Genomic DNA, 57,671 nt, shown 5'->3' on the forward strand with positions numbered 1-57,671 from the left:
GGCGCTGCGCGCGGCGAAGGCGGGCCTCGGTGGCAACGCGGCGGCTGCCAAGGCCATCAAGGATGGCGATCTTTTCGACGCCGAGTTCTATCGGCAGCAATGCCCGCGCGGCGTCGGGCCCGGCACGGACCTCCTCCAGCACTACCTGTCCGTGGGCTGGAAGCTCGGCCTCGAGCCTTCGCCGCGGTTCTCCGCGGTGGCGTACATGGGCCGCAATGCCGATGTTCGCAAGTTCAACCTCAATCCGCTGCTGCATTGGGTGCGCTTCGGGCGTGCCGAACGCCGCATCCTGCCTGAGAGCGCGGGTCCCGAATACATCTGGGCCGATGCGCAGCGCGGGGGCGCCTATCCGCTGCCGGACGATGTCATCCAGTACGAACTGCTCGCGGGGCGCGCCTATTTCGCCAGTGCCGGGTTCGACTTCGAGCAGCGAGAGGCCGGCGGCACCGCGGCGGAAGCTGTCCAGGCCATGGCGGCGCGAACCCCGGCATGCCCGATCGACACGGTCGCGCCCAAGGTCTCGATCATCATCCCTGTGTATGGGCAGACGCACTACGTGCTCAATTGCCTGGACTCGCTGGCGCGGTTGCGGACAAGGCACTCGGTCGAGATCATCGTGGCCGACGACGTCTCGCCGGCAGGCTCGCAGAGCGAGTTGCTGGCGGGCATCCCGTGGATTCGCTATGAACGCCGTGCCGAGAACGGCGGCTTCCTCGAATGCTGCAATTCCACCGCGCAGAAAGCCAGAGGCGAATTCGTCGTGCTGCTCAACAGCGACACCCGCGTGGCCGAAGGGTGGCTCGACGAGCTTCTCATGGCCTTCGACCTGTTCCCCAAGGCCGGCATGGTGGGTTCCAAGCTCTTCAATGCGGACGGTACGCTGCAGGAGGCGGGAGGCATCTTCTGGCGCGATGGCTCCGCGCACAACTACGGGAGAGACGAAGACCCGAATCTGCCGCAGTACTGCTTCGCACGGCAGGCCGACTTCATTTCCGGCGCTTCCATTGCATTGCGCAAGCGAGTGTGGGAGGAGATGAGCGGTTTCGATCCGGAATACAAGCCAGCCTATTGCGAGGATGCCGATCTGGCGTTCCGGCTGCGCCGGGCGGGCCATGAAGTCTGGTACGTGCCGACCTCGCGGGTGGTGCACTACGAAGGCATCACCCACGGCCGCGACACCACCAAGGGCATCAAGGCCTACCAGGTCACGAACATGCAGAAGCTCGCCAGGCGTTTCAGCGCCGAGTTGGGCGCGCATCCACAACCGGGTTCGGATTCGAGGCGTGCGGCCACCTGGCGGCATCGCCGCAGCATGCTGTTCGTCGACGCGCTCACGCCCACGCCGGACCAGGACTCCGGTTCCGTCGTGACCCACGAAGTCATGAGCGCGTATCGCGACGCGGGTTTTGCCGAGAGCTTCTTTCCCCAGCATTCACCCTACTGGTCGAAGAAATACACGTCCGCGCTGCAGCGGCGCGGCGTGTGCTGCTACTACAAGCCCTATGCGGAGGATGTCGGCAAGCTCCTGGACATCGACAATGCCTTCGACTACGCGATCCTCTATCGCTACAACGTGGCGCATCCCGCCTATATGGATCTGCGCGAGAAGGCGCCGAGCACGCGGCTGCTGTTCGCCAATGTCGACCTGCACTACCTGCGGGAAACGCGTGCGGCCGAGACCGCCGGCAATCCGCAGGCACTCTTTCCGGCGCTGGTGACCAAGAAGAAGGAGCTCGAGATGTTCGTCCAGGCGGACGCCTCCTTCGTGCACACGGACATCGAGAAGGAGGTGATCCAGAAGGCGCTTCCCCGGCCGCTCGACAACATGGTCGTGTTGCCCTGGATCTCCGAGGTGTTTCGCGATACGCCCGAGATGGACGGCCGTTCGGACATCATGTTCCTGGGCAACTTCCCGCACGCGCCCAATGTCGACTCGATCATGTACTTCATGGCGTCGATCTGGCCCGCGCTGCAACACGAGCTGCCGCCGCATGCGAAGCTGCTCGTGGTGGGCAACAAGCCGCCGCCCGAGGTGCTGGCGCTGGCTTCCGAGCGGGTGGTCGTGACCGGCTTCGTCGAGGATCTGGCGCCTTACTTCGAGCGCTCGCGCGTCTTCGTGGCACCGCTGCGCTATGGCGCGGGCATCAAGGGCAAGCTCGTGATGGCCCTGGCACACGGTGTACCGAGCGTGGCGTCGACCATTGCCGCCGAAGGAATCGCGAAGACGGGCGAGACGCATCTGGCCGTCGCGGACGAGCCGGCGCAATTTGCGGCCGAGGTCCTCCGCGTCTATGGCGATGCGGCCTCGTGGCGGCGCATGCGCGAGGATGGGCTGGCCTATGTAGAGCAGAACTATTCGCGCATCGCGACCCTGAAGATCTGCCTGGAGGCGCTCGATATCGCGGATCGGACGTGGCTCCTTCGACAGGAATTGCAATGCAGGCGATCGCTGGAGAAGATCATGGCGGAGAACAGCGAATACCGGCCTGCAGAAGCCTCGTGAAGCCATCGTGCCTGTTGTTCCATCTCCGACCTGACATGCGAACCCAATGAGCGACGACGGGCTCCAGAAAGACCGCCCGATCCAGGTCGGCGGGACGAATTCCCATGAAACGAGGATGACACCGGAAGCGGGCAGCGCATCGGCCTTCGAGGCGCTGATCGAGGCTGCCAATCATCGTGCGGAAGCTGCAATGAATCAGCAGCGCGCCATGAGCGAATCGCTCTCGTGGCGCGTGACGGCGCCGCTGCGCAAGGCATCCGAGCTGGTGCCGGCACCTTTGCGAGCGCAGCTGCGTCGTACCGCGAAGACCGCTTGGTGGGCGCTCACTCCCTGGCGTCTGCCCGAGAGGTTGCGGGCCTTGCGAGCATTGCGCGCGAGGCCGCCACACGAGGAGTCCCTGCGTGGCGCCGATGCAGGCGATGTCTATGGCGCCTGGATCGCACGTGTCGAACAGCGCTCTGCGGTGCTCGACGAGCCGGCGGGTCCGGTGCGCGTGTCCTTTTTGCTGGAGGCAGGGGCGGACCCCGAGGCCTTGCTGCGCACGCTGGGCTCCCTGCGTTCGCAGGCTTCCCGCCGCTGGGAAGCGCTGGTTGCCGTGGGGACGCAAGCCGATGGCGAAGCCTCGGGCGCCATCCGTGCCGCACTCGATACGCTGGCCACGGAGGCGCGCATCGTTCGCGTGGCGGTCGCGCCTGGCGGATCGCGTGCGCGATCGCTGGCCGCCTGCTCGCCGCTGGCCGCAGGCGAGTTCGTCGCCATCCTCGACGCCGGCGATGTGGTCGCGGCGGGAGCGCTCGGCGAACTGGCGCACGCGGTCGCGCGCGCGCCGTGCAGCGACATCCTTTACGGCGACGAGGACGAACTCTCGCTGGAGGGCCTGCGCCGCCGACCGTACTTCAAGCCCTCGTGGTCGCCCGAACTGCTCGGCGCGTTCAACTATTTCGGGCGCCTGACCTTCCTGCGTCGTGAACTGGTCTTGCGGGCGGGCGGGATCGACGCCGCGGCCGGAGCGGGCGTGGAGTGGGACCTGAACCTGCGCGCGAGCGAATCGGCCGGCATCGTCACGCGTATCCCCAAGGTGCTGTGCCATCGCGCGGAAGGCGGCAGCCAGGATCGTGCCCCCGCCGATTCGATGGTCGCCGCCGACCATCGCGAAGCCCTGCGCAAGCACTGGGCTCGCGCGGGCATCGATGCGGCCATTCATACGCAACCCGACGGAACGCAGCGTGCCACCTGGGTGCTGGCGGCGCCGCCGCTCGTGTCGGTGGTCATTCCGACCAAGGACAAGATCGAACTGCTGCGCGTGTGCATCGACGGCCTGCTGAGCGGCACGGATTACGCGCGCAAGGAGATCGTGCTGGTCGATACCGGCTCGGTGGAGCCGCAGACCTGGACCTACTACGAGTCACTGCGTGGAGTTGCTGATCTGAAGATCGTCCACTTCGACAAGACCTTCAATTATTCGGCGGCCTGCAACCACGGTGCCGGCTTCGCGCGAGGCGAACTGCTGCTCTTTCTCAACAATGACATCGAAATAGTGTCGCGCGACTGGCTGGACGAGCTGGTGCGCTTCGCCACGCGCCCCGGTGTCGGCGTCGTCGGCACCAAGCTCGTGTACCCTGGCGGTCAGCTGCAGCATGCCGGTGTCGGCGTGGGGATCAACTTGTGCGGGCTCATGTACAAGTCCGCCGAAAGCGGCGAATGGGGCGTCTTCGGCTCCGCGGACCACGCGCGCAATTGGCTCGCGATCATGGGCGCCTGCCAACTCGTGCGGCGCGATGTCTTCGATCGCGTGGGCGGCTTCGACGAGTCATATCTGGTGGCCGTCAGCGACGTCACGCTCTGCCTGAATGCGTGGCGCGCGGGATTCCGCACGGTCTATGCGCCGCATGCCGGCCTGGTGCATCACGAAGGGGCGACCCGCGGCACGGTGAATCCCACGCCTGACCTGCGGCGCTTCGCGGACGATGTGCGGCTGCTCGGCATCGACGAGGATCCTTACCTGCATCCCGAGCTCGATGGGCAGTCCGTGATTCCCATGCTGAGGCTCGAGGGCATACCGAGCGCGCGCGACAGCCTCACCGGCGACACCCGCGCGGTCGGCTCGCTGATGCTGCCGGCGACAGCCCTGAACCTCGCGATCGACCGCACGGCGCTCGATGCGACGGGGCTCGCCAGGGACGAGATCCTGTGGTTGCCGCAAGCGGCCCATGCCGTTACCAGCCCCGAGTCGGCAGCGCGCTGGTGCCTCGACCTGTTGCGCACGCGGCCCGATGTCGCGCGGCGTTTTCCGGCGGCCCTCTCGGGTGGCGAGGATGGCGATTTCAGCCGCTGGATCGCGGGAGAGGGCGGCGACACGTTCGGCCTGCCGCCGATCGGTCGGGCGTTCGTTCGCGAATGCCTGGCGTCCAATTTCAGTGCCCGCGCCCGGCAAGCCTTCCTCTTTCACGACGACATCAAGAACGCGCTGCCGCATGGGCTGCTGCCAACGGGCCAGTTCGAGCTGCTGCGTTGGTTCATGCGGCAGGGTCGCCATGAGGCCGGGCTGAACCTCGAGGAAGTCTGGTGGCTGCTGCGTGAAGCTTCGGAGCAGCCCGCGCTCGAACTGACGCGTGCCTACGCGTTCGCCCCCGCTTGGCAGACGCTGTATCCGGATGGCCTCACGGTCTTCGGTCGTCGCGATTTCGCGCGGTGGTTCGCCGCGACCTACCGCGTCTCCGAGGCCTGGACCGATCCCGATACCTGGCCTCAGGAGCTCGATCCCGCGCAGCAGATCCGCCTGGCCTGGCAGGCACGCCGGGATTGGCGGCTGCGGCATCCTTCGGCGCTGGACAGCGTGGCGGATGCGCGGGCGCTGGTCGAATGGCTCTGCTCGCCCGAGGCCGCGCAACCGCCCGATGTGAGAACTTGGTGCAAAGGGCTGGACATCCCGCGGGTTGCCGCCGAGCTGGTGGTGCTCGGGGTCAATGTCATCGGGCATTTCTCCTATCCTTCGGGTCTGCGGGTCTCCGTCGAGGCCCTGGTGGAGGGGTTGGGCCGCGCCGGCGTGCGCACCTCGCTGCGCGACCTGAAGACCGATCGCCGCGACGACCCCACGCACGCCAACTTCCGTGGCTTCGAGGAATTCGAGACCACGCTCATCCACGCCCAGCCAGAGCCCTTCTTTCACGAGGCGTTCAGCCGCAGCGACATTCACCAGCGCACGCCGGGCACCTACCGCATCGGCTACTGGTACTGGGAATTCGATTCCATCCCCGATTTCTGGCTGGCGCATGCCGAGCAGGTCGACGAGGTGTGGGCCGCGACCGAGTTCGTCGCGCGCGGCCTGCGCGCGCGGCTCAAGGTTCCGGTGCGCACATTGTTCCCTGGCGTTCAATTGGGACAGTACGACAAGCGCTCGCGCTCGTACTTCGGCCTGCGCGACGAGCCCTACACCTTTCTCTTCACCTTTCACATGATGAGCGTGATGGAGCGGAAGAACCCGATCGGCCTGATACGCGCCTTCGACCAGGCGTTCGGCGGCGAAGACGCGGTGCAGTTGGTGCTGAAAACCTCCTTTGGCGAAAGGCATCCGGCCCAGTTCGAGGAGTTGCGCGCAGCCGCCGCGGCCGTGCCCAACGTGAAGGTCATCGACGAGGTCTACAGCCCCGAGGACGTGCTTTCGTTGATGGATGCCTGCGATGCCTATGTGTCGCTGCACCGCAGCGAGGGGCTGGGCCTGACGATGGCGGAGGCCATGCTCATGGGCAAGCCGGTCATCGCCACCGACTTTTCGGGCAATGTGGACTTCATGGACGAGAGCAACAGCCTCCCCGTGAACTACCGCCTGGTGAAGCTCGGCAAGCCGATTCCTCCCTACGGCGGCGATCTCGAGTGGGCCGACGCTTCGACGGAGCATGCGGCGCAGCTGATGCGCCGGGTCTACGAGAACCAGGAATGGGCGCGCGAGCTCGGTGCCCGGGCGAGGGCTAGCGCGCAGGCCAGGCTATCGCTGGATGCGGCCGGTCGACGGGCCGCGGCGCGCCTAGCCGAGATTCGCGTGGCGTTGCGCGAGAAGAGGGTGGCCGGCCCGGGCGCTTGAATTCCGGGAAGCCCAGGCGCGATCGGCGGATGCCTGCCGATCGCGCGGCAAGCTCAGGTCACGGCGACTGCTGCTCGACGATGCGCCCGTGTTCGAGGTGGATCACGCGGTTGCATTCCTTCGCGATCAACTCGGGCGAGTGCGAAGCCAGCACGAGAATGCCCGACTTCGCAACCACCTCGCGCATGCGCTTCTCAGCCTTTTCGGTGAACTCGGCATCACCGACCGAGAGCCATTCGTCCATGAGCAGGATGTCGGCCTGGACGCTCGTCGAGATCGCAAACGCCAGGCGCATCAGCATGCCGGTGGAGTAGGTTCGCACCGGCATGTGGACATATTCGCCCAGGCCGCTGAACTCGCAGATCTCCTGCGTGAGTTGGTCGACCCGCTTGCGGCTCATCCCCATGACGAGGCCGCGCAGCATGATGTTTTCGATGCCGGAGGCGTCGACCTCGATCCCCAGCACCGGGTCGATCAGGCTGGACACCGTGCCCTGGCGCTCGAATGCGCCCGCCGATGGTTCGTAGACGCCAGCCAGTGTGCGAAGCAGCGTGGACTTGCCCGCGCCGTTGTGCCCGACCAGTCCGAGGCGGTCGCCGCTGCGCAGTTCGATGTTGATGTCGTGCAGCGCCTGTACGACGGTGACGCCGGTTTCCTTGCCGAGGCGTCCGCCGGTCACCGAGGCGGCCAGCGTGTTCCTGAGGGAGCTCGCGCCGGCCCCGTAGATGGGGAAATTGACCGAAACGTTCTTGAGTGAAATCAGTGCCATGGGCGATCAGAGCCAGTAGACGACGCGGCGGCGGTACTTCATGAACAGCAGGCCGGCAACGACCGACGTGCCGACCGTCCAGCAGAGGATGCCGATCCAGTCATGCAGGCTGGCCATGCCGCCCATGAGCGGTGTTCGCAGGAGGTCAAGCATCTGCGCCAGAGGATTCCAGAGCACATAGCGTGCGCGGCCGGGCAGATTCTCGGGCAACCAGAAGACGGGCGTGAGGAACATCAGCATCTGCATCAGGCTGGTGACGATCTGTGTGACGTCGCGAAAGCGCGTGCAGATCAGGCCCAGCAGCAGCCCGACCGCATGCGCATTGATGAGCAGAAGCAGGAGCGCCGGAAAGAACAGGAGCGCGTGCCAGGACAGTGAGATGCCGGCCCAGAGCGCGACCGGAATGTAGAGCACGATCTGGTGCGCGAACTGGATGACGTTGCGCGCCAGGCTGCGCCACACGAACAGAGTGATGGGAAAGTAGCCCTGCTTCAGGTAGTGCGAGGAATTGACGAAGGTGTGGCAGGCGTCGGTGACGATGCTGGAGAAGAAACCCCAGAAGATCACGCCGAGTGCCAGGTGCGGAAAAAACTTGGAAAGCTCCGTGCCGAACAGGGCGCTGTAGAGTGGCCCCATGCCTCCGATCATGACGCCCATGCTCAGCGTCAGCCAGATTGGGCCGAGAAGGGAGCGGCGGTAGCGCAGCACGATGTCGAACCAGGCCAGGGTCCACCAGATGTCAGGACGGCGGGTGCCCTCCCACCAGTCGGCCCAGGCGTTGCGATGCAGATTGGAATAGGCTTGGCTCATGCGCGTCCGTAGGTGTCCGCGAGGCGCACGATGTCGTCCTCGCCAAGATAGCCGCCGCACTGGACCTCGATCAGCACCAGCAACTCGTCTCCGATATTGGTCAAACGATGTTTCTCCTTGAGGGGGATGTAGCGGTACTGGCCGGGAACGGTCTCGTGCTCGACATCGCCAATCTGCACGATGCCGCGCCCTTGAACCACGACCCAGTGCTCCGCGCGTTGATGGTGATACTGCAGCGACAGTGCTTCGCCCGGCATCACCGTGATTCGCTTGACCTTATAGCCTTCCTCTTCCTTGAGGGTCGTGTAGGTACCCCATGGACGGTGCACCACCACGGGTGTGCGCACGGTCTCGTGCTTGCGCGCATTGAGAATGTCGACCACCTTTTTGACCGCCTGCGCGCTGCCCTTGTGTGCGACCAGCAGGGCGTCGGGCTGGTCGATGATCACCAGGTCATGGACGCCGAGAGTCGCCACCACTTTCGCGCCGTGGCTCTGAACCGACACGTGCGTGCCGGTGGTGTCGATGGCGACCACGTCCGCTGGCATCGTGTTGCCGCTGGCGTCCGCGGTGTGCGCCTTGGCGATCGAGGGCCAGGAGCCGACGTCGCTCCAGGCGAACTTGGCCGGAACCACATGCACATTGTCGGCCGGCTCCATGACCGCGTAATCGATGCTGATATCGGGCTGCAGCCCGAAGGTATGAAGATCGAAGCGCACCGTGTCGTCGACGGCTCTAGAGGCCGTCAGCGCCTGCCTCGAGGCGGCCAGCAGTTCGGGGGCATGGCGCTCGAAAGCCGCGAGGATGGCATCCGCCGTAAAGCAGAACATGCCGCTGTTCCAGTAGTAGCGGCCTGTGGCGAGATATTCCTGTGCCGTAGGCAGATCCGGCTTTTCGACGAAGCGCCGCGCCGGCTGGGCCTCGCGCGATACCTGCGCGACCTCGACGTAGCCAAAGCCGGTTTCGGGTCCGGTGGGGCTGATGCCGAAGACCACCAAAGCGCCCTGGGCCGCGAGCCGGAATGCCTGGCTCGCGCTGGCGACGAAAGCCTCGACATCGGGCACCAGGTGATCGGCGGAAAGCACCAGCATCACCGTATCGCCGCCGAACGTGGCCTGGCACTGCAGGGCAGCCAACGCGATCGCCGGCGCCGTGTTGCGGCCCTTGGGCTCGAGCAGGAAGGTCGTCTGAGGAGGGTCGGCCAGCTCGCGCAATACGTCTTTCGTCAGGAAAAGATGGTCCTCGTTGGTCACGACCATGAGGTCTCCCGTGCCGCAGGCCTGGCCTCGTTCGATGGCCTGCTGAAGGAGGGTGGAGCCGCCCAGTCTCATGAAGGGCTTCGGAAAGGCGTGACGGGAGGCTGGCCATAGCCTGGACCCGGCGCCTCCCGACAGCACGACTGAAAGCACCCGCATTTTTCGAACCCTGTTTCTTTATGGAGCGATAATTTTACCGACCCCTGCCGGGGCGAGCCGTGAGCAGGCGTTCGTTGCGACGCCCGGCGCTGAATGCGCACCACCGGCCTTTTCTTCGCGCGGCCATGGCCTCGGCGCGAGTTTTCGGGATGATCGACCGTATTTTATGAGGCCCACGCTGCCCGCCGCACCCACAGGGAGACGCCGACCCGTACGCCCCGCCGAGCTGACCAAGGCCCAGTTGCAGGCTCGCGTGCATGCGCTCGAGCAGCAGGTGGCCGCCATGGAGCGCTCGACCAGCTGGCGGCTCACGACCCCGGTGCGCTGGGCCAGCCGGGTGGTGCAGCGCCTGCGCGGCGGGCCGCCACTGCCGGCGGGCATCGCGGGCGGCAACTATGCGGAATGGATCGCGCAGTCGGCGGCCCTGCAGGCGGCGCCGTTGGCGGCGCTCGCGGCCGAGGCCCGAGGCTGGCCCGAGCGCCCGCTGATCTCGGTGCTGATGCCCACCTACAATCCCCGGCCGGCCTGGCTGCGCGAAGCCATCGCCTCGGTGCGCGCCCAGACCTACGACCACTGGGAGCTCTGCATCGCCGACGATGCCTCGACCGATCCCCAGGTGGCGGCCCTCCTCGAGGCCGCGGCGGCCGAGGACAGCCGCATCCGCTGGGTGCGCCGGCCGGTCAACGGTCATATCTCCGAGGCCTCGAACAGCGCACTGGCGCTGGCCGGCGGCGACTGGGTGGCGCTGATGGACCACGACGACCTGCTCGCGCCCGACGCGCTGCTGCGCGTCGCCCATGTGCTGCATGCCGATCCCGCGGCGCGCATGGTCTATTCGGACGAGGACAAGATCGACGCCACGGGCCGGCGCTACAACCCCTACTTCAAGCCCGACTGGAATCCCGAGCTGTTTTGCTCGCAGAACATGTTCTCGCACCTCGGCGTCTACCAGCGCGCGCTGGTGCTCGAGGTCGGCGGCTTCCGCAAGGGTTTCGAGGGCGCGCAGGACTACGACCTCGCGTTGCGCTGCATCGAGCGCATCGACCCCTTGCGGCAAGTGCGGCACCTCCCGCACGTGCTCTACCACTGGCGCGCGCACGCCGAGAGCACGGCCCAGTCGGCCGGCGCCAAGCCTTATGCCGAGATCGCGGGCGAACGGGCCCTCGACGAGCACTTCGAGCGTATCGGCCTGGCCGCGCGCAGCGAGAGCACGCCGCACGGCTACCGCACCCGGCTGGCGGCGCCTGCCCGGTGGCCGAAGGTGTCGCTGGTGATTCCCACGCGCGACGCGCTGGGCCTGGTGCGTCAGTGTCTCGAGAGCATCGTCTCGCTCTCGACCTATCCCGACTACGAGATCCTGCTGGTCGACAACGGCTCCACCGATCCCGAGGCGCTGCGCTACTTCGCCGAGCTGCGTGAACAGCCGGGCTTCCAGGTGCTGCGCGACGACGGTGAGTTCAACTACGCGGCGCTCAACAACGCGGCCGTGGCGCAGGCGCATGGCGAGGTGGTGGCGCTGATCAACAACGACATCGAGGTCATCACGCCCGACTGGCTCGAGGAGATGGTGGCGATCGCGCTGCAGCCCGATGTGGGCGCGGTGGGCGCGAAGCTGCTCTATCCCGACGGCACGGTGCAGCACGCGGGCGTGGTGCTGGGCATCGGCGGCATCGCCGGCCATGCCCACAAGCACCTGCCGCGCGCGGAGGGCGGCTACTTCAACCGCGCCCAGCTGATCCAGTCCTTCGAGGCGGTGACCGCCGCCTGCCTGGTGGTGCGCAAGGCTGTCTACGAGCAGGTGGGTGGGCTCGATGCCGCCAACCTCAAGATCTCGTACAACGACATCGACTTCTGCCTGCGGCTGCGCGAGGCCGGCTACCGCAACGTCTGGACGCCGCATGCGGAGCTCTACCACCATGAATCGGCCACCCGGCCACGCGACCTGGACCCGGCCCAGCGCGAACGCGCGGCGCGAGAAGAGAACCACATGAAGACCCGCTGGGCCGCCGTGCTCGAACGAGATCCCGCCTACAACCCCAACCTGAGCCTGGCTTCGGAAGATTTCGCGCTGGCCTGGCCACCGAGGCCGTTGCCGGAGGTGCGGCCATGAACCGCCTCCTGCGGGCCTTGAGCTTCATCCCCAACGCCCTCTACAAGGGCGGCGGGCTCGGCGGCACCGCGCGCCGCGCCGTGAAGATCCTGCGCCAGTCGGGCCTGCGCGGCGTGGTGCGCTCGGTCAGCGTGCTGCTGCGCAACGACGGCCCGCCGCTGATGGCCGATGCCTCGCGGCCCGACCGCTTCCAGTACCGCGAATGGGTCAAGCGCCATGACGCTCCCCTCGCGCCGGCCCAGCGCCAGGCGCTCGAAGCGCAGGCCGCCGGCTGGCCGCGCCAGCCCGGCTTCGTGCTGGTGATGGCGCTCGATGGCGCCGATGCGCAGCAGGCGGAGCGCGCCGTGGCTTCGGTGCGCGACCAGGTCTTCGCGCACTGGCGGCTGGTGCTCGCGGCCGGACCGGGCACGGCGCAGGCGGTCAAGGCGTTGGCCGACCGGCTGGCCGCGGCCGAGCCGCGCATCGAGTTCGCCGAGGCGACGCTCGCGCAGGCCTTCAACGCTGCCGACCCCGGTGCCGACGGCTGGCTCGCCGCTTGCGACGCGCGCGATGCGCTGGCGGCCGATGCGCTGTGGCGCGTGGCCGAGGCCGCCGTGGCCCGGCCCGAGGCCGCTCTGATCTACACCGACGAGGACCGCATCGCGGCCGACGGGCAACGCTCGGCGCCGTACTTCAAGCCCGACTGGAACCTCGACCTGCTGCGCTCGCAGGACTTCGTCTCGCGGCTCGCCTTCTTCGCGGCGCCGCTGCTGCGCGAGGTGGGCCGGCTCGACGAGCGCTTCGGCGACGCGGCGCGCTACGACCTGGTGCTGCGCGCGGCCGAGCGCCTCGATGCGGCGCGCATCGTCCACGTGCCGAAGGCGCTGTACCACCGCCATGTCGCCTCCGAAGACGCGGTGCATGCGATGGACCCGGCCGAGTACGCGCCCGAGGGCGGCGAGCGCGCGCTGCAGGCGCACCTGGCGCGCGGCGGCATCGAGGCCACGGCCGAGCGCGCGGGCGCGGGCTTCCGCGTGCGCCATGCGCTGCCGGCCGAGCCGCCGCTGGTGTCGCTGTTCATCCCCACGCGCAACGGCCTGAAGCTGGTGCGCCAGTGCATCGAGAGCATCCTCGAGAAGACCCTGTACCCGCGCTACGAGATCATCCTGATCGACAACGGCTCGGACGACCCCGAGGCACTGCGCTACTTCGAGGAGATCTCGGCGCGTGCGGGCGTGCGCGTGCTGCGCGACGACAGCCCCTTCAACTACTCGGCGCTCAACAACCAGGCCGCGGCGGTCGCCAGGGGCGAGGTCTTCGGCCTCATCAACAACGACATCGAGGTGATCTCGCCCGACTGGCTTGGCGAGATGGTCTCGATCGCGCTGCAGCCCGGCGTGGGCGCCGTGGGCGCGCGGCTCTGGTATCCCGAGAACACGCTGCAGCATGCGGGCGTGGTGCTGGGCTACCGTGGCGGCGTGGCCGACCATGCGCATCGCCGGCTCGGCCAGGGCGATGCCGGCTACTTCGGGCGCGCGGCGCTGCTGCAGGGCTTCTCGGCCGTGACGGCCGCCTGCCTGATCGTGCGGCGCGCGCTCTACGAACAGGTGGGCGGGCTCGACGAGAAGAACCTCAAGGTCGCCTACAACGACGTCGACTTCTGCCTGCGGGTGCGCGAGGCCGGCTACCGCAACGTCTGGACGCCCCATGCCGAGCTCTACCACCACGAATCGGCCACGCGGCCCTCGGACCTGTCGGAGGCGCAGATCCAGCGCTTCCTCGGCGAGGAGGGCTACATGAAGCAGCGCTGGGGCGAGTTGCTCTTCAACGACCCGGCCTACAACCCGAACCTGAGCCTCGCGATCGAGGACTTCAGCTACGCCTGGCCGCCGCGCGTGGCGAAGGTGGCGGCGCCATGAGCGTGGCCCCGGCCGCCGCCGCCGAGCCGCTGAGCGTCTCGGTCGCCCTGTGCACCTACAACGGCGAGCGCTTCGTGCGCGAGCAGGTCCGCAGCATCTGCCTGCAGACCCGGCCGCCGATGGAGATCGTGCTGTCCGACGACGCCTCGCGCGATGCCTGCGTCGAGGTGGCGCGCGCCACTGTCGAGGAATGCCTGCGCGAGCGGCCCGGCCTCGCGATCGCGCTGCGCGTCATCGTCAATCCCGTCGGCCTGCGCGTGGTCAAGAACTTCGAGCAGGCGGTGCGCGCCTGCAGCGGCACGCTGATCGCGCTGTCGGACCAGGACGATGCCTGGGTGCCCGAGCGGCTCGAGCGGCTGGTGGCCGAGTTCGAGCGCCGGCCCGAGCTGCGGCTGTTGCACTCGGACGCGCGCCTCGTCGACGCCCAGGGCGCGCCGCTGGGCGGCACGCTGTTCCATGCGATCGAGGTCACGGCCAGCGAGATCGAGCGCATGCATGCGGGCCAGGCCTTCGACGTGCTCCTGCGCCGCAACATCGTCACCGGCGCGACCACGGTGTTCCACCGCGATCTGCTCGACGCGGTGCTGCCGTTCCCGGTCGAATGGGTGCACGACGAGTGGATCGCCACGGTGGCCTCGGCCTTCGCGCGCATCGACACCGTCGAGGCGCAGCTGATCGACTACCGCCAGCATGGCGGCAACCAGATCGGCGCGCGGCGCGACACCTTCATGGAGAAGGTGCGCAAGGCCCTGGCCTCGCGCGGCACCACCCACGTCGAGCGCGCGCGCAAGGCCGAACTGCTGCTCGAACGCCTCGAGCAGGTGGCGCGCGCCGGCCGCCCGGTGACTGCCGACACCCTCGACAAGCTGCGCGGCAAGATCGTGCACCAGCGCTTCCGCACGCAGCTGCCGGCCTCGCGCTGGGCGCGCGTGCTGCCGATCCTGCGCGAGGCCCGAACGGGTCGCTACGACCGGTTCGGCCGCGGTTTTCGCGGCGTGGTGCGCGATCTGTTCGAATCCGTCTGATCCATTCCAGAGCCATCCGTGAGCCACATCCCCCAGACCTCCGTCCCCGTGCCGCCGACCGTGGTGGTCGTGATCCCGTTCTACAACGGCGCGGCCTTCATCGAGCGCTCGGTGGCGAGCGTGTTCGCGCAGTCGATGCCGGCCAGCGAGGTCATCGTGGTCAACGACGGCTCGCGTCCCGAGGAGCGCGCCAGCCTGGACGCGCTGGCCGCGCGCTTCCCGTTCCGCATCCTCGACAAGGAGAACGGCGGCCAGGGCTCGGCGCGCAACGCCGGCGTGGCGGCCTCGACGGCCGAGTACATCTGCTTCCTCGACCAGGACGACTTCTACCTGTCGAACCACATCGAGATCCTGGTCAAGGGCATCCCGGCGGACGACCCGCGCCTGGGCTTCGTCTATGCCGACCTGGCCGAGGCCGACGGCGAGGGCAACATCATCCGCGCGGCGATGGTCAAGGACCACACGCTGCACCATCCGAAGACCAACATCTTCGAGATGCTGCGCCACGACATCTTCGTGCTGCCCTCGGCCGCGATCGTGACGCGCAAGGCCTTCGACGCGGTGGGCGGCTTCGACACCCAGTTCATGGGCTTCGAGGACGACGACCTGTTCCTGCGCATCTTCCGCAAGGGCTTCACGAACCACTTCATCGACAAGGTGGTCACGGTCTGGTGCATCCACACCGGCAGCACCTCGTTCGACATGCGCATGATCCGCAGCCGCTTCAAGTACTTCAAGAAGCTGGTCGGCATGTTCCCCGACGAACCCCGGCGCAACCGCTATGTGCTGCGCGACTGCCTGATGCCGCGCTTCGGCCGCTTCTTCATGGACCACGTGATCGAGGCGGTGAAGGCCAACGACCCGAACCGCGCCGAGATGAGCGCGGTGCTCGCCGAGTACGCGGCGATCGTCTATGCGAGCCCGGCGGTCAGCGGCCGCAAGAAGCTCGAGTTGCGCGCCACCGTCTTCATGGCCGAGCACAGCCCGCCGGGGCTGATCCGCGCCATCGGCAAGCTGACGCGGCTGCCCGGGGTGCGCTCGCTGCGGCGATTGCTGGGCTGAGGGTCGGGGCCGATCAGGCCGCCTGGCGGCGCAGCCGGCGATAGCGCCAGAACGCGCCCGAAGCCCAGATCTTCAGCAGGCTGGTGACATGCCAGTAGAGGTACTTGCTGCTGCGGTGGCTCGCGCGCTGCGCGTCGTGTCGCGCGCGCAGCTGCTCGCCGACCTGCAGCCGCCAGCCGGCCAGCTGCACCCGCGCGCAGATGTCGAAGTCCTCGCCGTACATGAAGAAGCGCTCGTCGAAACCGCGAACGGCGGCATAGGCCTCGGCGCGGAACAGCATGAACAGGCCCGGCACCCAGGCCGGGACGGCCGGGCGCGCATAGCCGGGCTTCTTGCGCGTGAGGATCTCGAGCGGCGTCAGGATGTCGCGGTGCTGCTCGGGCTCGCGCTTGCCGGGCTCCATGATGCGGGGCGTGAGCAGCCCCGCGTCGGGTGCCGCCAGCGCGACCAGCGGCGCCAGCACGTCGGCATCGAAGCGGATGTCGGGGTTGAGCACCAGGAACCATGGCGTGGCGCAGCGCTCGAAGGCCTGGTTGTGGTTGGCGCCGAAGCCCTTGGGCTGCGCGTTCTCGATGCGTTCGAGCGCGAAGCCCCAGGCGGCGCCGGCCAGCGGCGCGTCGGACTCGGGGATGTTCAGCGTCAGCACCACCTTGGCCACCTGTTCGCGGCTGAAGCGGTCGATCTGGTCGAGCAGGGGGCGCACGAGTTCGAGCTGCCCGTGGCTCACGATCGAAATCGTGACGGCGGGGGAGGTCGTAGCGGGGGTGGCCATGGTCTAATTTCGCCCGGGGATTCTAGGGGCCCCGCTACCACCCATGATTGCCCTGATCGTCATCAGCTTCTTCGTCGCCGCCTTCGCGGTCCAGATCTTCATGCGCCGCGCGCGCCGCCATGCGCGGCTGTACGGTGCCGACATGCCGCAGCGCTTCCACAAGGGCCATGTGCCGCGCCTGGGGGGCGCGGGCATCATCCTCGGCATGGGCGTGGCCTGGCTCGCGGCCGGCATCACCGGCACCGATCCGTTCAACGTCTCGTGGCCCGCCTCGGCCTCGATGCTGATGCTGGTCTGCATCCTGCCGGCCGTGCTCGGCGGCATCGTCGAGGACGTCACGCAGCGCGTGCAGGTGCGCTGGCGGCTGATGCTCACCCTGGGCGCGGCGCTGCTGGTGTGCTGGGTGCACGGCCTGAGCCTCGCGCGCACCGGCATCCCGCTGGTCGACGGCTGGCTCGCGGCCGTGCCCTATGCCTCGGTGCTGTTCGCCGCGCTCGCCATCGGCGGCCTGCCGCATGCCTTCAACATCATCGACGGCTACAACGGCCTCGCGGGCACGGTGGCGGTGCTGGTCTGCCTCGCGATCTCGCACGTGGCGCTGCAGCTCGGCGACCGCCAGCTCGCGGCCATGATGGTCTGCCTGGTCGGCGCGACCTTCGGCTTCCTGATCTGGAACTACCCGCGCGGCAAGATCTTCGCGGGCGACGGCGGCGCCTACGTCTGGGGCATGGTGATCGCCGTGGCCTGCGTGACGCTGGTGCAGCGCCATCGCGTGGTCTCGCCCTGGTTCCCGATGCTGCTGCTGATCTATCCGGTGTGGGAGACCCTGTTCTCCATCTACCGCAAGCTCGCGCGCGGCCAGTCGCCGGGCACGGCCGATGCGCTGCACTTCCACCAGCTGATCTTCCGCCGCATCGTGCGCGTGGCCTTCGCCGACGACGAGGCGCGCCAGCTGCTCGCGCGCAACAACCGTACCTCGCCCTACCTGTGGATCTTCGCCGCGATGTCGGTGGTGCCCGCGGTGCTGTTCTGGAACAACACCTGGGTGCTGATGTTCTTCTGTCTTCTGTTCGTCACGACCTATGTCGGCGCCTACCTGATGATCGTGCGATTCAAGGTGCCGCGCTGGCTGCGACCCTGATCGTTCGTCTTTGCGAGAATCCCGTCCCATCGTTCACCGTCCCGGAGCCTGACCGCCCATGACCGACCCCGTCCTCAACATTCCCCCGCGCGACAAGGCCGAGATCCTGGCCCAGGCGCTGCCGTACATCCGCAAGTTCCACGGCAAGACCATCGTCATCAAGTACGGCGGCAACGCCATGACCGACCCGGCGCTGCAGGCCGACTTCGCCGAGGACGTGGTGCTGCTCAAGCTGGTCGGCATGAACCCGGTGGTGGTGCACGGCGGCGGCCCGCAGATCGAGGCCGCGCTCAACCGCCTGGGCAAGAAGGGCAGCTTCATCCAGGGCATGCGCGTGACCGACGCCGAAACCATGGAAGTCGTCGAATGGGTGCTGGCCGGCGAGGTGCAGCAGGACATCGTGGGCCTGATCAACCAGGCCGGCGGCAAGGCCGTGGGCCTGACCGGTCGCGACGGCGGTCTGATCCGCGCGCAGAAGCTCAAGCTGGCCGATCGCGCCGATCCCAACGTGCACCACGACGTGGGCCAGGTCGGCGACATCGTTTCGATCGACCCGAGCGTGGTCAAGGCGCTGCAGGACGACGCCTTCATCCCCGTCGTGAGCCCGATCGGCTTCGGCGAGGAGAACGAGAGCTACAACATCAACGCCGACGTGGTGGCCGGCAAGCTGGCCACCGTGCTCAAGGCCGAGAAGCTGATGCTGCTGACGAACACGCCCGGCGTGCTCGACAAGGACGGCAAGCTGCTCACCAACCTGAGCGCGCGCGAGATCGACGACCTGTTCGCCGACGGCACGATCTCGGGCGGCATGCTGCCGAAGATCGAGGGCGCGCTCGATGCGGCCAAGAGCGGCGTCAATGCCGTGCACATCATCGACGGCCGCGTGCCGCACGCGATGCTGCTCGAGATCCTGACCGATCAGGCCTACGGCACGATGATCCGCGCGCGCTGAGCGCGTTGCACCCTCGAAGGCCGGTCCCGAGGCGGGCCGGCGGCCAGCGGGCGCGCGGGGAGGCGCGCGCTCACTGCTGTGCGAGAATCAATTGTTTACATCTTCCGCACGCGCCTCCCATGCAAAACGAAGAGACAGTCGTCCCCGGTGCAGAGACCCAGGCCGAGACCGCGCCGGCCGCTCCGGCGCGCAAGCGTCCCAAGCCCGGCGAGCGGCGCGTGCAGATCCTGCAGGCCCTGGCCGCGATGCTCGAGCAGCCCGGCGCCGAGCGCGTGACCACCGCGGCGCTGGCCGCCCGCCTCGAGGTCAGCGAGGCCGCGCTCTACCGCCACTTCGCGAGCAAGGCGCAGATGTTCGAGGGCCTGATCGACTTCATCGAGCAGAGCGTGTTCACCCTGGTCAACCAGATCCTCGAGCGCGAGGCCACGGGCAAGGAGCAGGCGGCCCGCATCATCGCGATGCTGGTGCAGTTCGCCGAGCGCAACCCCGGCATGACGCGCGTCATGGTCGGCGATGCGCTGGTCTACGAGAACGAGCGGCTGCAGCAGCGCATGAACCAGTTCTTCGACAAGATCGAAGCCAGCATCCGCCAGGCGCTGCGCGAGGACCGCGCCGCCGAAGGCTCGGCCACGCCGAGCGTCGATGCGCAGGTGCGCGCCTCGGCGCTGACCTCGCTGGCGGTCGGCCGCCTGCAGCGCTTCGCGCGCTCGGGCTTCCGCCGCGAACCCTCCGAACACCTGGACGCACTGTTGGCCCTGGTGCTATGAGCTCCGCAGACACCATGGTGGCGGAGGCCGCGGATGCACTTCGCGCCGCGCAAGCCTGGGGGCGGGCCATCGAGATCGACGGCTGCCGAGCCGAACTTCGCCTGGCCATGCAATTGCGCGCGGCTTCGCAAGCCTTGTCGCGGGCTGAAGCCCGGATCGTGGCGCTCGAGGCGGATGTCGCTGGCAGAGACCACACGATCGCCGTGCTGCGCGAGGAGGTGCAGCGTGTCTACCGCGAAGGCCAATTGCACCTGGAGCAGCTGATGCAGACGCGCTCGATGCGCCTGACCAAGCCGCTGCGCGACCTGGGCGACCTGGTGCGTCGCTGGCGGCGATGACGGGCGCACAAGGCGGCCGCCCCGGCGATTGGCCGCTCGTATCGATCGTCATCGTCAACGACAACCATGCGCAGTCCACGGTGGCCTGTCTCGAGAGCATCGAGGCGCATGGTGCCGGCGGGCCGCCGGTCGAGGTGATCGTCGTCGACAACGCCAGCGCCCCCGACGATGTCCGGTTCCTGTCGGACCATGCCGCCAAGCACCGCATCCTGCGGCTGCAGGAACAGCGCTTCTTCGAGGCGCGCAACGTTGCCGCCGACGACGCACGGGGAGAGTTCCTGCTCTTTCTGCGGCACGACGTGCGTGCGACGCCCGGCTGGCTCCTGCCGCTGGTATCGGCCCTTCGCGGCGATCCCGCATGCGGTGTGGTGGGTCCCAAGCAACTGTTGCCCGACGGGACGATCCATGAGGCAGGCCTCCTGATCGACCATGACGGCTCGACAGTACCGCGTGGCCGTTACCAGCCCGGAGACGACGCGCGCTTCGAGCAGATGCGCAAGGTCGACCAGGTGAGCGGTGCGGCGTTGATGGTGCGCAAGGCTGCGTTCGATGCCGTCCGGGGATTCGACCTTTCCTACGAACCCGGTGGCGGCGAGGACGCCGAACTCTGCCTGCGGATCGGCCATGCGGGTTTCGCCACGCGCTGCGTGCCCACCGCCCGTGTGATGCTCGCGGCGGCACCCGACGAGGCCATCGTTCCCGAGGTCCAGCGCGCCTTGCTTGCGCGCCGCTGGAGCGCTTACCTGTCCACCGGCGTTCACGATGCATCCGATCCCGCCGGGTCATCCGTGCCGGCCGCGGCGCCCGCCGTCCTCGATGCTCCGACCGCCGCGCTGTTCACGCCCTACAGCCTCACGCCTGGCGGCGGCGAGCGCTATCTGCTGGGCATGGCCGAGGTGCTGCTGCGGGCCGGTTATTCGGTCTGGCTGGTCACGCCCGAGCGCTGGTCGTCACTGCGGATTGCACAGCTGGCCGATTCACTGTCGCTATCGCTGCGGGGACTGCGGCTGATCACCCACAGGGAGGCCGAGGACATGTCGCGCTTCGACCTGTTCGTGACCATGGGGAACGAAGTCGCGCCACCCATCGCGCCTTTGGGACGCAGAAACCTGTACTACTGTCAGTTTCCGTTTCCTTGGCCGGCCGAAGATCTCGAACGCCGGCGGACCTGGTCGGGCAACTATCAGGCCATCGTCATGAATTCGCCGTTCGCGCGCGACCACATGCGGCAGCGATTGGCTGCGCACGGTCTGCCCGAACAGGAAATTCATGTGCTCTACCCCCCGGTCGCGCTGATGCAGCCGGCCGGACCCGATGAGGCGCCGCGCGCCGGCGGCATCGTGTCGGTGGGGCGTTTCTTTGCCGGCGGCCATTGCAAACGGCAGGACATGCTGATCCGTGCCTTTCGCGACCTGTACGCGTCGGGCGTCCGGACCGAGCTGCACCTCGTCGGTTCGTTGCGCCCGGAGCCGCCGCACCGCGCCTACCTCGCGGAGTGTCAGCGCCTCGCCGAGGGTCTGCCGGTCCATTTCCATCTCAATGCCTCGCCGCAGGCGCTGGCCCGCATCTATGCCGATGCCTCGGTGTACTGGCATGGCGCAGGCTACGAAGTCGACGCCACCCTGGAACCCGAACGTTGCGAGCACTTCGGCATCAGCGTCGTCGAGGCCATGTCGGTGGGCGCGATCCCGATCGTGGTCGGCAATGGCGGTCCGTCGGCCACCGTGCGTCACGGTGTGAACGGCTTCTGCTACGACACGCAGGAACAGCTCGTCGAACTCACGCGCACGCTGCTCGCGAAGCCGGCCGGCGAACTGGCGGGCATGCGCCGGCTGGCACGCGAACGCGCCCAAGACTTCTCCGAGGCGGCCTTCGCATCGCGCTGGCGCGACATCGCACGCTGAACAGAGCTTCCTCGCGTTATCGGTGACATAGGCAAAGCCAATGAAAACGGCTTTGCCTATTGATGAAAATAAATGGGCTCCCACAACCGATAGGAAAAGCCCAATGACCGATCCCCGCAAGCTCACCACCGAGAACGGCGCGCCCGTCGAGAACAACCAGCAGTCGCAGACCGCCGGCGTGAACGGCCCCGTGCTGATGCAGGACCATCACCTGATCGAGAAGCTCGCGCGCTTCGACCGCGAGCGCATCCCCGAGCGCGTGGTGCATGCGCGCGGCTCGGGTGCCTTCGGTACCTTCGAGGTGACGGCCGACGTCACGAAATGGACCAAGGCGAAATTCCTCGGCCAGGTCGGCCGGAAGACCGAGGTGCTGGCGCGCTTCTCGACCGTGGCGCTCGAGCTGGGCTCGGCCGACACGGTGCGCGATCCGCGCGGCTTCGCGCTCAAGTTCTACACCGAGGAAGGCAACTACGACCTGGTCGGCAACAACACGCCGATCTTCTTCATCCGCGATCCGCTCAAGTTCCCCGATTTCATCCATTCGCAGAAGCGCGACCCCTACAGCCACGTGCAGGAACCCGACAACGCCTGGGACTTCTTCTCGCACTCGCCCGAGGCCACGCACCAGTTCACCTGGCTGTTCGGCGACCGCGGCATTCCGAGGAGCTACCGCCACATGGACGGCTTCGGCTCGCACACCTTCCAGTGGGTCAACGCGCAGGGCGAGGCCTTCTGGGTCAAGTACCACTTCAAGACCAACCAGGGCATCGAGACCTTCGTCGCGGAAGAAGCGCAGCGCGTGGGCGGCGAGAACCCGAACCACCATCACCTCGACCTGCTGCACTCGATCGAGCGCGGCGAGTTCCCGAGCTGGCGCGTGCAGGTGCAGATCATGCCGGTGGCCGAGGCGCAGACCTACCGCTTCAATCCCTTCGACCTGACCAAGGTCTGGTCGCACAAGGACTACCCGAAGATCGACATCGGCATCCTCACGCTGAACCGCAACCCCGACAACTACTTCGCCGAGATCGAGCAGGCCGCGTTCAACCCGGCCAACTTCGTGCCCGGCATCGGCCCCTCGCCCGACAAGATGCTGCAGGGCCGCCTGTTCAGCTACGGCGACACGCAGCGCTACCGCCTGGGCATCAACCACACGCAGCTGCCCGTGAACCGGCCGCACGCGACCACGGCGCAGAACTACGGCCGCGACGGCGCGATGCGTGGCGACGGCAACGGCGGCCGCGGCCCGAACTACGAGCCCAACAGCTTCAGCGATGCGCCCAAGCAGAGCAACGAGCCGGTCTACGCGCCGCTGCAGATCCACGGCTGGACCGGCAGCCACCAATGGCAACAGCACCCCGAGGACACCGACTTCGTGCAGGCCGGCGACCTCTACCGCCTGATGGACGAGGCCGCGAAGGAGCGCCTGGTCCAGAGCATCGCGGGCGGCCTGGGCGCGGTCACGCGCCAGGACATCATCGACCGTTCGGTGAGCTACTTCCGCCAGGCCGATGCCGACTATGGCGCGCGGCTCGAGAAGGCGATCAAGGCGGTGCAGGCGAAGATCAGGGGCGACGACACCAGCGTGCAGGTCGGCAAGCCGGCGCACGACGCAAGCAAGAGCTGAGCGCGCTCAGGCGGCGACCGCGACCCCCACCTTCGCCCCCGCCGCCACGATCTCCCCCCAGGTCGCATCGTCGACCCAGATCCCGTCGCGCCGCCGCGCCGCGCGCGCCTGGCGCTCGGGCTCGCCCGCGATCTGCACCGCGTCGAAGCCCTGGCCCGGCGGGCTGCGGCGCAGCCACTCGACGAATTCGCGCGACTCCTGGTCGAAGCTGGCCTGGGTACCCAGGCGCTCGGGATCGATCAGCACGGTGAGCATGCCGTTGAGCACGCTGCGGCTGGTGTCGGCCGGCCGGTGCCAGGTGCCGCCGCCGGTCAGCGCGCCGCCCAGCAGCTCGCAGGCCAGCGCCATGCCGTAGCCCTTGTGCTCGCCGAAGGTCATGAGCGCGCCGAACAGGCCGTTGCCCTGCGGCACCACCACCACGCCGGGGTCGTCGGTGGGCGCGCCGTTTTCGTCGATGAGGTAGCCCGGGGGCACGCGCTCGCCCTTGTTGTGGGCCACGCGCATCTTGCCCTGCGCCACGCGGCTGGTGGCGTAGTCGAGCACGAAGGGCTCGGCGCCCGCGAGCGGGATGCCGATGCAGCAAGGGTTGGTGCCGAAGCGTCCGTCGCCGCCGCCCCAGGGCGCGACCACCGGGCGCGAGAGCACGTTGACGAAGTGCATCGACACCAGCCCGTGCGAGGTCGCCATCTCGGCGAAGTGGCCGATGCGGCCCAGGTGGTGCGCGTGCGCGAGCGTGAGGATGCAGCTGCCGTGGCGGCGCGCGCGCTCGATGCCGAGCTCCATCGCCTGCACGCCCACCACCTGCCCGTAGCCGTGCTGGCCGTCGAGCGAGAGCAGGGTGCCGATGTCGAGGTTGATGCGCACCGAGGCATTGGGATGCAGTCCGCCTTCGGCGACCGCGTCGATGTAGCGCGGCAGCATGCCCACGCCGTGCGAGTCGTGGCCGCTGAGGTTGGCCATCACGAGGTTGGCCGCGACCTGTTCGGCCTCGGCCTGCTGGCTGCCCGCGGCGCGCAGGATGCTCGCGACGGTGGATTGCAGGCTGTCGGCCTGCAGTGTTCTCGGCATGGTTCAGATTCCTTTGGCGTTCACGGTGATGGCGTAGAGCGAGGTGGTGGCGCAGACGAACAGGCGGTTGCGCTTGGGCCCGCCGAAGCAGACATTGGCCACGCGCTCGGGCACGCGCAGCTTGCCCAGCAGCGTGCCGTCGGGGTGGTAGACATGCACGCCGTCGGCGGCGCTGGTCCAGAGCCGGCCTTCGGTGTCGAGCCGGAAGCCGTCGAACAGGCCCGCGCTGCATTCGGCGAACACCTCGCCGCCGCGCAGGCTTCTGTTGTCGGGGTTGACGAAGAAGCGGCGGATGTGCCGCGGCCCGTCCGGGTCATGGCTCGCACCGGTGTCGGCGATGTAGAGCAGGGATTCGTCGGGCGAGAAGGCCAGCCCGTTGGGCTTCACGAAGTCGTTGGCCACGCATTCGACCGCGCCGCTGGCCGGATCGATGCGGTAGACATGGCAGGCCCCGATCTCGCTGTCGGCGCGCAGGCCCTCGTAGTCCGACAGGATGCCGTAGCTCGGGTCGGTGAACCACACGCCGCCGTCCGAATGCACCACCACGTCGTTCGGCGAGTTGAGCCGCCGGCCCTGCCAGTGCGAGGCCAGCACGGTGATCGAGCCGTCGTGCTCGGTGCGCACCACGCGGCGCGCCAGGTGCTCGCAGCTCACGAGCCGGCCCTGGCGGTCGACGGTGTTGCCGTTGGTGTTGTTCGCGGGTTCGCGCAGCACCGCGGCCTGGCCGTTGCGCTCGTCCCAGCGCAGCAGGCGGTCGTTCGGAATGTCGGACCACACCAGCGTGCGCAGCGCGCCGAACCAGGCCGGGCCCTCGCACCAGCGCCCACCGGTCCACAGCCGCTCGAGCCGCTCGGGCTTGGGCACCAGGCCCGTGAAGCGCGGGTCCAGCGTCTCGAAGCCGGTGCCTTCCAGCGCACCGAAGGGAAGCGTCGTCATCGGCCGTGCGCTCCTACATCACCGCGCCGACCTGCCAGGGCACGAACTCGTTCTGCCCGTAGCCGTGCTGCTCGCTTTTCGAGGGCGTGCCCGAGGCCGTGGCCAGCACCAGCTCGAAGATGCGCTGGCCCATCTCCTGGATCGAGGCCGTGCCGTCGACGATCTCGCCGCAGTTGATGTCCATGTCCTCCTCCTGCCGCTTCCACAGCGCCGAGTTGGTCGCGAGCTTGAGCGAAGGCGAGGGCGCGCAGCCGTAGGCCGAGCCGCGGCCGGTGGTGAAGCAGATCAGGTTGGCGCCGCCGGCCACCTGGCCCGTGGCACTCACTGGGTCGTAGCCCGGCGTGTCCATGTAGACGAAGCCGTGCGCCGTCACCGGCTCGGCGTATTCGTAGACCGCCTCGAGGTTGCTGGTGCCGCCCTTGGCCACCGCGCCCAGCGACTTCTCGAGGATGGTGGTGAGGCCGCCGGCCTTGTTGCCCGGCGAGGGGTTGTTGTTCATCTCGCCCTCGTTGATGGCCGTGTAGTGCTCCCACCACTTGATGCGGTCCACCAGCTTCTGGCCCACCTCGCGCCGCACCGCGCGCCGCGTCAGCAGGTGCTCGGCGCCGTAGACCTCGGGCGTTTCGCTGAGGATCGCGGTGCCGCCGTGCGCCACCAGCAGGTCGACCGCCACGCCCAGCGCGGGGTTGGCGCTGATGCCCGAATAGCCGTCGGAGCCGCCGCACTGCAGCCCGATCGTGATGTGGGCCGCGCTGCAGGGTTCGCGCGTCACGGCATTGGCGCGCGGCAGCATCTCCTCGATCAGCGCCACGCCCTTGTCGACCGTCTTGCGCGTGCCGCCCGTGTCCTGGATGTTGAAGACGCGCAGGTTCTCGCCCTCGGCGAGGTTGCCGGTCGCGAGCCAGGCGTTGATCTGGTTGGCCTCGCAGCCCAGGCCCACCACCAGCACCGCCGCGAAGTTGGCATGCGTGGCATAGCCGGTCAGCGTGCGCTCGAGGATCTGCATGCCCGTGCCCTGCGTGTCCATGCCGCAGCCGGTGCCGTGCGTCAGCGCGATCACGCCGTCGACGTTGGGGAAGGCCGCGAGCGCCGCCGGGTTGGTCTTGCGCGAGAAGTGGTCGGCGATCGCGCGCGCGGCCGTGGCCGAGCAGTTCACGCTGGTCAGCACGCCGATGTAGTTGCGCGTGGCCACGCGGCCGTCGGCGCGCCTGATGCCCATGAAGGTGGCCTCGCGCTTCGCGGGCGCGGGCTTCACGTCGGCGCCGAAGGCGTAGTCGCGCGCGAAGTCACCCTTGTCGGGCCCCATGTCGAGGTTGTGCACGTGCACGTGCTCGCCGGGCGCTATCGGCTTGCTCGCGAAGCCGATGATCTGGTTGTAGCGGCGCACCGGTTCGCCGGCCGCGATGGCGCGCATCGCGACCTTGTGGCCCGGCGGTATCAGGCCATGGACCTTGACGTTCTCGACGACGGTGCCGCCGAGCAGTTGCGAGCGCGCGATGACGACGTCGTCGGCGGGATGGAGTCTGATGTAGGGGTTCATCGTCAGTAGAACATCTTCGGCAGCCACAGCACGAGCTTGGGCATGTAGGTGATCAGGCCCAGGCTCAGCAGCAGCGGCACCAGCCAGGGCAGGATCGCCATCGTCGTGCGCTCGAAGCTCAGGCCGGCCACGCGTGCCAGCACGAACAGCACCATGCCCATCGGCGGGTGCAGCAGGCCGATCATCAGGTTGAGCACCATCACGAGCCCGAAGTGGATCGGGTCGATGCCCAGCTGGGTGGCGATGGGCAGCAGGATCGGGACCAGGATGGTGATCGCGGCGGTCGGCTCCAGGAAGCATCCCACGAACAGCATCAGCAGGTTGGCGAGCAGCAGGAAGACCCAGGCCTCCTTGGTGAATCCCAGCACCCAGCTGGCGATGTCGGTGGTCACGCCGGTGGCCGTCAGCATCCAGCCGAAGATCGAGGCGGCCGCCACGATGAACAGCACCGTGCTCGTGGTCTCGATGGTGTCGAGGCAGACCTTGACGAACATCCGCCACGACAGCGTGCGGTACCAGGCGAAGCCCAGGATCATCGCCCACACGCAGGCCGCGATCGCGCCCTCGGTGGGCGTGAACAGGCCGGTCGTCATGCCGCCGATCAGCAGCACCGGCGTCATGATCGGCAGCAGCGCCTCGAAGTCGAAGAGCTTGTCGAGCACGAACAGCGAGGCCAGCCCGACGAACACCGAGAGCTGCGCCGGCGCGTCGAACTTCGCCACCACCACCCACAGCAGCAGCGGCCAGCCGATCACCACCGCCAGCTCCACCAGGGCCTTGAACAGCCGCGTGCTCGAGAACTTGATGTCCGCGCCCCACTTGTTCTTGTGCGCGTAGTAGGCCACCGTCAGCATCATCAGGATCGCCAGCAGGATGCCCGGCAGGATGCCCGCGAGGAACAGCGCGCCCACCGAGACGTTGGCCATCATCCCGTAGATCACGAACGGCAGGCTCGGCGGGATGATCGGGCCCAGCGTGGCCGAGGCGGCGGTCACGCCCACCGCGAACTCGGTGGAGTAGCCGTGCTCCTTCATGGCCTTGATCTCGATGGTGCCCAGGCCGGCCGCGTCGGCGATGGCCGTGCCGCTCATGCCCGCGAAGATCACCGAGCCCAGCACGTTCACGTGGCCCAGGCCGCCCTTGAGCCAGCCCACCAGCGCGAGCGCGAAGTTGTAGATGCGCGTGGTGATGCCGGCGTTGTTCATCAGGTTGCCGGCGAGGATGAAGAAGGGCACCGCCAGCAGCGGGAAGCTGTCGATGCCGCCGACCATCCGGTGGATCACCACGAAGGGCGGCAGCGTGCTGTCGCTCACCAGGATGTAGACCAGCGAGGCGCCGGCCATGGCGATGGCCACCGGGATGCCGCCGGCCATGAAGAAGAGGAAGATGATTTTCAGCATGGTGTGGGAACCGGGTCTGCCGCGGCCTCAGCGGTCGGCGAGGGTGGATTCGGGACGCTCGAGCACGCTGTAGCCGCGCCGCCAGTGGATGCGCAGCACCTGCACCGAGCGCCAGGCCATCGCGGCGAAGCCGGCCAGGCACAGGCCGTAGACGATGTTCATCGGCGCATCGACGATGGTCATGCGCGTCTGGTTGCCGATCTTCATCATCATCTGCACCGTCATCACGATGGCCGCGAGGAAGAAGGCCACGCGCAGCAGGTCGACCAGCCGCGACAGCCACAGCCCCGGCGCGCCGCGCAGGTAGCGGTAGAAGAAGTCGACCTGGATCTGGTTGTTCTTGGCCACGCCGATCGCCGCGCCGATGAACACCACGCCGATCAGCATGTAGCGCGCGATCTCCTCGGTCCAGGCGGCCGAGTCGTTCATCACGTAGCGCGTGACGAACTGGTAGAACACCGTGAGCCCGAGCAGCCAGAACAACGCGAGCGCGATCCAGCCCTCGGCGATGGTGTCGGAAAGGTCCACGGCCTCGTCCTGCGCATGGAAGTGGCCTTCTTCGTCGATGATTTTCTCGTCGCTCAAAACGATCTCCTCGCGGATGGTCGGCGCTCGCGGCACGGCCCCCTGGTGCGGGAGGGGCCGGCCGTGCGAGGCGGATGGGAAGGGCGGCGGGGCCGGGGCCTACTTGATCGCGAGGATGCGGTCGTAGTCCTGCTGGCGGTAGCCGTTGTCGGTGGGCTTGGTGGCCTTGAGCACGGCCTCGCGGAACACGTTCTTGTCGACCGTGATCACGTTGTTGCCCTTCTTCTTGAACTCGTCCACCAGCCGCGCCTCCGAGGCGATGATCTCGCGGCCCGTGCGCTCGGCCGCTTCCTCCATCACCTCGCTGAAGATCTTCTTCTCGTCGGCCGACAGCCGGCCCCAGAGCTGGCCCGAGCAGATGGTGAGCAGCGAGTCGACGATGTGGCCGGTCAGCGAGATGTTCTTCTGCACCTCGTAGAACTTCTTGGCCTCGATGGTCGGCAGCGGGTTCTCCTGCGCGTCCACCGTGCCGTTCTGCAGCGCGAGGTAGACCTCGGCGAAGGCGATCGGCGTCGGGTTCGCGCCCAGCGACTTGGGAAAGGCGAGGTAGGCCGGCGCGTCGGGCACGCGGATCTTCAGGCCCTTCATGTCCTCGGGCTTGCTCACCGGCCGCGCGGCGCTCGAGGTGACGTGGCGCGCGCCGTAGTAGCTCAGCGCCGTGATGTGGTTGCCGCTCTTGTCGTCGTAGCCCTTGGCGAGCTCCCTGAACACGTCGCTCTTCGCGTACTTCAGCTGGTGCTCGGCGTCGCGGAAGATGAACGGGAAGTAGGAGATCGCGAGCGGCGTGTAGGTGCGGCCCGCGAAGCTCGCGCCCGACAGGATGATGTCGACCGTGCCCAGGGTCAGGCCCTGGTTGATGTCGGCCTCCTTGCCGAGGCTGGAGGCCGGGAACACCTGGATGTCGTACTTGCCGTTGGTGCGCTTCTTGATCTCCTCGGCGGCCCACACCGAGTACTTGTGGAAGGGCTCCGAGGTCTCGTAGACGTGGGCCCACTTGAGCTTGGTCTGGGCCGAGGCCAGGCCCGATACCCCGAGCGCGCCGGCCGCGAGGGCGCAGGCGGCGAGGGCCTTGAGGGCGGTGCGTTTGCTGTTTCTGCTGCTGCTGGTCATGTGGCTTGTCTCCGTTATCGTCGTGGCAGGAAGAAGAAGGAACGCTGGCGAGAAGTCAGGAAGGCTTCGCGCGTCGCCAGCTCGCGCTGAATCGCTGGTGGGACTTGTCCATGTGCTCGTGCATCGCGGCGCGCGCGGCCTCGGCGTCGCGCGCGGCCACCGCGTCGCGGATCGCCTCGTGCTCGGCGATGGCGGAGCGCCACGAGGACACCGTCTCGAAGTAGCCGCCCAGGCGCGTGAAGATCGGGCCCTTGCGCGAGTCCCAGAAGTTCTGCACCGTCTCGATCAGCACCGCGTTGCCGCTGGCGCCGACGATCGCGAGGTGGAAGGCGCGGTCGCCCTCGAGCGGCATCACCGTGCGGTCGGCCAGTTCGCGCATGACCTCGATGGCGCGCGTCATCGCATCGACGTCCTTGCGCTTGCCCATCTGCGCCGCGATGGCCGCGGTCTCGCCCTCGATCACGCGGCGCGCGCGGATCAGCTCGAGCGGGCCCCACTCGGTGGGCGCCACCGGCGCGCTCGCGCGGTGCGAGCGGTCGAGCACGTACACGCCCGAGCCGGTGCGCACCTCGACCCAGCCCTCGACCTCGAGCGCGATCAGCGCCTCGCGCACCGAGGGGCGGCTCACGCCGAGTTGCTTGGCCAGGTCGCGCTCGGCCGGCAGGCGCGCGCCCACGGCGAACTCGCCCTGGCCGATCAGCGCGCGCAGCTGGTCGGCGATCTGGCGATAGAGGCGTTGGGGTTCGACGGTCTGCAGCGGCACGGGGTCAGAAAAGAAGACGAGCGGGTTTAAGGGTTGTCCTGAATTGGACAAGTGGTAAGGCCAATTCAGAATACGATGCGCGGCCCGTGCCACCCATCGGGCCAAACCCGAATCGGAGACACCATGAGATTGAAGGGAAAGACCGCGCTCGTCACCGCGGCCGGCCAGGGCATCGGCCATGCGAGCGTGCTCGCGCTCGCGGCCGAGGGCGCGCAGGTCTGGGCCACCGACGTCAATGCGCAATTGCTCGAGCGCTACGCCGGCGTGCCGAACGTCACCGCCGCCAGGCTCGACGTGCTCGACAAGGCCGCCATCGGCGCGCTGGTGTCGACCCTGCCGCCGCTCGACGTGCTGTTCAACTGCGCGGGCGTGGTGCACAACGGCACCATCGAGCAGGCCAGCGACGACGACCTCGCCTTCGCCTTCGCGCTCAACGTGCGCGCCCAGATGTGGACCATCCAGGCCGTGCTGCCCGGCATGCTCGCGGCGGGCCGCGGCAGCATCATCAACATGGCGAGCGTGTGCTCGAGCATGAAGGGCCTGCCCAACCGCTTCGTCTACGGCACCACGAAGGCCGCGGTGCTGGGCCTCACCAAGAGCGTGGCGGCCGACTACGTCACGCGCGGCATCCGCTGCAATGCGGTGTGCCCCGGCACGGTCGACACGCCCTCGCTGGGCGAGCGCATCAACGCCAATGCCGACCCCGAGGCCGCGCGCAAGGCCTTCGTCGCGCGCCAGCCCATGGGCCGGCTCGCGCGCGCCGAGGAGATCGCGCCCGTGGTCGTGTTCCTCGCCAGCGACGAATCCATCTTCGCCACCGGCCAGGCCTTCACGGTCGACGGCGGCATCACCATATGAACCAGCTCGACTTCGCCGGCCGCCACGCGGTGGTCACCGGCGGCGCCACCGGGCTGGGTTTCGGCATCGCGCAGCGGCTGGTCGCCTCGGGCGGCACGGTCACGCTGTGGGACCGCGACGAGGCCGCGGCCGCGCGCGCCGCCGAGTCGCTGGGCCCGGGCAAGGCGCGCGCGCTCAAGGTCGACGTCTCGCAGCAGCACTCGGTGGCCAAGGCGGTGGCGGCCACGCTCGCGCATGCGCCGCGCATCGACGCGCTGGTCAACAGCGCCGGCATCACCGGCCCCAACGCCAAGCTCTGGGACTACCCGGTGGACGACTGGCGCCAGGTGATGGAGGTCAACGTCAATGGCGTGTTCCTGTGCTGCCGCGAGGTGGTGGCGCAGATGCGCGCGCAGGGCGGCCAGGGCCGCATCGTCAACATCGCCTCGGTGGCCGGCAAGGACGGCAATCCCAACGCCAGCGCCTACAGCGCCAGCAAGGCCGCGGTGATCGGCCTCACCAAGTCGCTCGGCAAGGAGCTCGCCGACACCGGCATCCGCGTCAACTGCGTGACGCCGGCCGCGGTCAAGACCGCGATCTTCGACCAGATGACGCCCGACCACATCGCCTTCATGCTGTCGAAGATCCCGCAGGGCCGCTTCGGCACCGTCGAGGAGGTCGCGGCGCTGGTAGGCTGGCTGTGCACCGACGACTGCTCGTTCTCGACCGGCGCGGTGTTCGACCTCTCGGGCGGCCGCTCGACCTACTGATCGCCCCTTCCCACAGAACCATCCAACCACCCAAGGAAAAGCAAGCATGAAACTCGTCCGCTACGGCAACCCCGGCAAGGAGAAGCCGGGCCTCGTCGACGCCAACGGCCAGCTGCGCGACCTGAGCGCCGTCGTCAAGGACATCGGTCCCGAGCAGCTCGGCGATGCCGCCATCGCCAAGCTGCGCAAGCTCAAGACCGACAAGCTGCCGCCGGTCAAGGGCAAGCCGCGCTACGGCAGCCCCGTGGCCCGCGTCGGCAAGTTCATCGCCATCGGCCTCAACTATGCCGACCATGCGGCCGAGTCCGGCCTGCCGGTGCCCAAGGAACCCGTGGTCTTCATGAAGGCCACGAGCTGCATCCAGGGCCCGAACGATCCCGTGATGCTGCCCAAGGGCTCGGTCAAGAGCGACTGGGAGGTCGAGCTCGGCGTGGTCATCGGCACGCGCGCGCGCTACGTCTCGCAGAAGAGCGCGCTCGACCACGTGGCCGGCTACTGCGTCATCAACGACGTCAGCGAACGCGAGTTCCAGATCGAGCGCGGCGGCACCTGGGACAAGGGCAAGGGCTGCGACACCTTCGGCCCCATCGGCCCCTGGCTGGTGACGCGCGACGAGGTCGAGAACCCGCAGAAGCTCGCGATGTGGCTCGACCTCAACGGCCAGCGCGTGCAGACCGGCAGCACCAAGACCATGATCTTCAGCGTGGCGAAGATCGTGAGCTACGTGAGCCAGTTCATGACGCTGGAACCCGGCGACGTGATCACCACCGGCACCCCGCCCGGCGTGGGCATGGGCATGAAGCCGCCGCTGTTCCTCAAGAAGGGCGACGTGATGGCGCTCGGCATCGAGGGCCTGGGCGAGCAGCGCCAGGAAGTGGTGCCCTTCAAGCTCTGAGTCCGGCGGAAGCCGAGCCTCTCGCTTTCTGCCATCGACGGCCCCTTCGGGGGCCGTTTTCGTTTCCGCGCGCCTTTAAATGTCCCATTGACAGAACATTGAAACTGCAAAAACATCGCCTGCATGTCGCAGATGCCCTTGCCCAAGTACCACCAGATCTACCTGGTGCTGCGGGAGCAGTTGCATGAGGGCCGCTTCGCCGCCGACGGGCTGCCGGGCGAGCTCGCGCTCATGCAGCAGTTCGGCGTGGCGCGCGTCACCGTGCGGCGCGCGCTCGAGCAGCTCGCCGCCGAAGGGCTGATCTCGCGCACGCCGGGCCGCCGCACGCGGCCCATCGGCCCGGTCGCGGGCGAGGCGCCGACCGCGCCGGCCAGCGAGCGCGCCAACCTGCGCGGCCTGCTCGAGAACCTCGTCACCATGGGCCTGCACACCTCGGTCAAGGTGCTCGAGGTCGCGACCATCACGGCCTCCTCGCAGGTCGCCGAGGCGCTGCAGCTGCAGCTCGGCGACCCGGTGCAGAAGGCGGTGCGCGTGCGTTCCACGCGCGAAGGCCCGCTCTCGCACATCACGACCTACGTGCCCGACACGATCGCGCGTCGCTTCGGCCGCCGCGAGCTCTCGAAGAAGCCGATCCTGGTGCTGCTCGAGGAGTCGGGCGTGAAGGTGGGCCGGGCCCACCAGACCATCTCCGCGCGCCTGGCCGACAACGTGCTCGCGCAGCACCTCGACGTCTCGGTCGGCTCGGCCCTGCTCGCGGTGCGTCGCCTGATCTACGACGAAGCCGAGCGCCCGGTGCAGTGGCTGCACGGCTTCTACCGCCCCGACCGCTACACCTACGAGATGCAGCTGTCCCGCGTCGGCAGCATCGACGCCAAGGTCTGGGTCAGCCGGGACGTGTCGGCCAAGTTCAACTGAAGACAAAGAAAAGGAAACGCCCCATGCAGACCCGCCGCCGCTTCGTTTCGCAGTCCGCCACCTTGGCCTCCGCGCTCGCCTTCCCGCTGATCGGCGGGGCCCAACCCAAGCCGCTGAAGGTGGGCGTGCTGCACCCGGTGACGGGCGCGCTCGCCTACTCGGGCCAGCAGTGCCGGCTCGGCGCGCAGCTCGCGATCGAGGACATCAATGCTGCGGGCGGCATCAAGTCGCTCGGCGGCGCGAAGCTCGAGGCCCTGCTGGGCGACGCGCAGTCGCAGCCGCAGGCGGGCGCGGCCGAGGTCGAGAAGATGAACGAGGCCGGGGTCAGCGCCATCGTCGGCGCCTACGCCTCGGCGATCTGCCTGGCCACCACGCAGGCCGCGGCCAAGTACAACCTGCCGCACGTGGTCGACGTGGGTGTGGCCGACCAGATCGTCGAGCGCGGCCTGAAGAACACCTTCCGCTTCGGCCCCGGCTACCGCAAGTCGACCGAGGTCGCGATGGCCAACCTGCTGGTGCTCAACAAGGCCGCGGGCAATCCGGCCAAGACCGTGATGGTGATCCACGAGGAGTCGCTGTTCGGCGCCGGTACCGCGCAGCTGCTGGCGCGCGAGCTGCCGGGCTACGGCTTCGAGGTCAAGGAGGTGGTGAAGCACGCCAACCCCACGCGCGACTTCAACAACATCGTGCTGCGCATGAAGTCGATCAACCCCGACATCGTGATCCCGGCCAACTACTACAACGAGTACGCGCTGCTGGTGCGCACCATGCAGCAGCAGAAGGTGGTGCCCAAGGCGATCTTCTCGGTGCTCGGCGGCGCGGCCTCGAGCTACAAGTTCGTGAAGGAGTTTCCCGACGCGGCCAACGGCATCATCGACTGCAACCACTGGTTCAACCCCCGGGACAAGCGCGCGCAGGAGCTGCGCAAGCGCGTCGAGGCCAAGGGCCAGTTCTTCAGCTACGAGGTCTTCATGACCTATGCCTCGATGTGGCTGCTGGCCGATGCGCTGGAACGCGCCAAGTCGGGCGAGCGTGCCGCGATCATCGATGCGCTCGAGAAGAGCACCTTCTCGAACCACTTCATGCCCTATGGCCCCACGAAGTTCGTCAATGGCCAGAACGAGGGCGCGCAGCCGCTGATGACGCAGGTGGTGAAGAACGACATCAAGGTCATCATCCCGCGCGACTACCGCGAGGTGGAGCCGCTGTTCCCGCTGAAGGCATGAGCGTGAGAAAAGTGATCCCCTGGGGCTCCTGCAGCCGTCGATCAGGCGCGGAGCCCGGCATGTGGTGCGGGGCGGGCGATCCCCTCTGCGCCGCCGAGGAGCGCAGCGTTTCGCGGATCAGGGCTCGCAGTTGTCTGAGCGAAGCGAGTTCTGCGAGACCCCGCGAAACGCGAGCACCGCAGGGCAGCCGCGAAGCGGCCGGCGCAGTGGGGTCGCTCGACCCGCACCGCATGCCGGGCGGTCTCCAAAACGAGAGCACGTTCCCAAAATGCTAGACCCCAGCATCCTCTTCCCCTCGGTGCTCAACGGCCTCACGACAGGCGCCGTCTACGCACTGATCGCGCTGGGCCTCACGCTGATCTACGGCGTGCTGCACATCATCAACTTCGCGCACGGCGCCTGCCTGATGGTGGCGCTGTACGCGGTGTACTTCCTCAAGGAGCGGCTGGGCATCGATCCCTACCTCGCGTTGCCCGTGGTGGTGCTGGGCATGTTCGCGCTCGGCTATGCGCTGCAGCGCGTGGTGATCAACCGTGCGGGCCACGGCAAGGACGAGAACATCCTGCTCGCCACGCTCGGCATCGCGATCGTGATGGAGAACCTCGCGCTGCTGTTCTTCAATTCCGACACGCGCAACATCGACACCGCCTACTCGCTGAGCACCGTGGCCATCGGCCCCGCGATGATCGCCGTGCCCAAGCTGGTGGCCTTCGCGGGCGCGCTCGTGGTCTCGGGCATCCTGTTCTGGATCATGGGCCGTACCGACCTCGGCCGCGCCATCCGCGCCGTCGCCAAGGAGAAGGAGGGCGCCAAGCTCATGGGCATCGACGTCGACCACGTCTACGCCATGAGCTTCGGCATCGGCCTCGCCTGCCTCGGCGCGGCCGCCTGCTTCCTGCTGCCGGCCTACTACGTCAACCCGCAGGTCGGCGGCGGCTTCGTGCTCGTGGCCTTCACCATCGTCGTGCTCGGCGGCATGGGCAGCTTCGTCGGCGCGCTGATCGGCGGCTTCCTGGTCGGCGTGGTGGAGTCGCTCGGCGGCCTCTACCTCGGCGAATCGCTGGGCCAGATCGGCATCTTCGCGATCTTCATCGGCGTGGTGCTGTTCCGGCCGCAGGGCATGTTCGGGGCCAAGGCATGAGCACGGGCAAACAACTCGCGGGCATCGCGCTGTTCGCGGTATTGGTGGCGTGCGTGCCGCTGGTCACGACCTCGGGCGTCACGCTCAACTTCGTGATGATGGCGCTCTACGCCACGCTGATCGCGCAGGCCTGGAACATCCTCGGCGGCTTCGGCGGCCAGTTCTCGTTCGGCCATGCGCTGTTCTTCGGCACCGGTGCCTACATCCAGGCCATCGCGCAACTGCAGGGCGGCATCAATGCCTGGATCGCGCTGCCGCTGGCCATCGCCGGTGCCGCGCTGGTGGGCCTGTTCATCGGCGCGCTGAGCTTCCGCTACGGCCTCAAGGGCTCGTACTTCGCGCTGGTCACGCTGGCCTTCGCCGAGGTGTTCCGCATCCTCGCGCTGTCGGTCGACTTCACGGGCGGCGGCGTCGGCCTGATGGTGCCGCTGCGCGAATCGGTCGCCAACCTGCAGTTCGCCACGCGCGCCGGCTACCTGTGGGTGGTGCTCGCGATGGTCGTGGTGGCGCTGCTCGTCACCTGCTGGCTGCGCAACGGCCGCTTCGGCGCCTACCTGCAGGCGGTGCGCGACAACGAGGACGCGGCGCGTGCCGTCGGCGTCAACCCCTTCCGCATCAAGCTCGCGGCCATCGGCCTGTCGGCCGCCTTCATGGGCGCGGCCGGTGCCTTCTACGTGCAGGTGTTCCAGTACATCGATGCCGGCATCGCCTACGGCGCGGGCGTGTCGGTCGAGGCGCTGGTGGCGGCCATCGTCGGCGGCATGGGCACCGTGTGGGGCCCGGTGCTCGGCGCGGTCGTGCTGCACCTGCTGTCGGACTTCACGCGCAACCTGTTCGGCGAGCTGCCGGGCATCAACATGGTGATCTACGGCACCGTGCTCGTGCTGATCGTGATCTTCGTGCCGCGCGGCATCGCGGGCATCGGCCAGTCGGTGCGGCAGCTCTGGAGCGCGAAGGGAGGCCGCGATGAGTGACGCTTCCCTGCTGGTGCTCGAGGGCGTCTCGCGCTCCTTCGGCGGGCTCAAGGCGGTGCAGAACGTGAGCCTCGCCGTGCGCGAGGGCAGCCTCAGCGCGCTGATCGGGCCGAACGGCGCGGGCAAGACCACGCTGTTCGCGCTGATGTCGGGCTTCCTCAAGCCCGACGCCGGCAGCGTGCGCTTCGCGGGCCAGGACATCACAGGCCGCGAGCCGCACCGCAATGCCGCGCTCGGCATGACCCGCACCTTCCAGATCGTGAAGCCCTTCGCCGCGCAGACCGTGCGCGAGAACATCGCGGTCGGCGCCCACCTGCACCTGCGCGGCCGCACCGAGGCCCTGCGCGAGGCCGAGGCCGTGGCGCAACGCGTGGGCCTCGCGCCGCAGCTCGACAAGCCGGCCTCCGACCTCACCGTGGCCGGCCGCAAGCGCCTCGAGCTCGCGCGCGCGCTCGCCACCCGGCCGCGCCTGCTGCTGCTCGACGAGGTGCTGGCCGGCCTCAACCCGCAGGAGATCGCCGAGATGATGCCGGTGGTGCGCGGCATCGCCGCGAGCGGCGTGACCGTGCTGATGATCGAACACGTGATGCAGGCCGTGATGAACCTCGCCGAGCATGTCTGGGTGCTGGCGCAGGGACAGTTGATCGCCGAGGGCAGCCCGGCGCAGGTGACCTCCGACGACCGGGTGGTCGAGGCCTACCTGGGCCATGGCACCGCGGCGCGGCTGCGCAAGGCCGCAACGGGAGCTGCTGCATGAGCGCTTTGCTGGAAATCGAAGGCCTGCGCGGCGGCTATGGCCGCGTCGAGGTTCTGCGTGGCGTCGACCTCAAGGTGAACGCCGGCGAGATGGTCGCGCTGCTCGGCAGCAACGGCGCGGGCAAGTCCACCCTCAACAAGATGGTCTGCGGCCTCTGCCCGGCCTGGGGCGGCACCGTGCGCTTCGACGGCAAGGACCTGAGCGGCGCGCACTACCGCGACGTCGTCAAGGCCGGCCTGATCCAGGTGCCCGAGGGCCGCAAGGTGTTTCCCAACCTCAGCGTGCGCGAGAACCTCGAGCTCGGCTCGTTCACGCGGGCGCGCGAGCGCCGCGCGCAGAACCTCGAGAAGTCGTTCGCGCTGTTCCCGCGCCTGCGCGAGCGCATGGACCAGCATGCCGGCACCATGAGCGGCGGCGAGCAGCAGATGCTGGCCATCGCGCGCGGCCTGATGGCCGAGCCGGTGCTGCTGATCCTCGACGAGCCTTCGCTGGGCCTCTCGCCGCTGCTGGTCGAGGAGATGTTCACGCTGATCCGCGAACTGCGCGACGGCGGCCTGGCCGTGCTGCTGGTCGAGCAGAACGTCGGCCAGTCGCTCGAGATCGCCGACCGCGCCTACGTGCTCGAGAACGGCAGCGTGCGCTTCTCGGGCCTGCCCGGCGAACTGCTCGTGAGCGACGAATTGCGGCGCGCCTACCTGGGGCTCTGAGGCGCGCGCTCCCCCCACGATCTTCCGGAGAACAACACATGAAAAGACGCGACATCCTTCTCTCGTCGCTGGCCGCGGCATGGGCCGGCAACAGCCTGGCGCAGATCGGCGGCGCGCCGGTGCGCATCCTGGTCGGCGCGCCCGCGGGCGGCTCCACCGACACGCTGGCGCGCTCGCTGGCCGTGAGCATGGGCCCGGCGCTGGGTCGCAACGTCATCGTCGAGAACAAGCCCGGCGCGGGCGGCAACATCGCGGCCGATGCCGTGGCCAAGGCCGCGCCCGACGGCAACACGCTGCTGATGAGCTTCACCAGCCATGCGATCAACGCCACGCTCTATCCGAGCCTGCCCTTCGATCCGGTCAAAGACTTCACCGCGCTGACCTGCGTCGCGACCTCGCCCTCGATCCTGGTGGCGCATCCCTCGCTGCCCGCGAAGGACGTGCGCGAGCTGATCGCGCTCGCCAAGGCGAAGCCGGGCCAGCTCAACTTCGCGATCGGCGCCGTGGGCTCGTCGCTGCACATGGCAGGCGAGGCCTTCAAGATGCAGTCGGGCGTGGACATCGTGAACATCCCCTACAAGGGCACCTCGCCCGCGGTGCAGGACGTGCTCGCGGGCCAGGTGCAGCTGATGTTCGCGGCCGTGGGCAACGTCAAGGCCCACATCCAGGCCGGCAAGCTCAAGGCGCTTGGCGTGACCACGGCCAAGCGGCTGCCGGCCTTCCCCGAGGTGCCGGCCATCGCCGAGGCGCTGCCCGGCTACGAATCGAGCGCCTGGTTCGGCCTGTTCGGCCCCGCGCGCATGCCCGCCGAGCGGATCAAGCAGATCGGCGATGCCGCGCGCCATGCGCTGCAACAGGCCGACATGCGCCAGCGCCTCGAGATCGAGGGCGCGATCCCCGTCGGCAATTCGAGCGAGCAGTTCTCGGCCTTCGTGCAGAGCGAGATCGTGCGCTGGGCCAAGGTGGTCAAGTTCTCGGGAGCCAAGCCCGAATGAGCGCGACGGCTTCAGCACAGACCCTGGCGCAGAAGCTCATCGCGCGCGCCAGCGGCCGCGAGCGGGTGGCGGTGGGCGAGATCGTGACCTGCGGTGTCGACCTGGCGATGTTCCACGACTCCTCGGGGCCGCGCCGCCTGCAGCCCATGCTCGAGGAACTGGGCGCGCAGATCTGGGACCGCTCGCGCGTGGTGCTCGTGATGGACCACTACGTGCCCGAGCGCGACGACGACTCGCGCCGCATCGTTCGCATCGCGCGCGACTGGGCGCGCGACCAGAAGCTGCCGCACGTCTACGACAGCCAGGGCATCTGCCACGTGGTGGTGCCGCAGCACGGCCACATCCGCCCCGGCATGCTGTGCGTGGGCGGCGACTCGCACTCGCCCACGGGCGGTGCCTTCGGTGCCTACATGTTCGGCGTCGGCAGCACCGAGATGCTCGGCGTGGTGGTCACCGGCGAGATCTGGCTGCGCGTGCCCGAGACCCTGCGCATGTGGTGGGACGGCGCGCTGCCCGCGGGCGTGACAGCCAAGGACATGATGCTGCACATGATCGGCCGCTTCGGCATGAACGGCGGCCGCTACCAGGCCGTGGAGTTCGCGGGGCCGGCGGTGGTCGCGCTGTCGATGCAGGAGCGCATGACGCTCTCGAACATGAGCGCCGAGCTCGGTGCGCAGGCCGGGCTGATCGCGCCCGATGCGACCACGGCCGCGTTCCTGGCCGGTGCCGGCGCGCCGCCGGTCGACATGGCGCCTTGGTTCACCGACGCCGATGCCGCGCTCACGGACCACCGCTTCGATGCCGCCACGCTAGAACCCCATGTGGCCGCGCCGCACAGCCCGGCCAATGCGCATGGCGTAAGCCGCTTCGTCGGCACGCCGGTCGACGTGGCCTACATCGGCGCCTGCACCGGCGCCAAGCTCGACGACCTGCGCGCCGCCGCGCAGGTGCTGCGCGGCCACAAGGTCGCGAACGGCATCCGCCTGATCGTGGCGCCCGCGAGCCTGCGCGACCAGGAGCAGGCGCGCGAGGAGGGCGTGCTGCAGGTGCTGATGGAGGCCGGCGCCGAGCTGTTCCCCACCGCCTGCGGCGCCTGCTCGGGCTATGGCGATCCGATGGGCGACGACATCACCGTCATCTCGACCACCGCGCGCAACTTCAAGGGCCGCATGGGCTCGCCGACCGCGCAGGTCTACCTGGGCTCGCCCTACACGGTGGCCGCCGCCGCGCTGCGCGGCTGCGTGACCGATCCGCGCGAGGTGCTGGCATGAGTGGTCAAAACCTGCACCGTGTCTGGCGCCTGGGCGCCGACATCGACACCGACGCGCTCGCGCCCGGCCATGCGATGAAGCATGGCATCGACCGCATCGCGCAGCACTGCCTCGAAGCCATCCGCCCCGAGTTCGCGCGCGAGGTTCGCTCGGGCGACGTGATCGTGGCCGGCCCCAACTTCGGCATCGGCTCCTCGCGCGAGCAGGCCGCGGCCGTGCTGGTGCAACTGGGCGTGGCCGCGGTGATCGCGCCCTCGTACAGCGGGCTCTTCTTCCGCAATGCCTTCAACGTCGGCCTGCTGCTGTTGACCTGCGCCGAGGCCGAATCGCTGCACGACGGCGAACAGATCGCGCTCGACATCGGCACGCCCGCGCTGCGCGGCGCCGACGGGCGCACGCTGGCCTGCGAGCCCGTGCCGGGCTTCCTGACCGAGATGGTCGAGGCCGGCGGCCTGCTGCCGCTGCTGCGCCGTCGCATGGCGGCGAAGAAGGAAGCCGATGCCGCCTGACATCGATCCACGACGCGCGGTGCTGCAGGCCGTGGTGGCGCTGCACGCAGTGCGGCCGGCCGACGCCGAAGGCGCCTCGCAGGCGCGCCGGCTGCTGGTCGACACCGTCGGCTGCGCGCTCGCGGGCCGGCAGGCGGGCGAGGTGCGCCGGCTCGAGGCCGCGCTCGCCGCCTGCGAACCGGGCGGCTTCGCGTTTCCCGCCGGCCCGTCGCTGGCCGTGCAGGCGGCCGCGCAGGTCATCGCCATGGCCGCGACCTGGGACGAGGCCTGCGAAGGCCACGCGCTCGCGCACGGCCGGCCCGGCGTGCCGCTGGTGGCGACGCTGCTGCCGCTCGCGCTGCGGCGCGGTGCCAGCCTCGGCGACTTCGTCGATGCCTTCGTGCTCGGCTACGAGGTCGGCGCGCGCTGCGGCGCCTGGCTGCGCATCCGCCCCGGCATGCATGTGGACGCCAACTGGCCCGCGCTCGGCGTGGCGGCGGGCGCGGCGCGGCTGCTGGGCCTGGCGCCCGAGGCCATCGTCCAGGCCATCGACATCGCGGCCTGCCAGCTCGCCACCAGCCTCTACCTGCCGGTGGCGCAGGGCCGCACCGCGCGCAACACCTACCTGGGCCATAGTGCTTCGCTGGGGCTGCAGGCGGCCTTCGCGAGCGCGGCCGGCATCGACGCGCCCGAGGGCGCGCTGGCCCACTACGCGGCGAACCATGCGGCAGCGGCCGCGCAGCCGCTGCCCGATGCGTCGACGCTGCTGCTGCGCGACGCCTACCTCAAGCCCTTCGCGGCCGTGCGCCACGTGCACTACGGCGCGACCGCCGCGCGTGCGTTGCGCGAACGGCTGGGCGGCGACACCGCGGGCATCCGCCGCATCGTGCTCACGGTCTACGAGGAGGCGATCGTCTACTGCGGCAACCGCGCGCCGCGCACGCCGATCCAGGCGCAGTTCAGCCTGAGCTTCGGCCTCGCGGCGATGCTGCGCTTCGGCGACGTCGATCCCTCGGTCTATGCCGCGCCGCGCTTCGACGACGTCGAGCTGCGCCGGCTCGAGGCGCTGGTCGAGCTCGAGGTCGATGCCGGTCTCACGGCACGCCGCCAGCGCGGCGCCACGCTCGCGCTGACGCACGACGGCGGCACGCTCGAAGAGACCGTGACCACCATCGCGGGCGACGCCCAGAACCCGCTGGACCGCGCGGCCCTGCTCGCCAAGTTCGCGCACTACGCCGCGCAGTCCGTCGCGCCCGCGCGCGCCCAGGCCTTCTGCGACGGCGTGCTCGACGCGCCCGCCGTCACCGCGCTCGGCGCGCTGTGGCAACGGCTCTGACCCGATTCCTCTTCACCACCTTCACGCCCACCCCATCATGAAACTCCTGCGCTACCTCGCCAGCACGCTGCTCGTGTGCCTGCCGCTCGTCGCCGCCGCCCAGGCCGGCGGCTTTCCCGACAAGGCGATCCGCCTCGTCGTGCCCTTCCCGCCGGGTGGCGCCACCGATGCCGCGGCGCGGCTGGTCGCGGTGAAGATGAGCGAGCACTGGGGCCAGCCCGTGGTGGTCGACAACCGCGCGGGCGCGGGTGGCAACGTGGGCTCGGACCTCGTGGCCAAGGCCCCGGCCGACGGCTACACGCTGGTGATGGGCGTGACCGGCTCGCATGCCATCAACACCTCGCTCTACAGCAGGATGCCTTACGACCCGGTGGCCGACTTCGTCGCCATCAGCCAGGTGGCCGTGGTGCCCAACGTGCTGGTGGTGCATCCCTCGGTGCCCGCGAAGAACCTGGCCGAGCTGGTCGCGCTCGCGAAGAAGGAGCCCGGCAAGCTCAACTACGCATCGCTGGGCAACGGCACGGCCGCGCACCTGGGCATGGAGATGCTCAAGGCCGAGGCCGGCGTCGACATCACGCACGTGCCGTACAAGGGCAGCGCGCCCGCGGTGTCCGACCTGCTGGCCGGCCAGGTGCAGATGATGGTCGACGGGCTGCCCTCGGCACTGCCGCACGTCAAGGCCGGCAAGCTGCGCGCGATCGCCCTCACCAGCCTGCGCCGCTCGCCTTCGCTGCCGGACCTGCCGACCATCGCCGAGAGCTACCCGGGCTTCTATGCCGATGCCTGGTCGGGCCTGTTCGCGCCCAAGGGCACGCCGCAGCCGGTGGTCGACAAGCTCTCGGCCGAGGTGCAGCGCATCCTCAGGTTGCCCGAGGTGCGCGAGAAGCTGGCCGCGCTCGGCGCCGAGCCGGTGGGTTCCACGCAGGCGGAATTCGCCGCCCACGTGAAAAAGGAAATCGACAAATGGGCCAAGGTTGTGAAGACCAGCGGCGCGAAGGTGGACTGATATGAACGACACACTCGACCCCGTCACGCTCGCCGTGCTGCGCGGCCGCCTCGAGCAGGTGGCCGACGAGATGGACGCCACGCTCTACCGCAGCGCGTTCAATCCCATCATTGCCGAGGCGCACGACGCCTGCCACGGCCTGTACGACGCGACCAGCGGCGACACGCTGGTGCAGGGCAAGTCGGGCTTGCCGGTGTTCGTCGGCGCCATGGCTTTCGCGGTGCGCGCCACCATCGCCGCGGCCGAGCCGCGCGGCGGCATGAAGGACGGCGACATCTGGATCAGCAACGATGCCTACGACGGCGGCACGCACGCCAACGACTTCAAGCTGGTCAAGCCGTTCTTCCGCAACGGCAAGCTCTATTGCCACATGGCCTCGGCCGCGCACTGGCACGACGTGGGCGGCGCGGTGCCCGGCAACTACAACCCCGCGGCCACCGAGTGCTGGCAGGAGGCGGTGCAGATCCCGCCGGTGCGCATCGTGCGCGACGGCAAGCTCGATGCCGACGTGCTCGCGATCCTGCAGGCCAACACGCGCCTGCCCGACAGCCTCTGGGGCGACCTCAACGGCCAGCTCGCGGCGCTCGAGCTCGGCGCGAAGCGGCTGAACGGCCTGCTCGACGAGTACGGCGACGACCTGGTGCTGAATGCGCTCGGCGAGTTGCGCGGCCGCGCGCTGCGACTGATGCGCTCGCACATCGCCTCGCTGCCCGACGGCCGCTACAGCTTCGAGGACCTGCTCGACAACGACGGCATCGTGAACGAGCCGCTGACCATCGCGCTCGACATGACGGTGGCCGGCGACCGGCTGCTGCTCGACTTCTCGCGCACCTCGGCGCAATGCGCGGGGCCGGTCAACATCTCGCGCGCCACCGCCGTGGCGGCCTGCTACGTCGCGCTCAAGCACCTGTTCCCCGATGTGCCCGCCAATGCCGGCGTGCTCGACGCGGTGGACTTCGATATCCCCGACCGGCTGGTGATCAGCGCCGAGCGCCCGCGCCCGGTCGGCGGCTACACAGAGACCATCCTGCGCATGATCGACGTGATCTTCAGCGCCGCCGCGCAGGCCGATCCCACGCGCGCCGTCGCGCAGGCCTACGGCACCATCAATGCGCTGTCGATCGCGGGCCACCGCAGCGACAAGGGCCGCGAGGGCCAGCGCTGGGTGATGTTCAGCTTCTTCGGCGGCGGCCATGGCGGCCACTCGGGTGGCGACGGGCTCTCGCACGGCAACGCGCCGATCTCGACCGCGACCATTCCGCCGCTGGAGATTCTCGAGGCCGCCTACCCGGTGCGCTTCACCGAATGGTCGCTGCGCGCCGATTCGGGCGGCGACGGCCGGCACCGCGGCGGCCTCGGCGCCGTCTACGAGATCGAGCTGCTCGAGCAGGACGCCGAAGTCTTCGTGTTCGGCGAGCGCGGCACCTCGCCGCCCAAGGGCATCGCGGGCGGCGGCGCGGGCGCGGTCAACGTGTTCCGCTACGAGAACGCGGGCGAATGGCACGTGCCGCCGATGGTCTCGAAGATGCGCGGCATCCGGCTCGAGCGCGGCGAGCGCGTGCGGCTCGAGACGCCGGGCGGCGGCGGCTGGGGCGAGGCCGCCGAGCGGCCCGCGGCGCAGCGCGCGGCCGACCGCGCGATGGGCTATGTGACGACCGGCAACGACAAGAACGACAAGGACGAGGCATCCGAATGAGCTCCCCTGGCAACTCCCGCAATTCCCTGGTCGTCGGCGTCGACGTCGGCGGCACCTTCACCGACCTGTTCGTGCTCGACGAGGCGAACGGCACGGCGCGCATCGTCAAGGTGCCGTCCACGCGCGGCGAGGAAGCGCGCGGCTTCATGAACGGCGTGGCACGCGTGGCCGATTCGGCCGCGGCCATCGCCACCATCGTGCACGGCACCACCGTCGGCACCAACGCGCTGCTCGAGCGCAAGGTGGCGCGCACCGGCATCATCACCACGCGCGGCTTTCGCGACGTGCTCGAGATGCGCCGCCGCGACCGGCCCCAGACCTGGGGCCTGCGCGGCAGCTTCCTGCCCGTGGTGCCGCGCGACCTGCGCCGCGAGGTCGATGAGCGCGTGCTGGCCGATGGCACGCTGCACACCGCGGTCGATCTTGACCAGGTGCGCGCCGAGGCGCGCGCGCTGCTCGAGGCCGGCTGCGAGGCGGTCTGCGTGTTCTTCATCAACACCTACGCCAACCCGGCGAACGAACGGCTCGCGGTCGCGGCGGTGCGCGAGCTCTGGCCGAATCCGCACGTCACCTCGGCCAGCGAGGTGCTGCCCGAGATCCGCGAATTCGAGCGCTGCTCGACCGCCACGCTCAATGCCGCGCTGCAGCCGGTGGTGGGCAGCTACCTCGGCCGGCTCGAGTCGGACCTGCGCGCGCAGGGCTTCGCGGGCGAGCTGCTGGTGGTGCAGAGCAACGGCGGCGTGATGTCGCGCCAGACCGCGAGCGACCTGCCGGTGCGCACCGCGCTGTCGGGCCCGGCGGCCGGCGTGATCGCCTGCGCGGCCATCGCGCGCGCGGCCGGCTTTCCGAACGCGATCACCGGCGACATGGGCGGCACCTCGTTCGACGTCTCGCTGGTGGCCAACGGCGAGGCCGCGCTGGCCGCGCAGACCGCGATCGAGTTCGGCATGGTGATCCGCTCGCCGATGATCCAGATCGAGACCATCGGCGCGGGCGGCGGCTCGATCGCCTCGGTGGATGCGAGCGGCATGCTGCAGGTGGGACCCGAGTCGGCCGGCAGCGTGCCGGGCCCGGCCTGCTACGGGCGCGGCAACATGCGCCCCACGGTGACCGACGCCAACGTGCTGCTGGGCCGCATCGCGGCCGATCGGCCGCTCGGCGGCGGCCTGCTCGCGGCGCTCGACGGCGAGAAGTCGCGCCAGGCCATCGAGGAACACGTCGCGCGCCCGCTGGGCCTGGACGTGCACGCGGCCGCCGAGGCCATCCTCACGGTCGCCAACGCGCGCATGGCCGGCGCCATTCGCCTGGTGTCGATCGAACGCGGCCACGACCCGCGCCGCTTCGCCTACATGCCCTTCGGCGGCGGCGGCGCGCTGCACGTGTGCGCGATGATGCGCGAGGTCGGCGTGGCCACCGGCATCGTGCCGCGCTATCCCGGCGTGACCTCGGCGCTGGGTTGCGTGATCGCCGACATGCGCCACGACGCGGTGCAGACCCTCAACAAGCCGCTGGCCGAACTCGACGTGGCGGAGGTCCAGCGCCGCATCGACGAGCTGGCCGCGAGCTGCCAGCAGCGCCTCGACTCCTCGGGCGTGCGCTTCGACGAAGTGCGCGAGGTGATCGCGCTCGACATGCTCTACGCGGGCCAGACCCACACGCTGCCCGTGGTGCTGGGCAGCGCGCCGCTCACGGCCGCGGCCATCCGCGCCGCCTTCGAGGCCAGCTACACGGCCGCCTTCGGCCGCGTGCTCGAGGGCATCGCGATCCGCGTGATGAACCTGCGCTATGCGCGCATCGGCGTGCGGCCCAAGTTCGACCTGAAGGTGCTCGCGCCCGAGGGGCAGGGCAGCACCGCGCCGCTGGGCACGCAGCGCGTGTTCCACGACGGCCGCTGGCACGAGGCGCAACGCTATGCGCGCCTGGAACTGCCGGTGGCCGCGCGCATCGAGGGGCCCGCGATCCTCGAGCAGGCCGACACCACCGTGTGGCTCGAACCCGGCTTCCATGCCGAGGTCGATGCGCACGGCAACCTTCTCGTGAGGCTGTCATGAGCGAAACCAGGCAACCGATCGCGGCACGCACCGCGCTGGTCGTCATCGACCTGCAGAACGACTTCCTCGACCCAAGGGGCGCCTATGCGCGCGGCGGCGACACCAATCCGCCGGCGCTGCTGCTGCCGGCGCGCGTGGCCGCGGTGGCGCGCGTGCTCAAGGCCGCGGGCGGCATGGTGGTGGCGAGCCAGTTCACGCTGTGGCCCGATACCGCGGGCGAGCCGATGGTGTCGCCGCACCTGAAGGCGCTGCGCCCGTACCTCGCCAAGGGCGACTTCGCGCCCGGCAGCTGGGGTCAGGCCAACGTCGATGCGCTGGCCGGGCTGGTCGACGTGAACGTGAGCAAGGTCGCGTACTCGGCCTTCTTCAACACCCAGCTCGACTGGGTGCTGCGCCGCGCGGGCATCGACACGGTGGCGGTCTGCGGCATCGTCACCAACGGCGGCGTCGCGAGCACGGTGCGCGATGCGCACATGCGCGACTACCGCACGCTGGTGCTGGCCGACGGCTGCGCGGCCTTCGGCGAGGAAAGGCATCAGACCTCGCTGGCCGACATGCGCAACGTGGCCGAGGTGACGGACTGCGCGGCCTTCGCCGCGTCGCTCGCATGAGTTCGAACCCGTCGCGACCGGTGCGCCGGGCGGCCTCGGTCGAGGCCGAGGTGCGCGTGCCGGTGGCGATCGTCGGCGGCGGCGCCTGCGGGCTCACGGCCGCGCTGATGCTGGCCGATGCGGGCGTGGACTGCGTGGTGCTCGAGCGCGATGCGCTGCCGAGTGGATCGACCGCGCTGTCCTCGGGCTTCATCCCCGCGCCCGGCACGCTCGCGCAGCGCGCGCACGGTGTGCTCGACGACAGCGCCGAGCGCTTCGCCGCCGACATCCAGGCCAAGGCCCATGGCCGCGCGGCGCCCGCGCTGGTCGCGGCCTATGCGGGCGCCATCGGCCCGGCGCTCGATGCGCTGCAGGCGCGCCACGGGCTGCGGTGGCTGCTGCTCGATGGCTTCCTCTACCCGGGCCATGGCGTGCACCGCATGCATGCGCTCGAACAGAAGACCGGCGCCGCGCTGATGGCGGCGCTGCAGTCGGCCGCCGAGGCAGCCGGCATCCCGGTGCTGACGCAGGCGCTGGTCGACACGCTGGTGCTCGATGACGGCGACCGCGTGGTCGGCGTCGAGTACGCGCGCCCCGACGGCAGCCGCGAGACGCTGGGCTGCGATGCGCTGCTGCTGGCCTGCAACGGCTTCGGCGGCAATGCGCGGATGGTGCGCGCGCTGCTGCCCGAGATGGCCGAGGCCGCGTTCGGCGGCCACGTGGGCAACGACGGCAGCGCGATCCTCTGGGGCGAGGCGCTGGGCGCGCGGCTGCGCGACCTCGGCGGTTACCAGGGCCACGGCTCCTGGGTCACGCCGCAGGGCGCGCTGATGTCCTGGGCCGTGATGATGGAAGGCGGCGTGCAGCTCAACTGCGAGGGGCGGCGCTTCCATGACGAGACCCAGGGCTACTCCGAAGCCGCGGTGCATGTGCTCGCGCAGCCGGGCGGCATCGCCTGGAACGTGTTCGACGCGCCGCTGCTCGCGCTGGCGCGCGGCTTTCCCGATTTCTGCGAGGCCGAGGCGGCGGGTGCCGTGCGGCGCTGCGAGTCGGTGGCCGCACTGGCCGACTGCATCGGCTGCGAGGCCGCGGTGCTGCAGGCCACGCTCGACGCGATGCGTACCGGCACGCCCACGTCCGACGGCCGTGCGTTCGCGCGCGGACTCGAGGCACCGTACTTCGCGGTCAAGGTCACGGGCGCGCTGTTCCACACCCAGGGCGGCCTCGACACCGCGCCCGACATGCGCGTGCTGCGCCACGACGGCACGCCCTTTCACAACCTGCTGGCCGCGGGCGGCGCGGCGGGTGGCGTGTCGGGCGACGCGGTCTGGGGCTATCTCTCCGGCAACGGCCTGCTGAGCGCCGTGGCCGGCGGCTATATCGCGGCGCGCACGCTCGCCGCATCCATCCAAACCAGGACGAACTCCGCATGACGAATCCTTCCTTCAAGACCCGGCTCGCGCGCAACGACATCGTGCTCGCGCCCGGCGTGTACGACGCGCTCAGCGCACTGGTGGCCGAGCAGGCCGGCTTCGAGGCGCTGTACCTCTCGGGCGCCTCCATCGCCTACACGCGGCTCGGCCGCTCCGACGTCGGCCTCACCACCTTCACCGAGGTGGCCGACACGCTGGCGCGCATCACCGAGCGCGTGCGCGTGCCGGTGATCGTCGACGCCGACACCGGCTTCGGCAATGCGCTCAACACCCAGCGCACCGTGCGCGGCTTCGAACGCGCGGGCGCGGCCATGGTGCAGATCGAGGACCAGACCTTTCCCAAGCGTTGCGGCCATCTCGACGGCAAGGCCGTGGTGTCCGAGCGCGAGATGGTCGGCAAGCTCAAGGCCGCGCTCGATGCGCGCAGCTCGAGCGAAACCCTGATCCTCGCGCGCACCGACGCGGTGGCGGTCGAGGGCATGGAGGCCGCGCTCGACCGCGCCGAGGCCTATCTCGCCTGCGGCGTGGACGCGCTCTTCATCGAGGCGCTGCGTTCGCCCGAGCAGATGGACGCGGCCTGCCGGCGCTTCGGCGACCGCGTGCCGCTGCTGGCCAACATGGTCGAAGGCGGCAAGACGCCGATCGAGGATGCCGATGCATTGCAGCGGCACGGCTTTCGCATCGCGATCTTCCCGGGCGGCACGGCGCGCGCCGTGACGCACACGCTGCAGGGCTACTACGCGAGCCTGCACCGCCACCGCACCACGCAGCCGTGGCGGCCGCAGATGCTGGACTTCGATGCGCTCAACGCGGTGATCGGCACGCCCGAGCTGATGCTCGAAGGACAGAAGTACGAGTAGGTCTCAGCGCAGCGCGCGCACGAGTTCGTCGTAGACCAGCCGCACGCGCGCGGGCACCGGCGCGCGCTGCGAGCGGTAGACATGGATCGGCCAGGACTCGGGCGCCTCGGCCTCGAGCACCTCGACCAGCTCGCCCGACGCGATCAGCGGCTCGGCCAGCGGCCCCGCGAGCTGGCCGAAGCCCAGGCCCGCGCGCACGGCGGTGCACTCGGCCTCCACGTCGTCGCTGATGAAGGCCGGCGCCGCCACCGGCATCTGCCGCCCCTTGCTGAAGAACCAGGACCAGGGACGGCCCACGCTGCGGTCGAGCAGCGCGGTGAGCGGAAAGCCCGGCAGCGCCTCGATGTCCTGCGGGATGCCGGTGCGCGCGATCAGCGCCGGCGCCGCCACCACGCGCAGCTGCATGCGCCCGACCGTGCGCGCGACGAAGCGCGCATCGCGGATCGGGCCGGCGCGCACGCCGATGTCGATCTGCTCGTCGACCACGTCGGCATGTTCCTCCGACAGCCGCAGGTCGAGCACCAGCCCCGGATGCGCGGCCAGCATTGGTGCCAGCGCCTCGGGAATCAGCCGCCGGCCGTAGACGTTGGGCGCGGTGACGCGCACCGTGCCCGCGTGCTGCGACAGCGCGCGCCGGTCGGTGCGGTGGAACAGCGCATCGACCCCACCGACCGCGGTGCGCGCGCGCTGCGCGAGCTGGCGGCCGAAGTCGGTGAGCTGCACGCCGCGCGTGCTGCGGTGGAACAGCGGCTCGCCCAGTTCCTCCTCGAGCTCGCGCACGGCGCGCGTGACCACCTGCGGCGAGACCGCCAGGCGCACCGCGGCATCGCGGAAGTTGGCCGCATCGGCGGCGGCGCAGAACACGCGCAGGGCTTCGAGGCGGTTCGACATGGGTAGTTGGACGATGGGTTGAGTGTTCCTGAATCAGGAATTCTGAAGTCGTGAGAGTTTCATTTACGGGAACGCCCGGATTTTCCACACTGCATGCACTTCTTCAAGTTCTTCAACGTCCACCCCAAGGAAAACACCATGACTTCCGTTCAAGACAACATCCGCGGCAAGGTTGCCATCGTCACCGGCGCCAGCAGCGGCCTCGGCGAATCCACCGCCCGCCACCTGGCCGCCCGCGGCGCCAAGGTGGTGCTGGCCGCGCGCCGCACCGACCGCCTCGAGAAGGTGGTCGCCGAGATCCGCGCAGCCGGCGGCGAGGCGATCGCGGTCGCCACCGACGTGGCGAAGCGCGAGGACCTCGAGCGGCTCGCCGCCGCCACCGTCGAGGCCTTCGGCCGCATCGACGTGCTGGTCAACAACGCGGGCGTGATGCCGCTGTCGCCGATCGAGAAGCTCAAGGTCGACGAATGGGACCGCACCATCGACGTCAACATCAAGGGCGTGCTCTACGGCATCGCCGCCGTGCTGCCGCGCATGCAGGCGCAGGGCAGCGGCCACATCGTCAACGTGGCCTCGATCGCCGGCATCAAGGTGTTCACGCCGATCGGCACCGTCTACAGCGCCACAAAGTACGCGGTGCGCGCCATCTCGGAAGGCCTGCGCGTGGAGGTTGGCAACACCGGCATCCGCGTGACCATCGTCTCGCCCGGCGCGGTCGAGTCCGAACTGAAGTTCGGCACCACCGATGCCGAGACTGCCGCCGGCGTGCAGGCCTTCTACGAGGCCAGCCAGATCCCCTCGGACTCGGTGGCGCGCGCGGTGGTGTACGCGGTGGAGCAGCCGGCGAACGTGGACATCAACGAGGTCGTGCTGCGGCCGGTGGCGCAGGACTTCTGATCGACGGGCCCGGCCTTTCCGCTCCCCTGCAACGCCCCGTGCGCCTCGTGCGCACGGGGCGTTTCGCTTGCGAGGAGTGCCACGCCATTGCCACGCGAGCGGTATAACCTTTGTTAAATCAAGGTCTTTGCCGGCGAAGAATCGAAAGCCCCTGCAAAATAGAACGACCGTTCGTTTTTGTCTGGAACCCCACGATGTCCGTCAATGCCGTTTCCGCCAAGCCGGCCCGCGCCGCCCAGAAGGGCCAGCAGACCAAGGCCGTGATCGTCGACGCCGCATTGGCGCTCGCCGCGCAGATCGGGCTCGAGGGCCTGTCGATCGGCGCCGTGGCCGAGATCACCAAGATGAGCAAGTCGGGCGTGTTCGCCCATTTCGGCTCGCGCGAGGAGCTGCAGATCTCGGTGGTGCGCGAGTATCACGCGCGCTTCGAGCAGGAAGTGTTCTTCCCCGCCATCGAGGCCGATCGCGGCCTGCCGCGGCTGCGCGCGATGTTCGCCAACTGGATGAAGCGCACCTCGACCGAGATCGACTCGGGCTGCATCTACATCAGCGGCGCTTCCGAATTCGACGACCGCCCGGGCCCGGTGCGCGACGCGCTGGTGGAGTCGGTCTCGATCTGGCAGGCCGCCGTGTTGCGCGCAATCGTGCAGTCGAAGGAGGAGGGCCACCTCAACGCCGATGCCGACGAGCGCCAGGTCGCGTTCGAGATCCATGGCCTGATCCTCGCGCTGCACTACGAGGCCCGCTTCCTGCGCGTGCCCGGCTCCATCGGCCGCGCCAACACCGGCTTCGACAACATCCTCGGCCGCTATGCGGCGGCCGGGACGCCCGCGCCGACCGCGACCGCTGCCGCGCCCTCGCGCGTGCGCCGCCTCAAGACCGTGCGCTGAACGCGCGGCACCGTTTTCCTTTTCCTTTTTCTTTTCCCTTTCATCTTTCAGTTCGACCAGGAGAGTTCCGGATGCCCAGCTACAACCCACCCGTGCGCGACATGCAGTTCGTGCTGCACGAAGTGCTCAACGTCGCCGAGGAACTCAAGGCACTGCCCGCGCATGCCGAGACCGACGCCGACACCATCAACGCGGTGATCGAGGAGGCCGGCAAGTTCGCGGCCGAAGTCACCTTCCCGCTCAACATCAGCGGCGACGAGGAAGGCTGCGTGCTCGACAAGGCCACGCACGAGGTGAAGACGCCCAAGGGCTTCAAGGAAGCCTATGCCAAGTACGTGGAGGGCGGCTGGCCCGCGCTGTCGTGCGACCCGGCCTTCGGCGGCCAGGGCCTGCCCTTCGTGGTCAACCAGTGCCTGTTCGAGATGCTCAACAGCGCGAACCAGGCCTGGACCATGTACCCGGGCCTCTCGCACGGCGCCTACGAGGCGCTGGTGGCGCACGGCACCGACGAGCAGAAGAAGACCTACCTGCCCAAGCTGGTGAGCGGCGAATGGACCGGCACCATGTGCCTGACCGAACCCCATTGCGGCACCGACCTCGGCCTGCTGCGCACCAAGGCCGAACCGCAGGCCGACGGCAGCTATCGCATCACCGGCAACAAGATCTTCATCTCGGCCGGCGAGCACGACATGGCCGGCAACATCATTCACCTGGTGCTGGCCCGCCTGCCCGACGCGCCCAAGGGCAGCAAGGGCATCAGCCTGTTCGTGGTGCCGAAGTTCAAGGTCAAGGCCGACGGTTCGCTCGGCGAGCGCAACCCGATCTTCTGCTCCGGCCTCGAGCACAAGATGGGCATCCATGGCAATGCCACCGCGCAGATCGTGATCGAGGGCGCTACCGGTTCGCTGGTGGGCGAGCCCAACAAGGGCCTGGCCGCGATGTTCGTGATGATGAACGCCGCGCGCCTGGGCGTGGGCAACCAGTCGCTGGGCCTGACCGAGGTGGCGTTCCAGAACGCGCTGGCCTATGCCAAGGACCGCCTGCAGATGCGCTCGCTGTCGGGCGTGAAGGCCAAGGACAAGGAAGCCGATCCGATCATCGTGCACCCCGACGTGCGCAAGATGCTGCTGACCGCCAAGGCCTATGCCGAGGGCGGCCGCGCGCTGCAGGTGTTCTGCACCCTGCTGCTCGACAAGGAGCACCACCATCCCGACGAGAAGGTGCGCAAGGACAGCGGCGAGCTGGTCGCGCTGCTCACGCCGATCGTGAAGGCCTTCATCACCGACAACGGCCACATCGCGACCAATGCCTGCATGCAGGTCTTCGGCGGCCATGGCTTCATCAAGGAATGGGGCATGGAGCAGTACGTGCGCGACAACCGCATCAACATGATCTACGAAGGCACGAACACCGTGCAGTCGCTCGACCTGCTGGGCCGCAAGGTGCTGGGCAACAACGGCGCCTCGCTGAAGAAGTTCGGCAAGCTGGTCGCGAAGCTGGTGGAAGAAGAGGGCGTGAACGAGAAGATGGCCGAGTTCATCAACCCGATCGCGGGCCTGGGCGACCAGCTCACCAAGTTCACGACCGAGATCGGCTTCAAGGGCTTCCAGAACCCCGACGAAGTCGGCGCCGCCGCGGTGGACTACCTGCGCGTGGCCGGCCACTTCGTGTTCGGCTACCTGTTCGCCCGCATGGCGCAGGTCGCGCTGCGCGAGATCGCGGCCGGCAACACCGATCCGTTCTACGTCGCCAAGCTGCAGACCGCGCGCTTCTACTTCGCCAAGCTGTTCCCCGAGACCGCGACGCTGATGCGCACGGCCCGTGCCGGCAGCAAGGTGCTGATGGACACCGACGCCGCGCTGGCCTGAGTCCGCGCTTCCCCTCTTCGACCACTTCCCGGAGCCGACCATGAAAGCAACGCTTGCAGCCCTCGTCCTCGTCGCGACCTCGGTCACGGCCCTGGCCCAGACCACCCCGGTGGGCCTGTGGCGCAACGTCGACGACAAGACCGGCGAGGCCAAGGCCGAGATCCGCATCGGCGAGGCCGGCGGCGCGCTGCTGGGGCGCATCGAGAAGTCGTTGAAGAAGGACGGCAAGCCCGACGCGGTCTGCGACGAATGCTCGGACGACCGCAAGGGCCAGCCGATCGCCGGCCTGGAGATCATCCGCGGCGGCAAGAAGGCCGACGGCAAGGACGTCTGGGAGGGCGGGAAGATCCTCGACCCCGAGAACGGCAAGGAATACCGCGCGAGCTTCACGCCGATCGATGGCGGCAAGAAGCTCGAAGTGCGCGGCTATCTGGGCCCCTTCTGGCGCACCCAAACCTGGAACCGCGTGCAGTAAGCCTGCGCGCAACCTATCCAAGAAATACCAAACATGTCCCGATTTCAAGTGAAGAAGGTCGCCGTGCTCGGCGCCGGCGTGATGGGCGCGCAGATCGCGGCCCACCTCGTCAACGTGCGCGTGCCGGTGGTGCTGTTCGACCTGGCGGCCAAGGAAGGCCCGAAGAACGGCATCGTCACGCGCGCCATCGACAACCTCAAGAAGCTCAAGCCCGCGCCGCTGGGCGACGTGGCCGATGCGGGCCTGATCCAACAGGCCAACTACGACGACAACCTCGACCTGCTCGGCGAATGCGACCTGGTGATCGAGGCGATCGCCGAGCGCATGGACTGGAAGCTCGATCTCTACAAGAAGATCGCGCCGCACGTGGCCAAGCACGCGATCCTGGCCTCGAACACCTCGGGCCTGTCGATCACCAAGCTCAGCGAGGCATTGCCCGAAGCACTGAAGCCGCGCTTCTGCGGCATCCACTTCTTCAATCCGCCGCGCTACATGTTCCTGGTGGAGCTGATCAACACGCCCACCACGCAGCCGCAGGTGCTCGACGACCTCGAGGCCTTCGTCACCAGCACGCTCGGCAAGGGCGTGGTGCGCGCGCACGACACGCCCAACTTCATCGCCAACCGCGTCGGCATCGCCGGCATGCTGGCCACGCTGAAGGAAGTCGAGAAGTTCGGCCTCACGCCCGACGTGGTGGACGACCTCACGGGCAAGAAGCTGGGCCGCGCGAGCTCGGGCACCTTCCGCACCGCCGACGTGGTGGGCCTGGACACCATGGCCCACGTGGTGAAGACGCTGCAGGACAACCTCAACGCCGAGACCGATCCCTTCTACGCCAACTTCGCGACGCCGCCGGTGCTCGCCAAGCTGCTGGAACTGAAGAACCTGGGCCAGAAGACCAAGGCTGGTTTCTTCAAGAAGGTGGGCCGCGACATCCTGCGCTTCGACCTCCAGAGCGGCGACTACGTGCCCGCCGGCGCCAAGGCCGACGAGGTCTACGGCCGCATGCTCAAGAAGCCCGCGGGCGAGCGCCTGAAGCTGCTGCGCGAGAGCGAAGGACCGCAGGGCCAGTTCCTCTGGGCGATCCTGCGCGACGGCTTCCATTACGCGGCCGTGCACCTGGGCGACATCGCCGAGAGCGCGCGCGACATCGACTTCGCGATGCGCTGGGGCTTCGGCATGAAGCAGGGCCCGTTCGAACTCTGGCAGGAAGCCGGCTGGGCGCAGGTCGCGAAGTGGGTGCAGGAAGACATCGACGCCGGCAAGGCGCTGAGCAGCGCGCCGCTGCCGAAGTGGGTGTTCGAAGGCCCGGTGGCCGAGGCCGGCGGCGTGCACACGCCCGAAGGTTCGTGGAGCGCTTCGCAGAACAAGTTCGTGCCGCAGCGCAAGCTGCCGGTGCATGCGCGCCAGCTGTTCCCCGAGAGCGTGCTCGGCGCGAACGCGGCCGATGCCAACACGGCCGGCACCACGATCAGCGATGAAGGCGACGTGCGCGTGTGGACGCTCGACGGCGAGGTGCTGATCGCGAGCATCCATTCGAAGATGCACGCCATCAGCCCCGACGTGGCCGAGGCGCTCGGCGCCGCGGTCGAACTCGCCGAGGCCGAATACAAGGGCCTGGTGATCTGGTCGCCCGACGAGATGTTCTCGGTCGGCGCCGACCTGCAGGCGATGCTGCCGGCCTTCGTGGTCGCTGGCATCGGCGCGGTCGAGGGCGCGGAGGAAGAGCTGCAGAACGTGATGCTCAAGATCCGCTATGCCAACGTGCCGGTGGTCTCGGCCGTGCGCGGCCTGGCGCTGGGCGGCGGCTGCGAGCTGGCCGTGTACTCGTCGAAGCGCGTGGCGGCGATGGAAAGCTACATCGGCCTGGTCGAGGTCGGCGTGGGCCTGATCCCGGGCGCCGGCGGCCTGACCTACATCGCGCGCCGCGCGGCCGAGAACGCCTCGGCTTCGACCGGCACCGACCTGCTGCCCTTCCTCACCGAAGGCTTCACGGCCGCTGCAATGGCGAAGGTGGGCACGGGCGCGCTCGATTCGAGGAAGCTCGGCTACCTGCTCGACAGCGACGTGATCGTGCCGAACAAGGACGAGCTGCTCTACGTGGCGCTGCAGCAGGCCAAGGCCAT

48 protein-coding genes (2 of these 48 cut by a window edge) are annotated in these 57,671 nt (G+C 68.9%); 36 read left to right on the forward strand and 12 right to left on the reverse strand.

All coding sequences use genetic code 11. The features are described from left to right. Positions 1-2,503 carry the 3' portion of a glycosyltransferase gene (locus BM109_RS35740; RefSeq protein ID WP_143129327.1) on the forward strand. It extends 41 nt beyond the left edge of the window, so only the last 2,503 of its 2,544 coding nucleotides appear in the window; the start codon falls outside the window, past its left edge; its stop codon occupies positions 2,501-2,503. Positions 2,504-2,549: 46 nt separating this feature from the next. Next, entirely contained in the window at positions 2,550-6,584 is a 4,035-nt protein-coding gene (locus BM109_RS35745) for a glycosyltransferase (RefSeq protein WP_093353918.1), read from the forward strand. Between the two features lie 58 nt (positions 6,585-6,642). On the opposite strand, the gene BM109_RS35750 is transcribed toward BM109_RS35745, so the two are convergent. From BM109_RS35750 to BM109_RS35760, 3 genes are read right to left on the reverse strand one after another with little or no spacing between them, the layout of a single operon-like run. Further along, on the reverse strand, positions 6,643-7,353 hold the full coding sequence (locus tag BM109_RS35750; RefSeq protein WP_093353920.1) for an ABC transporter ATP-binding protein: 711 nt from the start codon (positions 7,351-7,353) through the stop codon (positions 6,643-6,645). A gap of 6 nt (positions 7,354-7,359) precedes the next feature. Continuing rightward, positions 7,360-8,163 carry an ABC transporter permease gene (locus BM109_RS35755; RefSeq protein WP_093353923.1) on the reverse strand — a complete coding sequence of 268 codons (804 nt, stop codon included), beginning with the start codon at positions 8,161-8,163 and terminating at the stop codon, positions 7,360-7,362. Continuing rightward, on the reverse strand, positions 8,160-9,578 hold the full coding sequence (locus BM109_RS35760; protein WP_093353925.1) for a mannose-1-phosphate guanylyltransferase/mannose-6-phosphate isomerase: 1,419 nt from the start codon (positions 9,576-9,578) through the stop codon (positions 8,160-8,162). Before BM109_RS35760 ends, BM109_RS35755 begins: the two co-directional genes overlap by 4 nt. A gap of 166 nt (positions 9,579-9,744) precedes the next feature. On the opposite strand from BM109_RS35760, the gene BM109_RS35765 reads away from it, so the two are divergent. From BM109_RS35765 to BM109_RS35780, 4 genes are read left to right on the forward strand one after another with little or no spacing between them, the layout of a single operon-like run. After that, complete coding sequence (locus BM109_RS35765) at positions 9,745-11,688, forward strand: glycosyltransferase family 2 protein (protein ID WP_256223005.1); 1,944 nt, start codon at positions 9,745-9,747, stop codon at positions 11,686-11,688. Next, on the forward strand, positions 11,685-13,586 hold the full coding sequence (locus BM109_RS35770) for a glycosyltransferase family 2 protein (protein ID WP_093353928.1): 1,902 nt from the start codon (positions 11,685-11,687) through the stop codon (positions 13,584-13,586). The genes BM109_RS35765 and BM109_RS35770 overlap by 4 nt, the downstream gene beginning before the upstream one ends. After that, a complete protein-coding gene (locus BM109_RS35775) occupies positions 13,583-14,611 on the forward strand; it encodes a glycosyltransferase family 2 protein (protein WP_093353930.1) in 1,029 nt (342 codons plus the stop codon). Before BM109_RS35770 ends, BM109_RS35775 begins: the two co-directional genes overlap by 4 nt. Positions 14,612-14,629: 18 nt before the next feature. Beyond that, positions 14,630-15,673: a glycosyltransferase family 2 protein gene (locus BM109_RS35780; RefSeq protein ID WP_256223006.1), complete on the forward strand. Its 1,044-nt coding sequence runs from the start codon at positions 14,630-14,632 to the stop codon at positions 15,671-15,673. Between the two features lie 13 nt (positions 15,674-15,686). Here the strand turns inward: BM109_RS35780 and BM109_RS35785 are convergent, their stop codons facing one another. After that, positions 15,687-16,445, reverse strand: coding sequence for a glycosyltransferase family 2 protein (locus BM109_RS35785; protein WP_093353935.1), 759 nt, complete (start codon positions 16,443-16,445; stop codon positions 15,687-15,689). Positions 16,446-16,488: 43 nt separating this feature from the next. Here BM109_RS35785 and BM109_RS35790 point away from each other — a divergent pair, with 43 nt between their 5' ends. From BM109_RS35790 to BM109_RS35815, 6 genes are all read left to right on the forward strand, one after another. Next, entirely contained in the window at positions 16,489-17,586 is a 1,098-nt protein-coding gene (locus BM109_RS35790; protein ID WP_093353938.1) for a glycosyltransferase family 4 protein, read from the forward strand. Positions 17,587-17,644: 58 nt separating this feature from the next. After that, positions 17,645-18,538, forward strand: coding sequence for an acetylglutamate kinase (gene argB / locus BM109_RS35795; protein WP_093353940.1), 894 nt, complete (start codon positions 17,645-17,647; stop codon positions 18,536-18,538). Between the two features lie 119 nt (positions 18,539-18,657). Continuing rightward, on the forward strand, positions 18,658-19,305 hold the full coding sequence (gene slmA, locus BM109_RS35800) for a nucleoid occlusion factor SlmA (RefSeq protein ID WP_093353943.1): 648 nt from the start codon (positions 18,658-18,660) through the stop codon (positions 19,303-19,305). Then, on the forward strand, positions 19,302-19,643 hold the full coding sequence (locus BM109_RS35805) for a hypothetical protein (protein ID WP_093353945.1): 342 nt from the start codon (positions 19,302-19,304) through the stop codon (positions 19,641-19,643). Before slmA ends, BM109_RS35805 begins: the two co-directional genes overlap by 4 nt. Further along, a complete protein-coding gene (locus BM109_RS35810) occupies positions 19,640-21,547 on the forward strand; it encodes a glycosyltransferase (RefSeq protein WP_093353948.1) in 1,908 nt (635 codons plus the stop codon). Before BM109_RS35805 ends, BM109_RS35810 begins: the two co-directional genes overlap by 4 nt. 103 nt (positions 21,548-21,650) lie before the next feature. Further along, entirely contained in the window at positions 21,651-23,174 is a 1,524-nt protein-coding gene (locus tag BM109_RS35815) for a catalase (protein WP_093353951.1), read from the forward strand. Between the two features lie 6 nt (positions 23,175-23,180). Here the strand turns inward: BM109_RS35815 and BM109_RS35820 are convergent, their stop codons facing one another. The 7 genes from BM109_RS35820 to BM109_RS35850 form a co-directional block, all read right to left on the reverse strand. Continuing rightward, positions 23,181-24,242, reverse strand: a complete 1,062-nt coding sequence (locus BM109_RS35820; protein WP_093353953.1) for a malate/lactate/ureidoglycolate dehydrogenase — start codon at positions 24,240-24,242, stop codon at positions 23,181-23,183. A gap of 3 nt (positions 24,243-24,245) precedes the next feature. Next, positions 24,246-25,178: an SMP-30/gluconolactonase/LRE family protein gene (locus BM109_RS35825; RefSeq protein WP_093353956.1), complete on the reverse strand. Its 933-nt coding sequence runs from the start codon at positions 25,176-25,178 to the stop codon at positions 24,246-24,248. A 13-nt stretch (positions 25,179-25,191) separates the two neighbouring features. Further along, positions 25,192-26,718 carry a UxaA family hydrolase gene (locus BM109_RS35830; RefSeq protein ID WP_093353958.1) on the reverse strand — a complete coding sequence of 509 codons (1,527 nt, stop codon included), beginning with the start codon at positions 26,716-26,718 and terminating at the stop codon, positions 25,192-25,194. Positions 26,719-26,720: 2 nt separating this feature from the next. After that, a complete protein-coding gene (locus BM109_RS35835) occupies positions 26,721-28,118 on the reverse strand; it encodes a TRAP transporter large permease (protein WP_093353960.1) in 1,398 nt (465 codons plus the stop codon). A gap of 27 nt (positions 28,119-28,145) precedes the next feature. Next, entirely contained in the window at positions 28,146-28,703 is a 558-nt protein-coding gene (locus BM109_RS35840) for a TRAP transporter small permease (protein WP_093353963.1), read from the reverse strand. 99 nt (positions 28,704-28,802) lie between these two features. Continuing rightward, a complete protein-coding gene (locus BM109_RS35845) occupies positions 28,803-29,813 on the reverse strand; it encodes a sialic acid TRAP transporter substrate-binding protein SiaP (protein ID WP_218159444.1) in 1,011 nt (336 codons plus the stop codon). 55 nt (positions 29,814-29,868) lie between these two features. Continuing rightward, entirely contained in the window at positions 29,869-30,576 is a 708-nt protein-coding gene (locus BM109_RS35850; protein ID WP_093353965.1) for a FadR/GntR family transcriptional regulator, read from the reverse strand. A gap of 123 nt (positions 30,577-30,699) precedes the next feature. Between BM109_RS35850 and BM109_RS35855 the strand changes: the two genes are divergently transcribed. The 19 genes from BM109_RS35855 (at position 30,700) to BM109_RS35950 (ending at position 50,524) form a co-directional block, all read left to right on the forward strand. After that, positions 30,700-31,434: an SDR family oxidoreductase gene (locus BM109_RS35855; RefSeq protein ID WP_057590942.1), complete on the forward strand. Its 735-nt coding sequence runs from the start codon at positions 30,700-30,702 to the stop codon at positions 31,432-31,434. Next, the gene (locus BM109_RS35860; RefSeq protein ID WP_093353968.1) at positions 31,431-32,183 is read left to right on the forward strand and encodes an SDR family NAD(P)-dependent oxidoreductase; all 753 of its coding nucleotides are present in this window, start codon (positions 31,431-31,433) and stop codon (positions 32,181-32,183) included. Before BM109_RS35855 ends, BM109_RS35860 begins: the two co-directional genes overlap by 4 nt. Before the next feature lie 46 nt (positions 32,184-32,229). Further along, complete coding sequence (locus BM109_RS35865; protein ID WP_093353970.1) at positions 32,230-33,078, forward strand: fumarylacetoacetate hydrolase family protein; 849 nt, start codon at positions 32,230-32,232, stop codon at positions 33,076-33,078. 132 nt (positions 33,079-33,210) lie between these two features. Further along, positions 33,211-33,993, forward strand: coding sequence for a GntR family transcriptional regulator (locus tag BM109_RS35870; protein ID WP_093354113.1), 783 nt, complete (start codon positions 33,211-33,213; stop codon positions 33,991-33,993). 23 nt (positions 33,994-34,016) lie between these two features. Next, on the forward strand, positions 34,017-35,219 hold the full coding sequence (locus BM109_RS35875) for an ABC transporter substrate-binding protein (protein WP_093353973.1): 1,203 nt from the start codon (positions 34,017-34,019) through the stop codon (positions 35,217-35,219). Positions 35,220-35,487: 268 nt separating this feature from the next. Next, a complete protein-coding gene (locus BM109_RS35885; RefSeq protein WP_093353978.1) occupies positions 35,488-36,360 on the forward strand; it encodes a branched-chain amino acid ABC transporter permease in 873 nt (290 codons plus the stop codon). Continuing rightward, positions 36,357-37,334: a branched-chain amino acid ABC transporter permease gene (locus BM109_RS35890; RefSeq protein ID WP_093353980.1), complete on the forward strand. Its 978-nt coding sequence runs from the start codon at positions 36,357-36,359 to the stop codon at positions 37,332-37,334. The genes BM109_RS35885 and BM109_RS35890 overlap by 4 nt, the downstream gene beginning before the upstream one ends. Then, on the forward strand, positions 37,327-38,091 hold the full coding sequence (locus BM109_RS35895; RefSeq protein WP_093353983.1) for an ABC transporter ATP-binding protein: 765 nt from the start codon (positions 37,327-37,329) through the stop codon (positions 38,089-38,091). Before BM109_RS35890 ends, BM109_RS35895 begins: the two co-directional genes overlap by 8 nt. Beyond that, a complete protein-coding gene (locus BM109_RS35900; protein WP_093353985.1) occupies positions 38,088-38,798 on the forward strand; it encodes an ABC transporter ATP-binding protein in 711 nt (236 codons plus the stop codon). Before BM109_RS35895 ends, BM109_RS35900 begins: the two co-directional genes overlap by 4 nt. A 38-nt stretch (positions 38,799-38,836) precedes the next feature. Continuing rightward, positions 38,837-39,793, forward strand: coding sequence for a tripartite tricarboxylate transporter substrate binding protein (locus tag BM109_RS35905; RefSeq protein WP_093353988.1), 957 nt, complete (start codon positions 38,837-38,839; stop codon positions 39,791-39,793). After that, complete coding sequence (locus tag BM109_RS35910) at positions 39,790-41,064, forward strand: 3-isopropylmalate dehydratase large subunit (protein WP_093353990.1); 1,275 nt, start codon at positions 39,790-39,792, stop codon at positions 41,062-41,064. Before BM109_RS35905 ends, BM109_RS35910 begins: the two co-directional genes overlap by 4 nt. Beyond that, positions 41,061-41,573, forward strand: a complete 513-nt coding sequence (locus tag BM109_RS35915; RefSeq protein ID WP_093353993.1) for a LeuD/DmdB family oxidoreductase small subunit — start codon at positions 41,061-41,063, stop codon at positions 41,571-41,573. Before BM109_RS35910 ends, BM109_RS35915 begins: the two co-directional genes overlap by 4 nt. Further along, positions 41,563-42,888, forward strand: a complete 1,326-nt coding sequence (locus BM109_RS35920; protein ID WP_093353997.1) for an MmgE/PrpD family protein — start codon at positions 41,563-41,565, stop codon at positions 42,886-42,888. The genes BM109_RS35915 and BM109_RS35920 overlap by 11 nt, the downstream gene beginning before the upstream one ends. Before the next feature lie 37 nt (positions 42,889-42,925). Beyond that, on the forward strand, positions 42,926-43,894 hold the full coding sequence (locus BM109_RS35925) for a Bug family tripartite tricarboxylate transporter substrate binding protein (RefSeq protein ID WP_093353999.1): 969 nt from the start codon (positions 42,926-42,928) through the stop codon (positions 43,892-43,894). A 1-nt stretch (position 43,895) separates the two neighbouring features. Next, complete coding sequence (locus BM109_RS35930; RefSeq protein ID WP_093354001.1) at positions 43,896-45,590, forward strand: hydantoinase B/oxoprolinase family protein; 1,695 nt, start codon at positions 43,896-43,898, stop codon at positions 45,588-45,590. Then, positions 45,587-47,641 carry a hydantoinase/oxoprolinase family protein gene (locus BM109_RS35935; RefSeq protein WP_093354003.1) on the forward strand — a complete coding sequence of 685 codons (2,055 nt, stop codon included), beginning with the start codon at positions 45,587-45,589 and terminating at the stop codon, positions 47,639-47,641. Before BM109_RS35930 ends, BM109_RS35935 begins: the two co-directional genes overlap by 4 nt. Next, positions 47,638-48,252 (forward strand): cysteine hydrolase family protein, encoded by a 615-nt coding sequence (locus BM109_RS35940; protein ID WP_093354006.1) that lies wholly within the window; start codon positions 47,638-47,640, stop codon positions 48,250-48,252. The genes BM109_RS35935 and BM109_RS35940 overlap by 4 nt, the downstream gene beginning before the upstream one ends. Next, positions 48,249-49,664, forward strand: coding sequence for an FAD-dependent oxidoreductase (locus BM109_RS35945; protein ID WP_093354008.1), 1,416 nt, complete (start codon positions 48,249-48,251; stop codon positions 49,662-49,664). The genes BM109_RS35940 and BM109_RS35945 overlap by 4 nt, the downstream gene beginning before the upstream one ends. Continuing rightward, positions 49,661-50,524, forward strand: a complete 864-nt coding sequence (locus BM109_RS35950; RefSeq protein WP_093354010.1) for an isocitrate lyase/PEP mutase family protein — start codon at positions 49,661-49,663, stop codon at positions 50,522-50,524. The genes BM109_RS35945 and BM109_RS35950 overlap by 4 nt, the downstream gene beginning before the upstream one ends. A gap of 3 nt (positions 50,525-50,527) precedes the next feature. Here BM109_RS35950 and BM109_RS35955 read toward each other — a convergent pair whose 3' ends face one another. After that, positions 50,528-51,415 (reverse strand): LysR family transcriptional regulator, encoded by an 888-nt coding sequence (locus BM109_RS35955; RefSeq protein ID WP_093354013.1) that lies wholly within the window; start codon positions 51,413-51,415, stop codon positions 50,528-50,530. A gap of 138 nt (positions 51,416-51,553) precedes the next feature. On the opposite strand from BM109_RS35955, the gene BM109_RS35960 reads away from it, so the two are divergent. From BM109_RS35960 to BM109_RS35980, 5 genes are all read left to right on the forward strand, one after another. After that, positions 51,554-52,312: an SDR family oxidoreductase gene (locus tag BM109_RS35960; protein WP_093354116.1), complete on the forward strand. Its 759-nt coding sequence runs from the start codon at positions 51,554-51,556 to the stop codon at positions 52,310-52,312. A 194-nt stretch (positions 52,313-52,506) separates the two neighbouring features. Continuing rightward, positions 52,507-53,202, forward strand: a complete 696-nt coding sequence (locus BM109_RS35965) for a TetR/AcrR family transcriptional regulator (protein WP_093354015.1) — start codon at positions 52,507-52,509, stop codon at positions 53,200-53,202. Positions 53,203-53,273: 71 nt separating this feature from the next. Further along, positions 53,274-55,070 (forward strand): acyl-CoA dehydrogenase C-terminal domain-containing protein, encoded by a 1,797-nt coding sequence (locus BM109_RS35970; protein WP_093354018.1) that lies wholly within the window; start codon positions 53,274-53,276, stop codon positions 55,068-55,070. A gap of 40 nt (positions 55,071-55,110) precedes the next feature. Continuing rightward, entirely contained in the window at positions 55,111-55,545 is a 435-nt protein-coding gene (locus BM109_RS35975; protein ID WP_093354021.1) for a DUF2147 domain-containing protein, read from the forward strand. 33 nt (positions 55,546-55,578) lie between these two features. After that, positions 55,579-57,671, forward strand: partial view of a 3-hydroxyacyl-CoA dehydrogenase/enoyl-CoA hydratase family protein gene (locus tag BM109_RS35980; RefSeq protein WP_093354023.1) — the 5' portion only. 307 nt of this gene lie beyond the right edge of the window; the window shows 2,093 of its 2,400 coding nt (coding positions 1-2,093); it begins with the start codon at positions 55,579-55,581; its stop codon lies beyond the right edge, outside the window.

This window comes from Variovorax sp. PDC80, from assembly GCF_900115375.1.
Lineage (GTDB): Bacteria > Pseudomonadota > Gammaproteobacteria > Burkholderiales > Burkholderiaceae_C > Variovorax.

What these genes read in the sequence shown, in the direction of transcription:
- BM109_RS35905 (WP_093353988.1), top strand. Translation starts at nt 38,837, where the DNA reads ATGAAAAGACGCGACATCCTTCTCTCGTCGCTGGCCGCGGCATGGGCC.
- BM109_RS35775 (WP_093353930.1), top strand. Translation starts at nt 13,583, where the DNA reads ATGAGCGTGGCCCCGGCCGCCGCCGCCGAGCCGCTGAGCGTCTCGGTC.
- BM109_RS35810 (WP_093353948.1), top strand. Translation starts at nt 19,640, where the DNA reads ATGACGGGCGCACAAGGCGGCCGCCCCGGCGATTGGCCGCTCGTATCG.
- BM109_RS35885 (WP_093353978.1), top strand. Translation starts at nt 35,488, where the DNA reads ATGCTAGACCCCAGCATCCTCTTCCCCTCGGTGCTCAACGGCCTCACG.
- BM109_RS35960 (WP_093354116.1), top strand. Translation starts at nt 51,554, where the DNA reads ATGACTTCCGTTCAAGACAACATCCGCGGCAAGGTTGCCATCGTCACC.
- BM109_RS35750 (WP_093353920.1), bottom strand. Translation starts at nt 7,353, where the DNA reads ATGGCACTGATTTCACTCAAGAACGTTTCGGTCAATTTCCCCATCTAC.
- BM109_RS35935 (WP_093354003.1), top strand. Translation starts at nt 45,587, where the DNA reads ATGAGCTCCCCTGGCAACTCCCGCAATTCCCTGGTCGTCGGCGTCGAC.
- BM109_RS35815 (WP_093353951.1), top strand. Translation starts at nt 21,651, where the DNA reads ATGACCGATCCCCGCAAGCTCACCACCGAGAACGGCGCGCCCGTCGAG.
- BM109_RS35910 (WP_093353990.1), top strand. Translation starts at nt 39,790, where the DNA reads ATGAGCGCGACGGCTTCAGCACAGACCCTGGCGCAGAAGCTCATCGCG.
- BM109_RS35895 (WP_093353983.1), top strand. Translation starts at nt 37,327, where the DNA reads ATGAGTGACGCTTCCCTGCTGGTGCTCGAGGGCGTCTCGCGCTCCTTC.
- BM109_RS35765 (WP_256223005.1), top strand. Translation starts at nt 9,745, where the DNA reads ATGAGGCCCACGCTGCCCGCCGCACCCACAGGGAGACGCCGACCCGTA.
- BM109_RS35870 (WP_093354113.1), top strand. Translation starts at nt 33,211, where the DNA reads ATGCCCTTGCCCAAGTACCACCAGATCTACCTGGTGCTGCGGGAGCAG.
- BM109_RS35920 (WP_093353997.1), top strand. Translation starts at nt 41,563, where the DNA reads ATGCCGCCTGACATCGATCCACGACGCGCGGTGCTGCAGGCCGTGGTG.
- BM109_RS35875 (WP_093353973.1), top strand. Translation starts at nt 34,017, where the DNA reads ATGCAGACCCGCCGCCGCTTCGTTTCGCAGTCCGCCACCTTGGCCTCC.
- BM109_RS35760 (WP_093353925.1), bottom strand. Translation starts at nt 9,578, where the DNA reads ATGCGGGTGCTTTCAGTCGTGCTGTCGGGAGGCGCCGGGTCCAGGCTA.
- BM109_RS35965 (WP_093354015.1), top strand. Translation starts at nt 52,507, where the DNA reads ATGTCCGTCAATGCCGTTTCCGCCAAGCCGGCCCGCGCCGCCCAGAAG.
- BM109_RS35925 (WP_093353999.1), top strand. Translation starts at nt 42,926, where the DNA reads ATGAAACTCCTGCGCTACCTCGCCAGCACGCTGCTCGTGTGCCTGCCG.
- BM109_RS35975 (WP_093354021.1), top strand. Translation starts at nt 55,111, where the DNA reads ATGAAAGCAACGCTTGCAGCCCTCGTCCTCGTCGCGACCTCGGTCACG.
- BM109_RS35860 (WP_093353968.1), top strand. Translation starts at nt 31,431, where the DNA reads ATGAACCAGCTCGACTTCGCCGGCCGCCACGCGGTGGTCACCGGCGGC.
- BM109_RS35900 (WP_093353985.1), top strand. Translation starts at nt 38,088, where the DNA reads ATGAGCGCTTTGCTGGAAATCGAAGGCCTGCGCGGCGGCTATGGCCGC.
- BM109_RS35945 (WP_093354008.1), top strand. Translation starts at nt 48,249, where the DNA reads ATGAGTTCGAACCCGTCGCGACCGGTGCGCCGGGCGGCCTCGGTCGAG.
- BM109_RS35785 (WP_093353935.1), bottom strand. Translation starts at nt 16,445, where the DNA reads ATGGCCACCCCCGCTACGACCTCCCCCGCCGTCACGATTTCGATCGTG.
- slmA (WP_093353943.1), top strand. Translation starts at nt 18,658, where the DNA reads ATGCAAAACGAAGAGACAGTCGTCCCCGGTGCAGAGACCCAGGCCGAG.
- argB (WP_093353940.1), top strand. Translation starts at nt 17,645, where the DNA reads ATGACCGACCCCGTCCTCAACATTCCCCCGCGCGACAAGGCCGAGATC.
- BM109_RS35830 (WP_093353958.1), bottom strand. Translation starts at nt 26,718, where the DNA reads ATGAACCCCTACATCAGACTCCATCCCGCCGACGACGTCGTCATCGCG.
- BM109_RS35970 (WP_093354018.1), top strand. Translation starts at nt 53,274, where the DNA reads ATGCCCAGCTACAACCCACCCGTGCGCGACATGCAGTTCGTGCTGCAC.
- BM109_RS35745 (WP_093353918.1), top strand. Translation starts at nt 2,550, where the DNA reads ATGAGCGACGACGGGCTCCAGAAAGACCGCCCGATCCAGGTCGGCGGG.
- BM109_RS35755 (WP_093353923.1), bottom strand. Translation starts at nt 8,163, where the DNA reads ATGAGCCAAGCCTATTCCAATCTGCATCGCAACGCCTGGGCCGACTGG.
- BM109_RS35845 (WP_218159444.1), bottom strand. Translation starts at nt 29,813, where the DNA reads ATGACCAGCAGCAGCAGAAACAGCAAACGCACCGCCCTCAAGGCCCTC.
- BM109_RS35865 (WP_093353970.1), top strand. Translation starts at nt 32,230, where the DNA reads ATGAAACTCGTCCGCTACGGCAACCCCGGCAAGGAGAAGCCGGGCCTC.
- BM109_RS35950 (WP_093354010.1), top strand. Translation starts at nt 49,661, where the DNA reads ATGACGAATCCTTCCTTCAAGACCCGGCTCGCGCGCAACGACATCGTG.
- BM109_RS35940 (WP_093354006.1), top strand. Translation starts at nt 47,638, where the DNA reads ATGAGCGAAACCAGGCAACCGATCGCGGCACGCACCGCGCTGGTCGTC.
- BM109_RS35835 (WP_093353960.1), bottom strand. Translation starts at nt 28,118, where the DNA reads ATGCTGAAAATCATCTTCCTCTTCTTCATGGCCGGCGGCATCCCGGTG.
- BM109_RS35855 (WP_057590942.1), top strand. Translation starts at nt 30,700, where the DNA reads ATGAGATTGAAGGGAAAGACCGCGCTCGTCACCGCGGCCGGCCAGGGC.
- BM109_RS35805 (WP_093353945.1), top strand. Translation starts at nt 19,302, where the DNA reads ATGAGCTCCGCAGACACCATGGTGGCGGAGGCCGCGGATGCACTTCGC.
- BM109_RS35770 (WP_093353928.1), top strand. Translation starts at nt 11,685, where the DNA reads ATGAACCGCCTCCTGCGGGCCTTGAGCTTCATCCCCAACGCCCTCTAC.
- BM109_RS35915 (WP_093353993.1), top strand. Translation starts at nt 41,061, where the DNA reads ATGAGTGGTCAAAACCTGCACCGTGTCTGGCGCCTGGGCGCCGACATC.
- BM109_RS35890 (WP_093353980.1), top strand. Translation starts at nt 36,357, where the DNA reads ATGAGCACGGGCAAACAACTCGCGGGCATCGCGCTGTTCGCGGTATTG.
- BM109_RS35790 (WP_093353938.1), top strand. Translation starts at nt 16,489, where the DNA reads ATGATTGCCCTGATCGTCATCAGCTTCTTCGTCGCCGCCTTCGCGGTC.
- BM109_RS35955 (WP_093354013.1), bottom strand. Translation starts at nt 51,415, where the DNA reads ATGTCGAACCGCCTCGAAGCCCTGCGCGTGTTCTGCGCCGCCGCCGAT.
- BM109_RS35820 (WP_093353953.1), bottom strand. Translation starts at nt 24,242, where the DNA reads ATGCCGAGAACACTGCAGGCCGACAGCCTGCAATCCACCGTCGCGAGC.
- BM109_RS35930 (WP_093354001.1), top strand. Translation starts at nt 43,896, where the DNA reads ATGAACGACACACTCGACCCCGTCACGCTCGCCGTGCTGCGCGGCCGC.
- BM109_RS35825 (WP_093353956.1), bottom strand. Translation starts at nt 25,178, where the DNA reads ATGACGACGCTTCCCTTCGGTGCGCTGGAAGGCACCGGCTTCGAGACG.